Consider the following 53,262-nt stretch of genomic DNA (forward strand, 5'->3'; position numbering starts at 1 on the left):
CGTAAGCCCGATGGCGTCGGACGGGCGCCATGGGAAGATCATCCGGCCATCCCGCCGCAGTGCTCGCAGCCACGCGACGGGCGGGGAGGTGACGCCGGCGTTCACATAGACCAGGTCGTATTCGGGGAGGGGAAGCTTGGTCGCGTCGCCCAAGGTCACCCTAACGTTTTCATACGATTTCAGATTGTGCCCAGCCTGCCGGGCAAGTTCCGCTTCGATCTCGAAGGCGTCGACCCGGCCACTTGGCTGCACCAGCAACGACAGGATCGCCGTGTAATAGCCCGTGCCGGCGCCGATGTGGCAGACAAGCTCGCCAGGCTGCGGCGCGACGGCGCCGATCCAGGCCGCATGCAGATATGGCTCGCCATTGTTGATGCCCTTTTCGGCATCGAGCGCCACCAGAGCGTTCTGGTAGAGATAGACGGGATCGGCGTCGGGCGTTTCGACATAGGAGTTGTCGACCATGATCTTCCATGGTCCCCGCGGCAGGAAGGCTTCGCGCGCAACCATCCTGAACGCCTGTTCCAGCCGCGGATCGTTAGATCGGCTCGCCGTCGCCATCAGCTTGGCATAGAACGACTTGGCCTTTTCAAGATCCCGGTTCATCCGAATACCGACCTCCGACCATGAACCTCATGGAAACGACGTATGGCGGTGTCGTCAATCGGAAAAGGATACTCTGAAAGGTCGATGAAAGACGCCAACATGCTGAACGTGGCGTCAATGAAAACGCGTGTTAAGCTGATTTCGCCCTCAGTTGAGTCGGGCCGTTCATCAAGCGTCGTTCTGGAGAGTTGCAGCGCCCTCGAGCCGGGCAGGGCTCGCGCGCACGATCGCTGTCATTCCGCTGTGTTCTTGTCGGCGTTCTTAGCGTCTGGGCTATTGGCGAGGGGAAAGCCGATGCAGAACATAGTCGATGACGACTGTCTAAAGCCGCGTCTTACAGAGCGCGTGGACATTTTCACCGCGGTGACCATCCTGCGCTCGCGGGGTTACGACCGCGAAGACTTGATCGCGGAAATCACCAGGATCTTCTACGTCGACCTCGACGAGTACAACGACGTCCTGCGCTGGGTGAGCTGAACGCAGCGTTTTAAACGAAGGCGAGAACACCCCGCTCAGAGCGGGATGTTGTCGTGCTTCTTCCAGGGGTTCTGGAGGTCCTTGTTGCGCAGCATGCGCAGCGCTCGCGCCACGCGGCGACGCGTGGAATGCGGCATGATCACCTCGTCGATATAGCCGCGTTCGGCGGCGACGAAGGGCGACAGGAAGCGATCCTCGTAAGTCTTTGTATGCGCTGCGATCTTTTCCGGATCGCCGATGTCCTTGCGGTAGATGATCTCCACCGCGCCCTTGGCGCCCATCACCGCGATCTGGGCCGTCGGCCAGGCATAGTTCATGTCGCCGCGCAGGTGCTTTGAAGCCATGACGTCATAGGCGCCGCCGAAGGCCTTGCGGGTGATGACGGTGACCTTGGGCACGGTTGCCTCGGCATAGGCAAAGAGCAGCTTGGCGCCATGCTTGATGAGGCCGCCATATTCCTGGCTCGTGCCGGGCAGGAAGCCGGGAACGTCCACGAAGGTGACGATCGGGATATTGAAGCAGTCGCAGAAACGCACGAAGCGGGCTGCCTTGCGGCTGGCGTCCGAATCCAGCACGCCGGCAAGCACCATCGGTTGGTTGGCGACGAAGCCCACCGTGCGGCCTTCCATGCGTCCGAAGCCGGTGACGATGTTTTTGGCGAAGCTCGGCTGGATCTCGAAGAAATCGCCCTCGTCGACTGTCTTCAGGATCAGCTCCTTGATGTCGTAGGGCTTGTTGGCATTGTCCGGGATCAGGCGGTCGAGCGACATGTCGTGCTCGGTGACCGACTGGAAGCATTCGATTTCCGGAATCTCGGCAGTGTTCGAGGCCGGCAGGAAGTCGACCAGCCGGCGCATCTGCAGAAGCGTCTCGACGTCATTGTCGTATGCGCCGTCGGCGATGGAGGATTTCGTGGTGTGGACCGACGCGCCGCCGAGCTGCTCGGCGGTGACCGTCTCGTTGGTCACGGTCTTCACCACGTCAGGACCGGTGACGAACATGTAGGACGTGTCACGCACCATGAAGATGAAGTCGGTCATGGCCGGCGAATAGACGTCGCCGCCGGCGCAGGGGCCCATGATGACGGAAATCTGCGGGATCACGCCCGAGGCGAGCACGTTGCGCTGAAAGATTTCGGCATAGCCGCCAAGCGCCGCCACGCCTTCCTGGATGCGCGCGCCGCCTGCGTCATAGAGGCCGATGATCGGCGCGCGGTTGCGCAGGGCCATGTCCTGCACCTTCTGCACCTTTTCGGCATGCGCTTCCGACAGCGAGCCGCCAAACACGGTGAAATCCTTGGCGAAGAGATAGACCGGTCGGCCGTTCACAGTACCCCAGCCGGTGACCACGCCATCACCGGCGATCTTGCTCTTTTCCATGCCGAAGTCGGTCGAGCGGTGTTCGACATACATGTCGAACTCTTCGAAGGAGCCTTCATCGAGGAAAATCTCGATGCGCTCGCGGGCGGTGAGCTTGCCCTTGGCATGCTGAGCCTCGACGCGGGCTTTGCCTCCGCCGGCACGCGCGATTTCGCGGCGGCGTTCGAGTTCCTTCAGCACGTCCTTCATTGTGAAACGCTCCTGCGGACAAATCCTGTGCCTGCGGTGTTAGCACGCTGGCCGCGGAGCGCAATAAGTCTGTGGCCCGCGCCCGAGCGTTGGCTGGGGCGCGGGGCGGTGATCTTTACCAGCTGCCGGTGTTCGACATGGAGGCCCAGGGCTCGGCCTTTTCCTTGGCCGGTCCCTTCTGCAGCAGTTCGATCGAGATGCCGTCGGGCGACTTGATGAAGGCCATGTGGCCGTCGCGCGGCGGGCGGTTGATGGTCACGCCCTTGTCCATCAGCTGCTGGCAGGTGGCATAGATATCGTCGACTTCATAGGCGAGGTGACCGAAGTTGCGGCCGCCGGTGTAGGCTTCCGGATCCCAGTTGTAGGTCAGCTCGAGCAGCGGCGCGTGTTCGGAGACGCCGGCCTTCTCGTCGTCGCGGGCGGCGAGGTAGATCAGTGTGAAGCGGCCGGCTTCGCTTTCATAACGGCGCACCTCTTTCATGCCGAGCTTGTTGCAATAGAAATCCATCGAAACGTCCACGTCGGCAACGCGAACCATTGTGTGCAGATAGCGCATTTTCTCTGTCCCTGGGTTGGATGGCCGGAACATAGGGCGGCTTCCCGCACCAGGGCAACCTGCGATGGGCCAGAAGCCTTATGTGGTAAGATGATCCACAGTATTGATCACCTTAAACGGTGAAAAAAGCCAAGGCGGCTCTTGCACTCACGCAAGCCCAAAGTGTTAATCTGCGTTTAAGAATCAGTGGCGGCGTAATCGAGAAAAGGTGCGGTCGAATGGGGGAGAGGGCCTCTTTCGCGGAACGGGACTTAGTCGGAAACGAAGCCTTGGACCGTGACGAGACCGGCGAAGGCGTCAATCTGGTCGAGGTCTCTGGAGCCATCAAGTGGTTCGACGTGGCCAAGGGCTACGGCTTCATCCTGCCGGACGACGGCTCGTCCGACGTTCTCCTTCATGTGACTTCCCTGCGCCGCGATGGCTTCCAGACCGCCCTTGAAGGCGCTCGCGTCGTTTGCCTTGCCAAGCAGGGCGAACGCGGCCTGCAGGCCTTCCGCGTCCTGTCGATGGACAACTCGACCGCCGTTCATCCCGCCGAGTCACAGGAACAGCGCACCCATGTCGCCGTCACCGCCGAAAGCGGGCTGGAGCGGGCGCTGGTGAAATGGTTCAACCGCACCAAGGGCTTTGGCTTCCTGACGCGCGGCGAGGGAACGGAAGACATCTTCATCCACATGGAAACCCTGCGTCGCTACGGCCTGACCGAGCTGCGCCCGGGCCAGGTGGTTCTGCTGCGCTACGGGCGTGGCGATAAAGGCCTCATGGCCGCCGAAATTCACCCCGATATCGGAACGCTCCCGATCGCGCATTGAGTCGAGATTCGCTGCCTGAGACCGGGTAGGGAACATCGTTGGCTCCCTGTGCGTTCGGCAGGACGATTTTCAGCGTAGCGTACGATTTGGTGCTCTTCGGACCGATGGCCCGAAGTCGAAACAGGGAATATCAATGACCCGCAGGACCTGGTGCGCCGCCGGCGCGATTTTCGCCGCCATGCTCGGCGCGTTCCTCTATTTGGCATTGCCCGCGTCGTCCATCGCCGATGGGCAGCCGATGCTTCTGGCGAACGATCCCGCGCCGCTGGTTGCCGAGACCGCCAAGGGAGAGCACTCCTTTTCCATCGAGGTCGCCGACAACGACAATGAGCGCGCAGCCGGCCTGATGTTCCGCGAGAAGATGTCCGACGACCATGGCATGCTCTTCGTTTTCGACAGGACCCAGCCGGTCGGCTTCTGGATGAAGAACACGCCGATGGCGCTCGACCTCGTCTTCATTGGCCAGGACGGCACGGTGAAGGCGGTTCGCTGCGGCGAGCCCTTTTCGGAGGCACTGATCGCGCCCGCCGATCCCGTGCGCTTCGTGCTTGAATTGAAGGCCGGTATGGCGGAAAAGGCCGGCATCAAGGATGGCGACGTCTTGCGCCACCCCGTTATCAGCGCCGCCAGCTCGGGGAACTAGGCTGGCTTTCTCCGCGGAGACTTCCAGTCGTGACGCAGTTTTTCGACCATGACGGCTTCCACCTGGCTTTCATCGATCAGAAGCCGAAGGAAGGGCAAGGCGACCCTGTCCTTCTGATCCACGGCTTTGCCTCGAACCATCTGGTCAACTGGGTGTCGCCGGGTTGGGTGAAGACACTGACCGAGGCCGGTTATCGCGCCATCGCGCTCGACAATCGCGGCCACGGCCTTTCGTCCAAGAGCTACGAGCCGGTCGACTACACGCCTGAAAAAATGGCAAGCGACGCGGCGGCACTTCTCGATCATCTCGGCATCGAGCGCGCCCATGTCATGGGCTATTCGATGGGTGCACGGGTTTCGGCCTTCATGGCTCTGGCAACCCCGGAGAAGGTGGCGACGCTGGTTCTTGGCGGTCTCGGCTACGGAATGATCGATGGCGTGGGCGACTGGGATCCGATTGCCGAAGCGCTGCTGGCGCCTAGCCCTGCGGACATCTCCCATACGCGTGGAAAAATGTTCCGCGCTTTTGCCGATCAGACGAGGAGCGACCGCGAGGCGCTCGCCGCCTGCATCTCCACCTCGCGTGCGGAACTGACCGAGCCCGAGGTTGCTCGCATCATGCAGCCGACGCTGATTGCCGTCGGCACCAAGGACGACATTGCCGGCTCAGCCGAGCAGCTGGCGGCGCTGATGCCGAATGCCGAGGCCTTCGACATCGAGGGCAGGGACCATATGCTTGCGGTCGGCGATCGCACCTTCAAGAAGCGCGTTCTGGAGTTTTACGCCGAGAACCCGCTTTAGAACGCGATTTATCCCGTCTTACCGGTCGTTGAGGGATTGTTTTCCGTCGTCGCTTGAATCGCTGCGATGCATGTCCATTTGACACTAAGATTAGGAAAATTGAGTTCAAACATGCTAGCGTGTGGCCTATACGTCCGGTGACGTAATGCCAAGGCAGGCAACGGAGATACCGATGACGACAAGCAGCGCCCAGCGTACCGGAACGCTTCAGCCGATCGATCCGATCTGGAGTTCCGTGCGCGACGAAGCCATGGAGGCGGTGTCGCGCGATCCGTTGCTCGCTGCTTTCCTCTATTCGACCATCCTGAACCAGAACAGCCTCGAGGATGCGGTGATGCACCGGCTGGCCGAGCGCCTGGCGCACCAGGATCTTGGCGCCGATCTCATCCGCCAGACCTTCGAGGCGATGCTCGCCGACAATCCCGATTGGGCGACGACGGTGCGCGTCGACATCCAGGCCTATTACGACCGCGATCCGGCCTGCGACCGCTTCATGATGCCGGTGCTCTACTTCAAGGGCTTCCACGCCATCCAGACGCATCGCCTGGCGCACTGGCTGTGGAGCCGCGGCCGCCGCGATTTCGCGCTCTATCTGCAAAGCCGCTCGTCGTCCGTGTTCCAGACCGACATCCACCCGGCGTCGAAGATGGGCAAGGGCATCTTCATCGACCATGCCACGGGGCTGGTCGTCGGCGAGACCGCGGTGATCGAAGACGATGTCTCGATTCTGCACGGCGTGACGCTCGGCGGCACCGGCAAGGCCGGCGGCGACCGCCATCCCAAGATTCGCCATGGCGTGCTTATCGGCGCCGGCGCGAAAATCCTCGGCAATATCGAGGTCGGCCATTGCGCGAAGGTCGCCGCCGGTTCGGTGGTGCTTTCGCCTGTGCCGCATAACAAGACGGTCGCCGGCGTGCCGGCCCGTGTTGTCGGCGAAACCGGATGCGACCAGCCGGCGCGGCAGATGGACCAGTTCCTGCCGTCGCAGGCCATGGATCACGTGGTCACGTTCGATATTTGAGGCCCGGCCTTTTGTGGTCCTCGTGATGGCCGGTGCACGCTGCCGCGTCGTTCGGTGAGTTTGTTCCCGCGTTGCCTTTACATCGCCAAGCTAGGCGTGTCAGAAGCGCTTTCCATCGATCCAACCCGCCATCGGGAGAAGAGTGTTGAAGCCGGAAGAAATCAGAAAACTCGACGCATATTTCAAGCGGACCTTCCAGAATCCGCTGCTGCAGGTGAAGGCACGCCCGCGCAAGAACGACTCGGCTGAAGTCTATATCGGTGACGAATTCCTCGGCATCGTGTTCAAGGACGAGGACGACGGCGACTACAATTTCTCGATGGCGATCCTCGACATCGACCTGGCCTAGTTAAACCGCCGGCTGGCCGCTTCAGCGGCCGGTCTTCAGGTATTGCGCCGCCTTGGCGTTCACGCTTGCTTCCAGTTGCTGCCAGTCGGCCAAAAGCTCCCGCGGAAAGCGATAGCTGAGGCTCAGATCGTCGCCCAGATGAATGTCGCGCTCGCAAGGCGCGAGCGATTCATCGGCGCTTGCGCCCGTCAGGCAGCGGGCGACGAATGGGTCCTTTCCCGGACGCGCGGCAACTGCAAGAACCTCGTTCATATATCCAGATTTCTCGTTGAATTCGTAGAACGTCAGGCCGCCCGGACCTGGCGTTCCGGGCTGCTTGATGAGCGAGCTGTAGATCGGCGCGAAGCGGCCGCTCATGTCGCGCGACATCATGCGTTCCTCGAACGACATGAACAGGATGCGGCGAGAGCCGTCGGCATTGTTGAAGTCGTCGCGAGTGGCTTCCGAGTAGCCCTCCATGTCTGGCCACCTGAGATAGATGTCCAGTCGCGAGGCGACGCCGTCGTGCCGGGATTTCTCGAACCGGATCGCATTGGACGGTACCGCCAGCACGTTGTTGCCGATGACGATCTCATGCACGGTGCGGTCTTCTGTATGCCCGGCCAGCGCGATCGTGCGGCCCAGCCATTTGCCGCCGACATTGATGGCTACCGACAATAGGGCGAGCACCGCAAAGACATAAAACACCTTGCGCATCAGCGAACCGTCGATCTTGCTGATCGTTCCTTCCGCCGTTGCGGCCTCTTTCATTGGAATCTCCTGCTGGCCGTGCGTCGCGGCAGTCTGGGAACTTTGCAATTTCATGGTAAACGGGCGGTAAAGATGCGTTTGCCCTAGGGGCAACGCTGGTGCTTATCGAGGTCTGGAGGAACGATGTCCATTTATGCGATCGACGGAACGAAGCCCGAGTTCGAGGACGAGGGCAGCAACTGGATCGCGCCGGACGCGACGGTGATCGGCATTGTGAAGATCGGCCGGAATGTCGGCATCTGGTTCGGCGCGGTGATCCGCGGGGACAATGACCCGATCACGATCGGCGCCGACACCAATATCCAGGAACACACGATGATGCACAACGACCCGGGCTTTCCGCTCAGCATCGGGGCGGGATGCACCATTGGCCATCGGGCGGTCCTGCACGGCTGCACCATCGGCGACAACAGCCTGATCGGCATGGGCGCCATCGTTCTGAACGGCGCCAGGATCGGCAGGAATTGCCTGGTCGGCGCCGGGGCGCTGGTTACCGAAGGCAAGGAGTTTCCCGACAATTCGCTGATCGTCGGCGCGCCGGCCAAGGCTGTCAGGGTGCTGGACGACGCTACCATCGAAGGGTTGCGCAAATCGGCCGAGCACTATGTCGCCAACGCCAAACGCTTCAAGGCCGGGTTCGCCAAGGCCTGATCAAGGCTCCCGCCGAAATGAGTGGAGCCGGCCCTGGGGACTGGGCCGGCTCCTGAAACCCGGTCGCTTTATATGGGGATGGGGGACTCGACCGGGCTTGTTCCTGTCCTTTGTCAGCGAACGCTGGCCACCTCATCGGCGCGGCCGTTGTTGATCTGCATCCACACGCCGGAATTCTGGTCGGACTGGCGCTTGAGGTAGGTGTATTTCGTGTCGGCCCAAGGCATGACGCGCGCTTCCAGATTGTCGAGGATGAACTCGCCGCGGCTCGTGCGGACCGTCAGGACCGCGTGGCCTTCGCCGTTGGGCTGACGGACGACCGTCATCAGCAGGTTTCCGGCCGGAATGCCCAGAGCCATGAGGCGGCGGCGCTTTTCCAGAGCATAGTCCTCGCAGTCGCCGTAGCCGTTGTCCGGATAGGCCCAATATTCTTCCTGGCCGTAATTCTCCAGGTCGGTGCGGGGCATGACCTCGGTGTTGACCGCGTTGTTGACGTCGACGACTGCGGCCCAAAGCTGGCGCGTCAGTTCGACGGGCGGCTGCTTGGGCGTCAGCTGGCGGCACTCTTCCGGCAGGCGAATGCAGAATTCATAGTGGCCGATCGGCTGCGTCGTGCGCCCGCTGACCTTCATGAAAGGCTGGCCCGCGATTGCCTGTGCGGCCATCCCGGTCAGGCCAATCAGCGCTGCGAAAGCCAGTGCAATTGCTTTTGTTTTTGTCATTGTGGCACATCCCCGTTTGATGCCACATTGACAGGCTTGAATTTATTCCGGGCAAAATCGCGCAGTACTTATTGAGTAAAACCCAGGTCTAAATTGATCTTTCTTTGAATAAAACAAATATAGAATTTGAATAAAATTTTATCGAATTTGGGTACTGGCGGACAGGTGACTACAAAGCCCAATGCGCGGCCGTCTGGCACCCAAAAGAAAAAGGACCGGCAGAGCCGGTCCTTCTTGCTGATAAGAAAAATAAAAATCGCTGTCGGCGTCAGTCGGCGCGATTGAATTCCATGTCGAGCGTTTCGGGCCGCTGGACCACGGCAAATTCGATTGCCACGCCTTCGTCGAAATGACGAACGACCTGGCCGCGCATCGTCCCGAGCGTGACCTGCACGCCGATGGCTGGCTTGACATCGATCTCAAGTGCGGCGCCCGACAGCGATAGGTCGATGATCCGGCAGCGGTACTGACGGCCATCGTTGAGGTGCAGCGTGCTCATCGGATTGCGCGGCGCGACGCGTTCGTGGCGGCGGTCTTCCGGCAGGGCAAGCTCATGCTTGTTGGCAAGCCAGGTCAGCTGCGCCGCCAGCTTGTCGCGCTTGCGGTCGGAGGCGATGACGGTCATCGCAAAGCCGTCGGGCAGGATGCGTGCGATGACGCCCTCGATGCGGCCGATATGATCGAGATAGGCGATCACCTTCTCACCCGGCTGGCCGGTCGTCTCGCAACGAAGTGCGGCGTTGCCCGGAGACATGTCGATGACCTGGCAGGGATGCTCGGTTCGATCCTCGAGCATGAAGCGGCCGTAGATATTGATGCGGACGCGCTGGAAGTTGCGCTTCTCTGCCGAAGACGGCGCGCTGCTGATCGCCGCTGATCTCATCGACTGCCTCTGCCAAGTATCGTTTGACCGCGCCAGCACGCAGCCGTCGGTTGCTGCAGAATATGGCCATATAGGTTAACAAACGGGTAAGCCAGCAAGCTGGCACACGGCAAGTAAGCCGTTGAACCAGTGGCTGTTTTGTTGGGCTTGAGGATGCTGACTAAGAGTCGCGTCCGCCCTTGAGCACAACGAGATGGCGAATGCGACGAGCCCCCATCGCCTTGGCCGATTCCGAGAAGACACTGTCGCTCGGCACGAGCGGCGGGACGGGGATCGATGGCCGGTTGCGCAAGAACAGCGGCTCGCGATCGGGGTCGACGACGCGCACCGATTCGATCGTTGCTTCGACGATCGGGTCGGAGCCCAGCCAGAACGGCTTTGCACAAGGGCTGACGATGCCCAGCGCTCGTGGATTTTCAAGGCCTCCGTCGAGGGGCAGCAGCAGGAGTTCGAATGGATTGGAGCGGCCCGCGGCCGAGTGGCCTTCGAAGGCGATGACGATCACGGATTTGGAGTTGAACACACTGTAGGCGAAGCGGGCGATGAGCCGCTGGTCCTTGTCGCGCCACAGAGAGGGGAAGGAAAACCCTTTGAGTTCGCGCCCATGGGTCGCGCAAAGCCGCGTTCCGGCCAGGCGGAACACTGCTTCGCCCCGGGTGTCGCGCTCGAGGATGAAGGTGTCGGCCAGCAGGCTCTTGATATCGGCGGGCTCGATTTCAGTCCGCTTCGGGGCGGGGCGCCCGTCGCGCAATCGATTCCAATATTGGAACAGGTCGATCGATCCGTCTTGTTTCATACTGCTCCGCTCCGCGCGATCTGTCGTCCTGTGTGTTCCATCGGCGAACAGAAAGGCGTTGTTCGATGGCCTACATGCGTGGCGAAGCAGGTGCCGTGCCAGTCCCGTTATCAGATGGTTAACCGTTCCGGGATGTTAAGGTTAACAAATGGTTTATGTTGCGGGGTGTGTGGGCGTGTGACACGGTAAAACTATGCAGCACCGATTGCTCCGGCGATCGACAGCACTTCAGTCAAGAGATCTAGGGAGAGCTGGGGGGCTCGACCAGCCGTCCAAGGGTGACCTTGGACGGCTTTTCTTTGTGATTCGTGTTTCGTTGCTCTAAGGCTGTCGGCAGACTCATATCTGGTAGCGAGCATGAACGAGACGAATCCGGAAGAACGCGGCGACGAAAGAACGGCTGGGCGCCAAGGACGCGAACCAGTGTTCAACCTGCCTGGCAGCGTAATTCTCGCCATCGCGCTGTGCGTCGGCATTCATCTGATCCGCGCCTATCTGCTGACGCCCGATCAGGATCTGGCGCTGCTGATACGCACGGCCTTCATTCCGATCCGCTACTCGGGACAGTACGACTTCGACCTCTACGCCTATACGAGCCCAATCACCTATTCCTTGCTGCATGGCAGTTTCACCCACCTTTTCGTCAACATGGTGTGGCTCGCGGCCTTTGGCTCGCCATTGGCCAATCGCCTGGGTGGCTTCCGGTTTTCCTTGTTCTGGATCGTGTCGGCGGTTGCTGCTGCCGGGCTGCACTACAGCCTGCATTCGATGGACCAGGCCCCGCTGGTCGGTGCTTCGGGCGCCATCGCCGGCATGATGGGAGCCGCCGCCCGTTTCGGCTTCATCATAGACCGCTCTTCCGGGCGCGCAGCCTTTTCGGGCGCGCCGCTGCCCATTTCCGTGGTCCTGCGCTCGCGCACGGTGATGACCTTCCTGATCGTCTGGCTGGTCGTCAACTTCGTCACCGGCATCGTCGGCTTCGCGCCTGGCGTTTCCGACCGCATCGCCTGGGAGGCGCATGTCGGTGGTTTCCTGATCGGCTTCTTCGGTATTCAGTTTTTCGACCGTCGAAGCGATCGGCTCGCTGCCTGACCCAGCCTGCCAGTCACCCGGAGCGATGCATCGGGCTTGAAATAGAGGGCGCCTAAGAGCACCATGCCTACCTTACGGAGCGTAAGCCCGTTGGCTTGCTCCGGCATATGCCAAAGGAGGCGCCCATGACGGTGAAGTCGATTCTCGACACCAAGGGACACGACGTCGTCACGTTCGGACCCAACGAGAAACTGGCGGACGCGATCAAGCTCCTGGTCGAACACAGGATCGGCGCGCTGGTAGTCACCAATGGCGACCGCAAGATCGTCGGCATTCTCTCCGAACGCGACGTGGTCCGCGTCCTTGCCAAGGATGGTGCTGCGGCGCTGGAGCAGCCGGTGCGCGCGGTGATGACGCCGAAGGTGAACATCTGCAACGAAAGCCATACGGTCAACGAGATCATGGAAATCATGACGCGTGGCCGTTTCCGTCACCTGCCGGTGGAGAAGGACGGTCGGCTGGACGGCATCATTTCGATCGGCGACGTGGTCAAGCGCAGGATAGAGGATGTCGAACGCGAAGCCGAGGAGATCAAGGCCTATATCGCGACCGCCTGACCCTTCGGAAGACGTCCGCCGACCCGAAAGCCGGGCCGGCGAAGCCAGTATCAGAAATTATCTGTTGTTCTGCTCGGCGCGGACCAACCGCAGCCCGTGGCGGGTTATGCGGTAGGGGCCGCCATTGGAAGAAGCGATAGCCTTCTTCCGCTTCAGCTTGCGAAACATGTCGAGATCGAAGTCCGTGTAGGCCCAACCCTCACGGGTGAGGCACCATATCTGCTCGATCTGCTTGTTTTCGTCCTTTTCGAGTTCGATACGCCCGCCTTGCGCGAGCAGATGGAGGATGCGCTGTTCGCCGCGCGAAATATTCATCTTCGGAAAATCCCGGAAAACCTGGCCTGGCGGCCAATACAGAAGGTCGCGCCCGCAACAGGTGCGGCGCGGCTGCTCTAGGTTTTCTCGCCCTGCCTTCGTGAGAAGGTCAGGGCCTTAACGGGACTCAGAGGATGTAGACATCAAGGCTCCATAGGACGGGGACCCTATAGCGTGATCGCCAGCGCGGCGCCAGCACCGGCTTTGTGCTTGTCTCGCAGCCCGGTTTGCACTAGCGAAGCGGATAACGATTTGTACGCGACAGGATATCAAACGTATCCTGGCTCATCGACAACGACGACAGGCCGGACATGACCATCATCGACACCCGCACGCCAGACCCGAAACGCCTGATCCCCGGCGCCACCGGCGATTGGGAAGTGATCATCGGCCTGGAAGTTCATGCGCAGGTGACGTCGAACGCCAAGCTGTTCTCCGGCGCTTCGACTTCCTTCGGCGCAGCACCCAACGCCAATGTCAGCCTGGTCGACGCGGCCATGCCGGGCATGCTGCCGGTCATCAACGAGGAATGCGTCAAGCAGGCGATCCGCACCGGCCTGGGCCTCAAGGCGCAGATCAATCTCAAGTCGGTTTTCGACCGGAAGAACTATTTCTATCCGGACCTGCCGCAGGGCTACCAGATCTCCCAGTTCAAGCAGCCCATCGTCGGCGAGGGTAAGATCATCATCTCGGTCGGCCCGGACAAGAAGGGCGAGTTCGAGGACATCGAGGTCGGCATCGAGCGCCTGCACCTGGAGCAGGACGCCGGCAAGTCGATCCACGACCAGCATCCGACCATGTCCTATGTCGACCTCAACCGCTCCGGCGTGGCGCTGATGGAGATCGTGTCCAAGCCGGATATGCGCTCCTCGGACGAGGCGAAGGCATACGTCACCAAGCTGCGGACCATCGTGCGCTATCTGGGCACCTGCGACGGCAACATGGACGAAGGCTCCATGCGCGCCGACGTGAACGTGTCGGTGCGCCGTCCGGGCGGCGAATTCGGCACGCGCTGCGAGATCAAGAACGTCAACTCGATCCGCTTCGTCGGCCAGGCCATCGAATATGAGGCGCGCCGCCAGATCGCGATCCTGGAAGACGGCGGCTCGATCGATCAGGAAACGCGCCTGTTCGACCCCAACAAGGGCGAGACTCGCTCCATGCGCTCCAAGGAAGAGGCGCACGACTATCGCTATTTCCCCGATCCGGACCTGCTGCCGCTCGAATTCGACCAGGCCTATGTCGATGCGCTGGCGGCAGATCTGCCGGAACTGCCGGACGACAAGAAGAATCGTCTGATCGATGCACTCGGCCTGTCGGCTTACGATGCGTCGATCCTCGTCTCGGAAAAGGCCATTGCCGACTATTTCGAGAAGGTGGCCGCAGGGCGCGACGGCAAGGCTGCAGCCAACTGGGTCATCAACGATCTGCTGGGCGCCTTGAACAAGGCCGGCGGAGACATTGAAAACGCTCCGGTTTCGCCAGAGCAGCTCGGCGCCATCATCGACCTCATCAAGGAAGGTACGATTTCCGGCAAGATCGCCAAGGATCTGTTCGAGATCGTCTGGAACGAGGGCGGGGACCCGCGCGAGCTGGTCGAAAGCCGAGGCATGAAGCAGGTTACCGACACCGGCGCCATCGAGAAGGCCGTGGAAGAGGTGATCGCCGCCAACCCTGACAAGGCCGAGCAGGCCCGCGCAAAGCCCACCATGGCGGGCTGGTTCGTCGGCCAGGTCATGAAGGCGACCGGCGGCAAGGCCAACCCGCAGGCGGTCAACGACCTGGTGAAGGCCAAGCTCGGGATCGTCGAGTAGGATGTTCGTCCGCACAGCCAGTGAACGCGACCTGGCAGCCGTTCGCGAGCTGCTGGTCGAGACATGGCATGCGACCTATGACGACCTCTACGGCCGGCAACGGGTGACCGAGATCACCGACGAGTGGCACTCGATCCCGTTGCTGAGGGCCAATCTGGAGCAGCCACGCTCCGAATTCCTCGTCGCCGACGACGGCAAGACGCTCGGCGGCGTCGCCTATGCGACTGCAAGCGATGACGGCAAGACCGTCATGCTCAAGCGCCTCTATGTGCGGCCGGCGTTCCAACGCTCAGGCATCGGCAGGGCGCTTCTTGCGGAAATCGAAGAATCGTTCCCCGAGGCGAACACGGTTCGCCTGGAGGTCGCGGTGGACAACCATCCCGCCGTGGCCTTTTATCGCGCCAACGGGTTTGTCATCTCCGCGTCGCCGGAGACGGATACCAAGGGCCATTCCGTCTACAACTGCGAGAAGCGTATAGGGTAACTCCATGAATGCGACCACGGATATGGTCATTCGGCCTGCCGAGCGCGCTGACGTTCCCGCCATCGCGGCGCTCTTTGCCGCCGACCCGCTCGGCGGCCATGGCGATACGTCCGATGCGGCGGCGCGGCCGCTTTACGAGGCGGCATTCGATCGCATCGCCGAGAGCCCGAACGACGCGCTGTATGTCGCCGAGCTTGGCGGCGAGGTGGCTGGCACATTCCAGACCACCATCATCGTGAGCTTGACCGGGCGCGGTGCGGCGACGATGCGCATTGAGGCCGTGCAGACGCGAGGAGACCTTCGCGGCCGCGGTATCGGCGAGCGCATGATCCGATTCGCCATCGACAGGGCCAGAGAGGCAGGTGCCGCCAACGTGCATCTCACTTCCAACCTGACGCGCATCGATGCACATCGCTTCTACAAGCGACTCGGCTTCGACCAGAGCCACGCCGGCTTCAAGCTCAAGCTCTAGCGGCTTCTTCGGCAGCAAGCCGCCTGATGTAGACCGCGAATTGCGGGTCTTCGCCCGGCAGCAATTGGGGCAACGCGTTGCGAAAATCTTCGCGCCGGCACCATTCCCGCATGAAATCCTCCCATGAGGCCCAGTGACGGGCCTTGCGCGGAAGCATCTGTTCCTCATAGGCCACCATATAGGCGCGCTCGAAGAGCGCCACGAGAATGGCGAACAGCGTAACCATCCGCTCCGTCTGTTCCTCGTTCAGATCGGGCGTGGCGTGCTTGGATTGTAGCTTGAGGTCCGGGTGCTCGAGCGTCAGCTTCAGGAAGTCCGTATAGCCGTCGGCCAGCATCTGATGGATTTCTTCCTCTTCGTTGGCGCGCGCCTTGCGCTGCTCATAGGCGAAGATGAAGATTGCGAGCGGCACGCCGACGATGACGGAGATGGAACTAAGGAGCTCGACAATTGGCTTGAATTCCATCTCGACCTCGCGCGCCTTCGCCGGACAAGTGTAGCGCATGGGACTTGAGTGGTACAAATATCCCACCAGTGGTACCAAACTCTTGCCATTGGGGCCCGTGGGCGCCATAAGGCATCCAGTTGTTCGACGCGCTTGCCGCGAGGAATCCGATGAAGAAATTCTTCCTGCAGTTTTTTACCTGGTGGAACGGGCAGACGCTGGGAACCCGTTTCCACACCTGGCGCCGTGGCACCGAAGTGGGCCGCGACGAGCAGGGCAACATCTACTACGAGGGCGGCACCGATTCGGAAGGCCGCACGCGTCGCTGGGTGATCTATAACGGCCTGGCCGATGCATCGCGCATTCCTGCCGGCTGGCACGGCTGGCTGCATCATCGCGTCGACACGCCTCCTTCCCGCGAGAATTACAAGCCGCGCGAATGGCAGAAGCCGCATCAGCCCAACCTGACCGGAACGGCCGCCGCCTATCGCCCGAAGGGCTCTGTCTTGGGTACCGGCCACCGCCCGCAGGTTACCGGCGACTACGACGCCTGGACGCCGGGCTCGTGAGCAACATCCCGGCGGGGTGTTTTCTCGCCACATTTCACGGTTAACTGCTGGTTGACCGTGAAGGGGCGAGTCACCCTTCCGGACGAGACTGCACTCAAGAGCGCAACACCGGTATTTTCCGTATGACGATTTTTGGCCGATTTTCGCTGAGCAAACGGGTTGGAACCGTCTGGGCGGCGTCGGCCGTCTTGGCCTCAGCGCTGATGGGGCCGGCGCATGCGGAACGCATCGCCAATCCGGTGGCCGAATTTGCCGGCATCGACAAGATCACCGGCCGCATCACCACTTTCGACGTCTATATCGACGAGACGGTCCAATTCGGCGCGCTGCAGGTGACGCCGCGCGTCTGCTACTCGCGCAAGGACGAGGAAGAGCCGCGAACCGATTCCTTCGTCGAGGTTGACGAGATCACGCTCGACCGCAAGATCCGCCGCATCTTCACCGGCTGGATGTTCGCTGAAAGCCCGGGCCTCAATGCCGTCGAGCACGCCATCTATGACGTGTGGCTGAAGGGCTGCAAGGATAAGTCTGACGTACCGGCGCCGGAAACCTCCAAGAGCAACTGATACCGCTTCGGCGGCCTGATTCCTGAAATAGCTGGGCGGGTATTCACGCCCGCAAGAGCGGCCATTCGTGCGTCTGCCGGCGCCAAGCATATGACGTTTTTATACGTTCGCCTCCGGACCTGTCTCGAAACCAAATCCCGGGATCTCTAGCTTTTTGGTGCGCGCAGATCGCTGACCGAGCGGTCGCGCTCGAACCAAAGGAAGAGACCCATGGTCCATAGATATCCCTTCAGCATGCTTCCCGGGCAGCCTCGCCATGCTTCGAAGGTTGCGGGGCCCAGGCCGCCGGCAAGGGATTGCAGGACGCTCTTCGGCGCTACCGAGCGCTTCATGTTCACGAGGCTGTTTCTGGTGACGGCGCTGCTGCTTGCGGCCCTTGCGCTCGTCACCAAATTCCCGGCCTGACAGTGCTGGAACGCGGCGTTCAGGCGAACTGCGCGTCGCCCTTCAAACCTTCCTCAAGCAATCTCTCATATTTGGCGCGGGGCACGTCTACCGCGCCGAAGCGCTTCAGATGCTCGGTCGTGAACTGCGTGTCCAGAAGCGCGAACCCACGCTGGTTGAGCCGCTCGACCAGATGGACGAGACAGACCTTCGAGGAATCGGTTTCCCGCGAAAACATGCTCTCGCCGAAGAAGACGCGACCCAGGCTGACTCCATAGAGACCGCCTACGAGGCGGCCCTCATGCCAAGCCTCCACCGAGTGGCAATGGCCGAGCTCGAACAGGCGAATATAGGCTTCGCGGATCGGTGCGTTGATCCAGGTGGTCTCGCGCTCGGCGCAAAATTCGGCGCAGCCGTCGATGACACCTGCGAAATCCGTATCGAAGCGCACGTCGAAGCGATGCTGGCGCATCGTCTTGCGCAAGCTCTTCGGAACGTGGAATTCATCTAACGGGATGATGCCGCGCGTTTCCGGCCGAACCCAGAAGACCTCCGGGTCGTTCGCGCTTTCAGCCATCGGGAACACGCCCGAGGCGTAGGCCTTCAAGAGAAGGTCAGGAGGGATACGATATCCCGGCGCGTAGGGACGGGTCATTGCCGCGTCTCCAACGCTACGGCGCCCATTTGGGCGCCGTTAAAAAATTCTGGCCTGTCGGTCTTGTGCATATTCGTAACCCGCACGATCCGCCGCCCGGGAACGATTATAGCCTATTCCGTCGCGGCGAGGTGCTTCTCCAGCCAATGAATATCGTAATCGCCATTGGCGATGTCGATATTGCCGACGAGATCCCGGAACAGCGGCAGCGTAGTGTTGACGCCATCGACCACGAATTCGTCCAATGCACGGCGCAGACGCATCATGCATTCGACGCGGTTGCGGCCATGCACGATGAGCTTGCCGATTAGGCTGTCGTAATAGGGCGGGATCTTGTAGCCCGAATAGACGCCCGAATCGACGCGAATGCCGAGGCCGCCCGGCGTATGGAAATGCGTGATCGTGCCGGGCGAGGGCACGAAGGTGCGCGGATCCTCGGCGTTGATGCGGCATTCGATGGCATGGCCCTGGAAGCGCACGTCCTCCTGCCTGACCGACAGGCCGCCGCCGGAAGCGACACGAATCTGCTCGTGCACCAGATCGATGCCGGTTATCGCCTCGGTGATCGTATGTTCCACCTGGAGACGCGTGTTCATCTCGATGAAGTAGAACTCGCCGTCCTCATACAGGAACTCGATCGTGCCGGCACCCGAATAGCCAAGATCGGCCACGGCCTTGGCGCAGATCTCGCCGATGCGGTTGCGCTCTTCCTCGTTGAGGGCAGGTGAAAAGGCTTCTTCCCAAACCTTCTGGTGGCGGCGCTGCAGCGAGCAATCGCGCTCGCCCAGATGGATGCCCTTGCCGGCGCCATCGCCGAAAATCTGCACTTCGATGTGGCGCGGCTTCTGGAGGTACTTTTCGATGTAGACGGCATCGTCGCCAAAGGCGGCGCCAGCTTCGCTGCGGGCCGTCTGAAGGGCGGTAACGACGTCTTCTTCGTTGCGCGCCACCTTCATGCCGCGGCCGCCGCCGCCGGCAGACGCCTTGATGATGACCGGATAGCCGATCTCGGCGGCGATGCGCTTGGCTTCCTTTTCGTCGGTCACGGCGCCGTCGGAACCTGGCACGACCGGAATGCCCAGGCGCTTGGCGGTGCGCTTGGCCTCGATCTTGTCACCCATGATGCGGATGTGATCGCCCGAAGGGCCGATGAAGGTGATGTTGTGCGCTGCCAGAATGTCGGCGAACTTGGCGTTTTCGGCCAGGAAGCCGTAGCCAGGATGCACGGCATCGGCACCGGTGATCTCGCAGGCCGCGACGATCTGGTGAATGTTCAGGTAGCTGTCGCGCGACGGCGGCGGGCCGATGCAGACGCTTTCGTCGGCCAGGCGCACATGCATCGCATTGGCGTCGGCAGTCGAGTGCACGACGACGGTCTTGATGCCAAGTTCCTTGGCCGCGCGGAGGATTCGAAGGGCGATTTCGCCTCGATTGGCGATGAGTATCTTCTGGAACATCCCGGACCTATTCGATGACGACCAGCGGCATGCCGTATTCTACCGGCTGAGCGTCCTCGACCAAAATGGCCTTGACCGTACCGGCGCGCGGCGACGGGATCTGGTTCATGGTCTTCATGGCTTCGATGATCAGCAGCGTCTGGCCTTCCTTGACCGTCTGGCCGACCTCGATGAAGGGAGCGGCGTCGGGAGCGGCGGCCAGATAGGCGGTGCCGACCATGGGCGAGGGCACTGCGTTCTTGGAGAGATCGGCTGCGGGCGCAGATGCGGCCGGAGCGGCCGCGGCCGGTGCGGCAGAGGCGGGCAGGGCGACCGGAGCGGGCGCGGCAAAGGCAGCATGAACCGCGGCCACGTTGCGCGAAACGCGCAGCTTCAGATCGCCGTATTCGACTTCGATTTCTGTCAGATTGGTGTCGTTCAGGATGCCCGCGAGGTCGCGGATCAATTGCTGGTCAACACCGGTCTTCTTTATCGACATTTTTGAGCCTTCTCTATCTGGTCCGCCCGCTCACAGGCGGTCGGCGAGCGCCTTGAGCGCCAGTGTGTAGCCAAGTGGGCCAAAGCCGCAGATCATCCCGACCGCGACTGGCGCGATCATGGAGACGTGACGGAACTGCTCACGGGCATGGATGTTTGAAAGATGCACTTCCACCACCGGCAGCGGCGAGACCGCGCGGATGGCGTCGTGAATGGCGATGGATGTATGCGTATAGGCGCCGGCATTGATGACGATACCGGCCGCCTTGTCCCCTGCTTCCTGGATCCAGTCGACCAGGTCGCCTTCATGGTTTGATTGGCGAAACTCGATGGCAAGCCCGAGCTCGTCGCCGGCCTTTCGGCAATCGTCCTCGATGGCCGACAAGGTCTTGCCGCCATAGATGCCGGGTTCGCGTTTGCCCAGCGCGTTGAGATTGGGGCCGTTTAAAACGTAGACCGTTTTCAAAATATAGACCTTTCTCCGCGCCGGTCGCCAACCGGAGCGCCGCAACTTCTATAATTGGCTTGATCGGCTGCGAAAAGAGCGCAGGGACCTTCTTGTCCACAAGCGCGCTGTTTTTGAGACAATATCCGCCGGAATCCGCTGAAATCAGCAGCCGGTATCGAGGCACTTCTTGGCAGCGGAGATCTTTTCGGCCAGCGCGTCCTTTCCGAGCGCGCCGAAAACGACCTCATTGCCGACCACGTAGGACGGGGTGCCGCTGATCGCCAGCTTGTTGGCAAGGTCATAGGTCTTGGAGAACGCTTCCACGATTGCGGGGTTCTTCATCTCCTGGCGCAGCTTCGCCTCGTCGACGCCAAGCGACAGGGCGATCTTGATCGCGCTATCCTCGCTCGCACGTCCCTGGCCGCCCAGCAGCTGGTTGTGGAACTCGCCATACTTTTCCGGTTCAAGCGCGCGGAAGGCCATCGAGACGACATGCGCCTTCTGCGAGTCGGGCCCGAGGATCGGGAACTCCTTGAGCACAAAGCGCAGGTCGGGATCGGAGGCGGTCAGCGCCTGCATGTCATGCTGGGCGCGCTTGCAGTAGCCGCAATTGTAATCGTAGAACTCGACGATCGTCACCTTGCCATTGGGATTGCCGACAACGCCGTCATAGGCGGAGTTGAAAATCTGAGCCTTGTCTTCCTCGATCGTCTCGCGATGGGCAACGCGCTGCGCTGCCTCCCGCTTCTGTTCCAGCGAGTTTTGGACGTCGACCAGGATCTCCGGGTTGTCGAGCAGGTAGTCGCGCACGATGGATTCGACGGCCTTGCGGTCGAGCTGTGCGTCCGCGGTCTGAACGCTGGCGGCCTGTGCAGACGAACCGACAACTGCCGTCTCATGACGGCCCGACATGAAACCGAAAGCCAGCATCGCAAATGAAACCGCGATGGCGGTCGTGCCCAACAGAATTGCCTTGTTCATCTGATTCCCGTCCTTGCGTTTGTTGCCTGCCGCCCGATTATCTAGGGCATGGGAGAGCGCATGTCGCTCTTGCATATCAGGACTTTGGCCTCGTCGAGGCGAAATGGCCGTGCATCACAGAAAATTCACTGCCGCCGCCGGCGGGCGCCTTCGTATCACCCGTCGTTGTTCTTCAAGCCCTTGCGCGAGGTGATGATGTCCTGCGCGCGCACCCAGCCCGGCGAGCCGGCTTTGAACTTCTGCTGCGCACGCATTGCGAAGATCTGGGCGTCCTTGTAGGCGCCGTTGTAGTAATGACCTTCGGCTGTCGCCAGTTCGGCCTCAGCGATGTCGCCGAGTTGCCCATAGGCCTGCGCCAGATAGCGGTAGCCTGCGGAATTCTCGCGATCGATGTCGAGCCCTTCGCGAATATGGGTGATTGCCTTCTTCGCGGATTCGGGCGTGCCGATCGCCAGCAGGGCCTGGCCGTAGGAGATCGGCAAAATACCCGATCTTGCCGGATCGAGCTGAACGGCCTTGGCGTAGGCCTCGGCCGCCTTGGCAGGCTGATTTGCCTTCATCAGCGCGTCGCCGCGTAACTCGTAGAAATAGGGGTTCTTCGGCTGCTGCTTGAGCAAGGCGTCGACCTTGGTCACCGCAGCACGCGGGTCGCCGTAGAGATAGGTGTTCATCGCGTCGCCATACTGAGCGCCAAGCCCCCGCGGGTCCTTGCGGAACATACGCGAGATGGCGCCCTGTCCATCGGTGAACACGGCGATCTTGGCGCGCATCATGTCGTGGCGCAGCTGCAGTGCCGGCGGGTCCTTGCGGTCGTAATTCGGGCTGTTGACGGCCAGCTGTTCGAGATTGGCGATGCGGTCCTGCGGCGTCGGGTGGCTGATCTGATACGGGTCGATCTTCGCGCCCGACAGTGACAACGCGCTCTGGAAGCGCCGGAAGGTGATCAGCATGCCCTTGGCGGACTGGCCGGTCTTTTCGAGATAGGTGATTGCCGAGCGGTCGGCCGTGGTTTCTTCCGTGCGCTGGTAGCCGAGCAGGCCGCGCCGGGCCACTTCGTTGCCGGCCATGGCAATGCCGCCGCCGACCTGCCCGAGTCCGCCCGAATTGGTGGCAGCACCGGCAACCATGGCACCTGCGCCGAGCAGGGTCGCCACGATCGCCATGGTTTGGGCGCGCGCCAGCTGTTCGCGCAGGCGCTGCTGGTGGCCGCCCGCTATGTGGCCTGCCTCGTGCGCAATCACGCCGATGATCTCGTTCGGCGTTTCCGCCTGCATCAGGGCGCCCGTGTTGACGAACATGCGCTGCCCCGCCACAAAGGCGTTGAAGCTGGGGTCGTTGACCAGGATAATGTCGATATTGGACCTTAGCCCGGCAGCCTTGAAGATCGGCCGGGCATAGTCGCGCAGCAGCGCCTCGATCTCCGCGTCGCGCACGACGGGAAGCCGGCTTTGCGCAAATGCGCTCACCGAGGTTGAAACCGAGAGGGCTGCCGCCAGTGAAATCTTGGCGAGCGAACGAGCCGACTTTGAAACCAACGAAGAAAGAGATCGTGTCTGCATGGTGAAAACCACTGGTAGACGAGCAAACGAGCAATGAAAAGCTAGGTCGACAAACTTCGTGAACTTGTGGTCGCCACACCAATCGGGCATTTGTGCGGCGCGGGCCGTGCGGTCCACAGAAGAAGTTGGATGGAATAATGGTAGTTTCGCTTTCGAAGCGCGGTGATGTCGAGCCGTTTCATGCGATGGACGTTCTTGCCGAAGCAAATCGGCTGAAGGCAACCGGCGTCTCGGTGGTCTCGATGGCGGTCGGCCAGCCGTCCGACCCGGCGCCGACGCCGGTGCGCGTGGCGGCCGCGCGTGCCCTGCGCGACGGGCGGATCGGATACACCGACGCGCTCGGCACGACCGCCCTGCGGCAGGCGATCGCGGCGCACTATGCGGAGCACTACGGGGTCGAGGTTTCGCCGGCGCGCATCGCCGTCACCACGGGCTCGTCCGCGGCCTTCAATCTTGCCTTCCTTGCCATGTTCGATCCGGGGGACCGCGTTGCCATCGCCGCACCCGGCTATCCGGCCTACCGGAACATCATGATCGCGCTTGGGCTCGACGTTGCCGAAATCGAACTGGACGGCGCGGCCTATCTGACCGCCGATCATCTGGAGGCGGCGCATCGACAAAAGCCCCTCAAGGGCGTCCTGTTTGCCAGCCCCGCTAACCCAACCGGCGCGATCATCCCGCAGAAGGAGCTGGCCGAGCTGGTCGCGAAGGCGGAAAGCCTCGGCATTTCAGTGATTTCCGACGAGATCTATCATCGGCTCGCCTATTCCGGCCCAGACGTCACCGCGCTTTCCCTGGGGCAGGGCGTGACGGTCATCAACTCCTTCTCGAAGTACTATTGCATGACCGGCTGGCGCATCGGCTGGATGGTGCTGCCGGAAGAGCTGGTGCGGCCCATCGAGCGCATCCAGCAGAGCCTCTATATTTCCGCGCCCGAGCTTTCCCAGGTCGCGGCAATCGAGGCATTTTCGGCAACGGCAGAGCTCGAGGTCGTGAAAGCGCGCTATGCGTGGAACAGAGAGCTTCTGATGCGTCGGCTGCCCGAGCTCGGCTTTGCGCTTGCCGCCCCCATGGATGGCGCCTTCTATGCGTTCTGCGATGTGTCGCGCCTGACCAACGACAGCATGGAGTTCGCTCGCCGGATGCTTGCGGAGGCCCATGTCGCCGGCACGCCGGGACGCGACTTCGACACGCTTGCCGGCCACCGCTTCATGCGGCTCTCCTATGCCGGCAGCCAGGATGAGATGGTCGAGGCCTTGGCGCGCATCGAGCGCTGGCTGAAGTAGACGAGGGGGCATTCGTGGCGGAACTGGAAGATGTGCTGCCGGCGCTCGCAAGCGAAATGGCGGCGCGCACCGACAGAGGCGAAGTGGCCAACTACATCCCGCAACTGGGCAACGTCGATCCGCAGCGATTCGGCATTGCGGTTGCGTTGAACGATGGGCGGGTGATCACGGCCGGAGACGCCGACGAAGCCTTCTCGATCCAGAGCATCTCCAAGATCTTCACGCTGACGCTGGCGCTAGGCACGGTCGGAGACGGACTGTGGCGGCGCGTCGGGCGCGAGCCTTCCGGCAACCCGTTCAACTCCATCGTCCAGCTGGAGCGCGAGCTCGGCATTCCGCGCAATCCATTCATCAATGCCGGCGCGATCGTGGTGACGGACGTGCTGCTTGCCGGCCACCAGCCGCGCGAGGCGATCGGTGAGATCCTGCGCTTCATCCAGTTCCTGGCCGACGACGAAAGCATCGTCATCGACAGGGATGTCGCCGCATCGGAACAGACGACAGGCTACCGCAATGTGGCGCTTGCCAACTACATGCGGGCTTTCGGCAATCTCCAGCATCAGCCCGAACTGTCGCTCGGTGTCTACTTCCACCATTGCGCCATCGCCATGAACTGCCGGCAGCTGGCGCTGTCCGGACGCTTTTTGGCGCATGAGGGGCGCAATCCCGCGACGGGGCATACAGTGGTTTCGCCCGAGAGGGCGCGGCGCATCCTGGCACTGATGCTCACCTGCGGCCACTATGACGGTTCGGGCGACTTTGCCTTCCGCGTCGGCATTCCCGGCAAGAGCGGCGTTGGCGGTGGCATCATCGGCATTGTCCCGGGCGTGGCATCGATTGCCGTGTGGTCGCCGGGTCTGAACGAGAATGGCAACTCGAAGCTCGGCTCCATTGCAATGGAGAAGCTGGCGAAGGCCATGAACTGGTCGATCTTCGCGCCCTGAGGCGCGGCGCCACCCGAAACCAACTTCCGGCAAACAAGAAAAATCCCGCGACACCAATGGTGCGCGGGATTTTTTCATTCAGGCTTTATTGGCGCCAGGCTCAGAAGAAGCTCTTGCGCTGCCACCAGCCCGTCTTCTTGGGCTTTTCCTCGACTTCCGGCTGCGGCTCTTCGGCCGGAGCAGGCTGATCGTTCACTGGTGCTGCGGTTTCTTCCGCAACCGGAGCCTCGGCGGGCGCCTCAGGCGCGACCTCGGCGGCCTCCGGAGCAGGAGCCGGCTCGGCAGCGGCCTTGCGGCGCGGTGCCCTCGGCTTCTTGGCCGGCTTTTCCTCGGCCGGCGCCTCGGTTGCTTCCGTCGCGGCCGCTTCGGTTACAGCTGGCGCTTCTTCAGCGGCAGCCTTCTTCGAGCGCGTGGTGCGACGCGTGGTCTTCTTCGGCTTCTCGGCCGGAGCCTCCTCAGCGGTTGCAGCCTCGACCGCCGCCGGCTCTTCGGCCGCAGGTTCGAGTGCCGCTTCCTCGCTCACCGCCTCGACGACGGCAGAAGCTTCGACTTCCTCGCCTTCCGCGGCCTCAGCCTCGACAGCCTCATCAGCATGTCCTGCCTCGCCCTCTTCCTTGCGGTTGCGGCGGCCGCCCCGCTTGCCGCGGCGGCGCTTCTTGCGGTCGGCATCATCGGCGCTCGCGGCAACAGCTGCCACGCCGGCCTCTTCAGGCTCGCCGGCTTCCTCTTCCTCGCCTTCAACCGCCTCGGCGACGGTCTCGGCTTCGGCTGGAGCACCATGCTCGCGGTCGCGGCCACGACGCCGCCGGCGCTTGCGGCGCTTGCGGTCGCGGTGGTCTTCTTCCTCGTGCTTTTCGGCACGAGCGGGCTGTTCGGCGTGGACCTCTTCGGCCTCCTCTTCCTCGACGACCTCTTCCTCTTCGATCTCCTCAGGCTCGATGTAGGAAGCGGACGGCAGGACGGGCTGCGGGGTGACCGGCTTTTCGACCACAGCGCCGCGCGAAATCGCGTAGTGCTGCGAGCCGACCGACTCGTCAGGCTCGAGCGAGATGGTCAGGCCGAAGCGCTGTTCCAGCTCCACCAGAGTGCTGCGCTTGTGGTTCAGCACGTAGAAGGCCGTGGCCCCCGGCGTGCGGACCGTGATGTGATGGCGCGAATCCTTGAGCAGGAACTCTTCGATCGCACGGATCACGAGCAAGGCCACCGACGAATCGGAGCGGATATGGCCGGTGCCACCGCAGTGCGGGCAGGGCTTCATGGTCGATTCGAGCACGCTGGCGCGGATGCGCTGGCGCGACATCTCCATGAGGCCGAAATGCGAGATCCGGCCGACCTGGATGCGGGCGCGGTCGTTCTTCAGGCAATCCTTGAGCTTCTTTTCGACCGCACGGTTGTTGCGGTTCTCCTCCATGTCGATGAAGTCGATGACGATCAGGCCCGCGAGGTCGCGCAGTCGCAACTGACGCGCCACTTCCTCGGCTGCTTCCAGATTGGTCTGGAGCGCAGTGTCCTCGATCGAATGCTCCTTGGTGGAGCGACCGGAGTTGACGTCGATCGCAACCAGCGCCTCGGTCTGGTTGATGATGATGTAGCCGCCCGACTTCAGCGTCACCTGCGGCTGCAGCATGCGGTCGAGCTGGGCTTCGATGCCGTTGCGGGCAAAGATCGGCGTGGTGTCGCGATAGGGCTGAACCACCTTGGCGTGGCTCGGCATCAGCATCCGCATGAAGTCTTTGGCTTCGCGGTAGCCTTCCTCGCCAGCAACAAGGATTTCGTCGATATCCTTGTTGTAGAGATCGCGCACGGAACGCTTGATCAGGCTGCCTTCCTCGTAGACGAGGGCAGGGGCCACCGACTGCATGGTCAGGCTGCGGACATTTTCCCACATCCGCATCAGATATTCGTAGTCGCGCTTGATCTCGGCCTTGGTGCGGCTTTCGCCGGCGGTACGCAGGATCACGCCCATGCCCTGCGGCACTTCGAGCTCCTGCACCACTTCCTTCAGGCGCTTGCGGTCCTGCGCATTGGTGATCTTGCGTGAGATGCCGCCGCCGCGCGCGGTGTTGGGCATCAGAACGGAATAGCGGCCGGCGAGCGACAGGTAGGTCGTCAGCGCAGCGCCCTTGTTGCCGCGCTCTTCCTTGACCACCTGCACCAGCAGGATCTGGCGGCGCTTGATGACTTCCTGGATCTTGTACTGGCGGCGCATCGGCTTGCGACGGGTGCGCGCCTCTTCCATCGCGTCCTCGGCGCCGACGATCTCGATGCCGTGGTCGTCGTCATGTGCGCCGGCGATTTCCTCGACAACGCCGCGATGCTCGTTCTCGGAAGGTGCGGATTCTTCGTCCGAAGCCGGGACCGGTTCGGAGATGACGTCGGCATCTACCGTTGCGGCGATGCTGGAAGAACCCGAATCTTCGGTGCCGTCTTCCGCGGATTCGCCACCCTCGACCTCAGCGACCGGTTCAGCATGCGAGCCATGCTCATCGTCGCCGGAGACCTCGTCGCCTGCGTGATCGTCATGCTCGCCTTCGGCTACTGCCGCGGCTTCTTCGTCGGAGGCTTCAGCGGCGTGGCGCGACTCGTCACCATTGCGGCTGCGATTGCGTCCGCCGCGACGGCGCTTGCGGCCACGGCCGCGATCATGGCGTTCTTCGCCATTGCTTTCGGCGTTTCCGTTTCCGTTTCCGTTCGCGTCGTCGTCCTCGTCCTCGTGCTCCTCCGCCTCGGCGCGCAACAGCGCCTGACGATCGGCTACCGGGATCTGGTAGTAATCGGGATGGATTTCACTGAAGGCGAGGAAGCCGTGACGGTTTCCGCCATATTCGACAAAAGCAGCCTGGAGGGAGGGCTCTACACGCGTTACGCGAGCGAGATAGATATTTCCTTTGAGCTGCTTCTTGTCCTGGGATTCAAAATCAAATTCTTCGATACGGTTACCGCGAACTACGACAACCCGTGTTTCCTCCGGGTGGGAGGCATCTACTAACATCTTGTTGGGCATTATCTTGTGTCCTGCCGGCCGCCGCCAACCGGTTCATCGGCAGCGAAACGCGCTGCCACATGCTGGGGGAAAGAGGCGTACCGGACGCTTGAAAGTCCGCCGGCCGATGTCGTAGCGCGATGAACGAACCGCCCGCTGCCACATTGGCGCGGTCATTTGCGGGTCGTCCCAGGATTGCGCTTGAAATCATCGGTACCCTTGCGGAACCACTTTGAACCAAAGCCCGGAAAACCGGACCAGCTATTTTTGCTCCTACCGAGCCGGCGCGGAATTGTGTTCCGGCCGTTTTCCACACGCCAAGGGACCCGTAACTCAGGGACTCCTTTGCGAAATCCTTCGCGACCATCTCAAACCGTCGAATCGCCGCCGCGATTGGTGCTGTTTTCGTCGCTTGACCGAATATGGAAGCTGCGCCGTCACAGTTCCAGGCATTGCGATGGTCTACTGTCGCTTTTATGATTTGCCGGGGTGCAACGCAACCCTGAATTCTGTTGTCGGCAAAGGCAGTTGCGTCTTGTTGTGAGTCGCCGGGTAGCCTGAAAAGGCTTGGTTAACCTTGTTTCGATACCAATCGTTAAGCTGAGTTTGGGCCTGTGCAGTCGCGCGGAAATTCGGCGCGACAATCGCAGATAAGGTATTTCAACGGTGGAAATGAGACTTGCTGACGTCGGGCGGAGGGTCCTTTCCAATTTCTCCCTCCTGTTCCTTCTGATTGTCGGCCTGGCCGCCGTCGCCATGACTGCCGCTTCCGCCGCACCGCTCGAGATGACGAGCTACAAGATGGCGGGCGATGCGGTGCGCATGCGCGTGGTGATGAATTTCGACCGCGAGCCCGAGCCCAAATGGCTGCTCCTGCGCGGGCCGCACCGGCTGGTGATCGATCTTCCCGGTGCAAAGTTCTCGATCGACACCAAGGACCTGAAGGCGCACGGTCTCATCAAGAGTGTCCGTTATGGCCAGGTCGGGGAGGGCGTTTCTCGCGTTGTCCTGACCACCAAGGGGCCGTTCACGGTCGAGAAGCTCGATATTCTGAAGAACGAAGACGCGCCGGGCTACCGGGTCGTTGCCGACATCATTGCTGCGTCGGAGCGGCAGTTCGAGGAAGCGCTCGCCGTTCAGGCGCAGACGACCGCATCGACCGCGACGCCCAAGACCGATCGTCTCGAAGAGAACCACCCGCAAAAACGTTTCACCGTGGTGATCGATCCCGGCCATGGCGGCATCGATGGTGGCGCCGAGGGGCTGAACGGCACGATCGAAAAGTCCATCACCCTGGCTTTCGCCCTGGAGTTGAAGGCCAAGCTCGCGGAAATCGGCAGCTACGACGTCTACATGACCCGCGACAAGGATGAGTTCCTGCGCCTTGACGACCGGGTGCGGATCGCGCGACAGCACGAGGCGGACCTGTTCATATCCATTCACGCCGACACCATCCGTCTAAAAGGTATCCGCGGCGCGACCGTCTATACCGTCTCGGAAAAGGCTTCTGACGCCGAAGCGCAGGCGCTTGCCGACCGCGAAAACCTGTCGGACAAGCTGGCCGGCATCGAGATCGAGGACGAGAACCACGAAGTCGCCGATATCCTCATCGACCTTATCCGGCGTGAAACGCATGGCTTCTCGATGAAATTCGCCCAGTCTGTGGTCGGCGAGCTGTCCAATTCGGTGGGGCTGATCAACAATCCGCATCGCTTTGCGGGCTTTCGGGTGCTGAAAGCCCCGGACGTGCCCTCGGTGCTCATCGAGCTCGGCTATCTGTCGAACCCGGAGGACGAGGAGCAGTTGCGCGATCCGGATTGGCGCGGCAAGGCTGCTGACAGTATTTCCAAGGCGGTGGCCGGGTTCGCCGCATCCAAGACGGCCGTGGGCGGATAGTTCACTGCAACCTGCGTCGCCATGCTACGCTGCCATCACACTTTGCAGTTTAATTCTGGATATTTGGAACCAATAGGCGGGATTGCCGCATTTTACCCACATCGACGCGACATTGCTGCGCGCTAACGGATTGGGAATGACTGCCCGACTTGCAGTGGGCGCCGTTTTTGCAGAGGAATTCCCGAACCACGGACTGGAGCGGGCATGATTCGTCTTATCGGCTATTTCTTTGGCATCGGCACCATGCTGGCACTGCTCGTGGCGGCGGGCGCTGCGCTGTATATCGGCCACGTAACGAAGGATCTGCCTGACTACGAGGTTCTGGCCAAGTACGAGCCGCCGGTGACCACCAGGATCCATGCTGCCGATGGCGCGCTGATGGGCGAGTACGCGCGAGAGCGCCGCCTGTTCCTACCGATTCAGGCTATCCCCGATCGCCTCAAGGCCGCTTTCCTGTCTGCCGAAGACAAGAACTTCTACAACCACCCTGGTGTCGACGTGACGGGTTTGGGCCGCGCGGTCCTGGTCAATCTGCAGAATTTCGGCTCGGGCCGCCGCCAGGTGGGTGCGTCGACCATCACCCAGCAGGTGGCCAAGAACTTCCTGCTGACCGCCGACCAGACCTATGAGCGCAAGATCAAGGAAATGATCCTGGCCTTCCGCATCGAGCAGGCCTATTCGAAGGACCGCATCCTCGAACTCTACATGAACGAGATTTTCTTCGGCATGGGCGCCTATGGCGTTGGTGGCGCGGCGCTGACCTATTTCAACAAGTCGGTCAGCGAACTGACCATAGCCGAGTGCGCCTATCTGGCGTCGTTGCCGAAGGGCCCGTCCAACTATCATCCGTTCCGCCACGCCGAGCGCGCGATCGAGCGCCGCAACTGGGTGATCGACCAGATGGTCGAGAACGGATACGTGTCCCGCGACGAGGGCAACAAGGCCAAGACGCAGCCGCTTGGCGTTACGCCGCGCCGCGCCGGCGACTATGTGTTCGCCGGCCAGTATTTCAGCGAGGAAGTGCGCCGCGAGATCATTTCGCGCTATGGCGAGAATGCCCTTTACGAGGGCGGGCTTTCGGTGCGCACCACGCTTGATCCGAAACTTCAGCGCCTCGCACGCAAGGCCATGCAGCACGGCCTGGTCAAGTTTGACACCCTGCGCGGCTATCGCGGCCCGGTGACCCACATCGATATTTCCGGCGACTGGGGTGTGAAGCTCGGTGAGGTCAAGGGCCTCGACGATGTCCCCGAATGGCGGCTGGCCGTCGTTCTCGAAAGCGGCAATTCCGGTATTGCGATTGGGCTCCAGCCCGACCGGCAGGCCTCGGGCGCGCTGGTCGCAGACCGGGAGAAGGGCACCATCGGCAAGGAAGACATGAGCTTTGCCATGCGCCATGTCGTCGACGGCAAGCGCCTAAAGGCAAACTCGGTGGCCGATGTTCTCAAGCCCGGTGACGTCATCTTCGTCGAGAAGAAGGAAGGCTCCGACAGCGCCTACATACTGCGGCAGCCGCCGGAAGTTTCCGGTGGCCTGGTGGCCATGGACCCGCATACCGGCCGCGTTCTGGCCATGGTCGGCGGCTTCTCCTATTCGCAGTCGGAGTTCAACCGCGCCACTCAGGCATTCCGCCAGCCTGGTTCTTCGTTCAAGCCGATCGTCTATTCGGCTGCGCTCGACAACGGCTATACGCCGGCGTCGGTGATCATGGACGGTCCGATCACGATCCACATCGGCAACACCACGTGGACGCCGAAGAACTATGACGGCAACGGCGCCGGCCCCTCGACGCTGCGCGCCGGCATCGAGCGCTCGCGCAACCTGATGACCGTTCGTCTGGCCAACGACATGGGCATGAAGCTGGTCGCCGAATATGCCGAGCGCTTCGGCGTCTACGACAGGATGCCCCAGCATTTGGCCATGTCGCTCGGTTCGGGCGAAACCACGGTCATGCGCATGGTGTCGGCCTATTCGGTGATGGCCAATGGCGGCCGCCAGATCAAGCCGTCGCTGATCGACCGCATTCAGGACCGTTACGGCAAGACCGTCTACAAGCATGACGAGCGCGGCTGCGAAGGCTGCGATGTGGCGGAATGGGACAAGCAGTCCGAGCCGGAGCTGGTCGACAATTCCGAGCAGGTGCTCGACCCGATGACGGCCTACCAGATTACCTCGATGATGGAAGGCGTGGTCATCCGCGGCACCGCCACCACGCTCAGGGAACTCGGCCGCCCGATCGCCGGCAAGACCGGTACCACCAATGACGAGAAGGACGCCTGGTTCATCGGCTACACACCGAACATGGTTGTCGGCCTCTATATGGGGTACGACAAGCCGCAGTCTCTCGGCAAGGGCGCCACGGGTGGCGGTCTGGCAGCGCCGGTCTTCAAGGAATTCATGGGCGACGCCATGAAGGGCGTGCCGCCGGTCGAATTCAAGGTGCCGGACGGCATGAAGCTCATCGCGATCAACCGCAAGACCGGCATGCAGGCCAATGCTGGCGAGCCGGATACCATCATGGAAGCCTTCAAGCCCGGTACTGGCCCGGCCGACAGCTACTGGGTCATCGGCATGGGCGAGGACGGCTCCAATGGTTCGGGCGAGGCGCTTTCGCCCAGGGCCAACCAGGCCATCACCGACGGTGTTGGCGGCGGCCTGTACTGAGCCAACTTCTTTGAGTATGGGCCGGAACGTATCCGGCCCATTTTGCTTTACAGGGCCGGGGCGCCTGCCTATGGTCCGCGCCAATTCGCACCCCTATCTAAAACCCCTATCATCTTGAGAGGCTGGACACCTGCCATGCGCGCAGAAACCGAAAAGCTGGTCGACGAAATCAAGCAGGCCATAAGCCTGCTGAGGAGGCATCTTTGACTGGGATCAGGCTTTAAAACGGCTTGAATACCTGAATATGCGTTCCGAGGATTCGACCCTCTGGGACGATCCGCAGGAAGCCCAGAAACTGATGCGCGAGCGCCAGAGCCTGGACGATTCGATCAATTCGATTTCGGGTCTGTCCCGGGCGCTGACCGACAATATCGGTCTCATCGAACTCGGCGAGGAAGAAGGCGACGCTGACGTCATCAACGAGGCCGAGGCTGCGATCCGCTCGCTGTCCGGCGAGGTCAAGGCGCGCCAGATCGAGACCCTGCTCTCAGGCGAAGCCGACAGCAACGACACCTATCTGGAAGTGCATGCCGGTGCCGGCGGCACGGAAAGCCAGGATTGGGCGTCGATGCTGTTGCGCATGTACACGCGCTGGGCCGAGCGCCGCCGCTTCAAGGTCGAAGTGCTCGAGGTCCACGACGGCGAAGAGGCTGGCATCAAGTCGGCTACGCTGCTCATCAAGGGCCACAATGCCTATGGCTGGCTGAAGACGGAATCGGGCGTGCATCGTCTCGTCCGCATTTCGCCCTATGACAGCAATGCGCGCCGGCATACCTCGTTCTCCAGCGTCTGGGTCTATCCGGTGGTGGACGACTCGATCGATATCCAGGTGTCTGAGTCGGATGTCCGCATCGACACCTATCGCGCGTCTGGCGCAGGTGGTCAGCACGTCAACACGACCGATTCGGCGGTGCGCATCACGCACATCCCGACCGGCATCGTCGTGGCCTGCCAGCAGGAGCGTTCGCAGCACAAGAACCGCGCCACCGCGTGGAACATGCTGAGGGCGCGACTGTACGAGGAAGAGCTGAAGAAGCGCGAGGAGGCGGCCAACGCCACTGCGGCCTCCAAGACCGACATCGGCTGGGGCCACCAGATTCGCTCCTACGTGCTGCAGCCCTACCAGCTGGTGAAGGACCTGCGCACCGGCGTGGAAAGCACGAGCCCGTCGGACGTGCTCGACGGCGATCTGGACGACTTCATGGAAGCCTCGCTGTCGCAACGCATAGAGGGTGGCTCGGGTCAGGCTATCGCCGACATCGACTGACCTGTGCGATTCGAACAGCCAATAAAGAAGGCCGCACGGGGCAATCCGAGCGGCCTTTTTGCTTGGATCAGGCCGGAAAGGCCTGACTGCGTATCTCAAATACTCTGGAACAATCGGGCGCGATACTTCGTTTATCCGTGGGTGAGGCTTTCTGAGGGGGACCCTTTGGAGAGCAAAACATGCTTGGCTCGGCAAAATGGTCCCGATGCGCCTTTGGCGTGAGTGCTATTGCGTCACTGGGATTTCTCACATCTTCCGTTTCAACAAGTCTTGCTCACCAAGCGAAGTCCGGCTGGACCTATCCTACCTCCTGCTGCTCGGGGATCGACTGCCGTGAAGTGCCTCAAAAGGCAATCAGCGAGCGGCCGGAAGGCTATGTCATCGTCGGCACCGGCGAGGTTCTGCCCTACAAGGATTCCCGCGTGCGCAACTCGCCCGACGGCGAATATCATTGGTGCTCCGTTGGCGGCGCCGAGAACACCAAGACGGTCTGTCTGTTCGTGCCGCCGCGCTCCTACTGAGTAGTTTCCGCCACTCCGAGCATTCACGTTTTCCGGCGCGCGCCGGAAACGTCACGTTGTCGCTTTGATGTTCGGCTTTTCGCCGCATTCTATGCTACAAGGGCGGCTGGAAGGGCTATTTGGCGCCGGTTTCGGCGCGGGACATTGGTAAGAGGGACAACCCGGAATGAAAAAGAAACTGATCGCCGTGCTTATGGCCACGGCTTTTCTCGGCGCGTGCTCGACCGACCCCTATACGGGCGAGCAGAAGGTCTCCAACACCGCTGGCGGTGCGGCCATCGGTGCCGGCCTCGGCGCATTGGCAGGCCTGGCCGTCGGTGGCAGCAAGAACGCGCAGCGTAATGCCGTGCTGATTGGCGCTGGCATCGGCGCTCTGACCGGCGGCGCCATCGGCGCCACGATGGATCGCAATGAGGCCGAACTGCGCGCCCAGCTGCAGGGCACGGGTGTCAGCGTTACCCGCGCCGGCAACCAGATCATCCTCAACATGCCGTCGGACATCACCTTCGGCGTCGACCAGGACAACATCAAGCCGGACTTCTACCAGGTGTTGAACTCCGTGGCTCTGGTGCTGAAGAAGTACAACCAGACGCTCGTCGACGTATTCGGCCATACCGACGCCACCGGCGGCGACCAGCACAATTTCGACCTGTCGCAGCGTCGCGCGCTTTCGGTTGCCAACTACCTGAACGCACAGGGCGTCGATCAGCGTCGCTTTGCGGTCACCGGCTTCGGCAAGACCCGCCCGGTCGCCTCGAACGCCACCGCCGACGGTCGCGCGCAGAACCGCCGCGTCGAAATCCAGCTGTCGCCGCTTACCTGATCGGCGCGGATACGGTGCAACTGAAAAGCCCGCCGGTTTCGGCGGGCTTTTTCGTATCAGGCGTGTGTTGAAGGGCGGGGCGTGAGGCCCGTCCCCCGATATCCGGTCAGATCTTGGCGCTGACCAGCATGAAGGCGGGAATGTCGTCGCCGAAGCCGACGACCTTGTTATCGTCGTCTTCCTTGCGGTGACGCGGCCGGCGATCCTCATGCTTGTGGCTGTCGCCTGCCTCGTGCCTGCTCCTGCGCTCGGCATTGTCGGCCTTGATGCTGTCGCGGCGGGTGTGGCGCTCGGCCTTGTCCTCGGACGCAGCTTCGGCCTCGACAACAGCTTCCTGTGCCTGCTTTTCCTCAGTCGCCTTGGCGTGACGCGAACCGCGCTTGCGGTCGCCCTCGTCCTTGCGGCCGCGGCCACGCTGGCCTTTGCCACGACGCGGGGCCGAATCTTCCTCGCTCTCGACCACGGACGACAGGTCGCCATCATGCCATTCGATGGGCTTGCCGATCAGCCTTTCGATGGCATCGAGATGCTTGGTGTCGCCCTTGGTGACGATGGTGAAGGACTTGCCCGAACGGCCGGCGCGGCCGGTGCGGCCGATGCGGTGGACATAGTCCTCTGCGTGGATCGGCACGTCGAAATTGAAGACGTGGCTGACGTCGGGAATGTCGAGACCGCGCGCGGCAACGTCCGAAGCCACGAGCAACTGGAGCTTGCCCTCGCGGAAGTTGGCCAGCATGGTCATGCGCGCGCGCTGGTCCATGTCGCCATGCAGCGCGCCGGCATTGAAGTCGTACTTGATCAGCGAGCGGAACAGCTCGGACACTTCCACCTTGCGGTTGCAGAATATGATCGCGTTCTTGAGCTCGCCTTCTTCGGCGCGGATGAGGTCGCGCAGCACGGCGCGCTTGTCCCACGGCTTGCTGCCGGACTTGACCAACCGCTGCGTAACTGTCGACGCTGTGGAAGAGGCCTTGGCAACTTCGACACGAACCGGCGCGTGCAGGAATTGCTCGGTCAGCTTGGTGATCTCCGGCGGCATGGTGGCCGAGAAGAACAGAGTCTGGCGCGTGAAGGGGATGAGCTTGCAGATGCGCTCGATGTCGGGGATGAAGCCCATGTCGAGCATACGGTCGGCCTCGTCGATGACGAGAATTTCCACCGCGGAAAGAAGCAGCTTGCCGCGCTCGAAATGATCGAGAAGACGGCCAGGCGTCGCGATCAGCACGTCGGCGCCGCGCTCCAGCTTTTTTTCCTGTTCGTCGAAGGAAACGCCGCCAATCAGCAAGGCCATGTTGAGCCGATGGTTCTTGCCGTACTTGACGAAATTTTCCTCGACCTGCGCGGCCAGTTCGCGCGTCGGCTCGAGGATCAGTGTGCGCGGCATGCGGGCGCGGGCGCGGCCCTTTTCAAGCCGCGTCAGCATCGGAAGCACGAAGGAGGCGGTCTTACCGGTGCCGGTCTGGGCGATACCCAGAACGTCCTTGCCTTGAAGGGCATGCGGAATGGCGCCTGCCTGGATAGGCGTCGGCTGGGTGTAGCCGGCGTCAGCGACTGCGGAAAGAACCTTCGGCGAAAGTCCGAGGTCTGCGAAAGTCATCGCGTCTTGGGCGGTCTGGGTGTCTGAGGACAAGTGTCTTGGCTGTCTTTGGCTGCTTGAAGGGCGCGTCCAGAGGACGCGGCAAACGCCCCGCGCTTGCACAATATTTCAACGCGTTACGTTCAGTAACGCGCTTTGTCAACACAATCAGCGGCAAATGCCGAGATCGCGCCGATTAATAATTAATCTTTTCCGCCGTTTGCCGCAATGGCATCAGTATCGGAATTGTTCGGCCAGGATGCGTTCGCTCCAGGAATGGCTGGCGTCGAACAGCAAGGTAGCGGTTTCATCCTGCGACTGCTGCACCGTTACTGACAGCACCGACTTTGCTTCGGTGTGGTCTGCCGCGACGTTCACCGGGCGCTTGTCTGCTTCGAGAACGTCGAAACGCACGACCGAAGCCTGCGGGATGAGGGCGCCGCGCCAGCGCCGCGGGCGGAAGGGGCTGACCGGGGTGAGCGCAAGCAACGGCGCATCGAGGGGCAGTATCGGCCCGTGCGCCGAGAGGTTGTAGGCGGTGGAGCCGGCCGGGGTCGCCACCATCACGCCATCGCAGCTCAGTTCCTCGAGTCGAACTTTTTCGTCGATGGTGATGCGAATCTTGGCGGTCTGATAGGACTGGCGCCAGAGCGCAACCTCGTTGATGGCCAGCGCCCGAAGGCCTGTGCCATCGGCCAGAACCGTATCCATCTGCAGGGGGCGGATCGTCTCCGCCACCGCCGCATGCAGCCTCTCACGCAGCCCGTTCTCCTGGAACTCGTTCATCAAGAAGCCGACCGTGCCCCGGTTCATGCCGTAGACTTGCTTGCCGGAACCCATGGTTTCGCGCAGGGTCTGCAGCAGAAAACCGTCGCCGCCGAGTGCGACGATGATGTCGGCCTCATCCACGGGCGAATTGCCATAGCGGGCGACGAGACGCGCCGCCGCTTCCTCTGCGTCGGGAGCCCCTGAAGATACGACGGCGAATGTGTCGCGCGCTTTGCGTGTCATGGCTGTTGCCGTCCTCGCCTCGAAACCTTGGCGTGTCGAGGTAGCATGCCGTATTGATCCTGCATATGGTCACTTATCCGGGCCAGCGAAGATTTGGAGAGGGTCATGAAGGTCAAGCGCATCGTCGCCAATATCGATACGCGCGACATAGCGGCCGCCAGGCGCTTTTACCATGACGTGCTCGGCCTCGATCTCCTGATGGACCACGGCTGGATTGCGACATACGGCTCCGGCGAGACGATGAGCGTACAAATCAGTTTTGCGGAGCAGGGCGGTTCCGGCACGCCGACGCCGGATCTTTCCATAGAGGTGGACGATCTCGAAGCCGCCTTGGCTGGAATGCGGGAGGCAGGTTTCGCGATCGAATACGGTCCCAGCGACGAGCCCTGGGGCGTGCGGCGGTTTTTTGTGCGCGACCCTTTCGGCAAGCTGGTCAACATTCTCGCGCATCACTGAAGCGGGAGCACAGTGCTCCGCCATCGCTCAGGCTTTCAGCGCGCGCCGCAGCTTTTCATAATCGGCCCAGGGATCGGCAGAGGCGAGGGCCTTGGCCAGCGCCTTGCTGCCCACCGTGAAGTCGGTCGGGCCGACACCCGCCTCGACCTCTTTCCACGTGATGGGAAGCGACACCGTGGCGTTCGGCCTTACTCGCGTTGAATAGGGGGCGACGGTCGTCGAGCCGGGCGCGTTTCGCAGATAGTCGATGAAGATCCGCCCCTTACGAGCGGCCTTCGACAGGGTCGCCGTGTAGCGCTCGGGGTTAGACTGCTCCATCGCCTTGGCGAAGTCATGCGCGAAGGTTTTCACGACCGTCCAGTCCGCCTTGGGCTTCAACGGCACGACGATGTGATAGCCCTTGCCGCCGGATGTCTTGACCAAATGCGGCAGCCCGATCTCTTCCAGTCGCTGGCCGACATCGAGCGCAGCCGCGCGCACGTCGTCGATGCCCAGTCCTTCATCGGGATCTAGATCGAAGACGATCTGGTCGGGTGTGCGAAGCGCGTCGACGGTACAGCCCCAGAGGTGGATTTCAACCACGCCCAGTTGAACCAGAGCTGCCACCCCATTGAAATCCTTGATGAAGAGCAGCTCTTCATTGTCCTCGGGGTCGCGCATGCTCGAAATGCTGTCCGGCATGCCGGGCGAAGCGTGCTTCTGGAAGAAGCGCTGGCTGCCCTCGACGCCATCGGGCGCGCGGACAAGCGCCAGCGGCCGGTTGACGACATAGGGCTCCATACGCGGCCAGACGCTCTCATAGTGGTCAAGGAGCCTGGCCTTGGTCACCCCGGCTTGGGGCCACAGGATCTTGTTGGGATTTGAAAGGTTCACTGCATCTCGCGATTTCGCTCCGTGAGCCCCTTGCTGCTTTTGATCCTGAATATCTTGCGGCCTTTCGGCAACGATTTCGTCGGCTCGCTTGTCTTCGCGCAGCGCAATGAAGGATGCCTGGCGAATATTGCGGTCGGCCGTCCAGGTACGAAACTCGATCTCCGCAACAAGCTCTGGCTTGACCCAGACCACGCCCTTTTCCTTGGCTGCGGGGCCGGATATCGGGGCCGAGGCCACCTCCAGGTTATCGAGTTTCTGCTGCAGGTCCTTGGCATTTTTGCCGTTGAAGCCGGTGCCGACATGACCGGCCGACACAAGCTTGCCGTCATCATTGCACCCGACAACGAGCGAGCGCAGGTCACGGCCTCTCTTCTCCGATGGCAGATAGCCGAGGATCACGAACTCCTGCCGAAGCGTGCATTTCGCCTTTAGCCAGTCGCCGGTGCGTCCACTGCGATAGGGCGCCGACGCCCGTTTTGAAACGATGCCTTCAAGGCCCATGCGGCAGGCGTGGGTCAGCATTGTCTGGCCCGGCTGCAAGAAATGCTCGCTGTAGCGCAGAATGCCATCACCGGCGTTCTCGCCAAGCAGCTGGCGCAGGCGTTCCTTGCGCTCCTTCAGTGGCTCGGACCGCAGGTCTTCGCCGTTGAGGAAGAGCAGATCGAAGACATAGTAGACCAGCCTCTCGCCGCGGCCATCCGACAGCGCGGCCTGCAATGCGGAGAAAGAGGATATGCCGTTGCTCTCGAGCACGACGACTTCGCCGTCGAAAATGGCGTTGTCGCAATCGAGCTTCGCCAGGGCCGCGGCAATTTCCTGGCCAAACCGCTCTGTCCAATCGAGCCCGTTACGGGTCAGCAGCGTCGTACGACCGGCGGCAACATGCGCCTGCATGCGGTAGCCGTCGAATTTTATCTCATGAACCCAGTCCTCGCCTGTCGGCGGGTGCGTTTCAAGCCGTGCCAGGCATGGCTCGATGAACCCAGGCAGTTTCGCGACCTTGCCAGGACGCGGGGAGGGCTTTGCGCTGGCTTTGGGGGCATCGCCGGTGCGCGGCTTCGAATGCCAGATGGCAGGGTTGTCCTTGCCGATTTCCTCGATCGTCACGCCGGATTTGACCGATTCCGGCGCTTCCTCGAGAATGTCCTCGCCGGGGCGGGCATAAATGTCATCTGACTTGATCAGAAGCCAGTTGTCCCGCTTTTCGCCGGCGCGAGGCTTTAGCCGCACAAGGTGCCAGGCCCCGTTCAGCTTGTTGCCCTTCAGCTCGAACTGGAGATGCCCCTTCTTCAGGCCTGCGTCCGGATCGCCTTCCGGCGTCCAGGTGCCTTCGTCCCAGACGATCACGGAGCCGCCGCCATATTCGCCCTTGGGGATCGTGCCCTCGAAGGAGGCATAGTCGATCGGGTGATCCTCGACATGCACGGCGAGCCGTTTTTCGGCCGGGTCGAGGCTTGGGCCGCGCGTCACCGCCCAGCTCCACAGCACGCCGTCATGCTCCAGCCGGAAATCGTAGTGCAGGCGTGTGGCCGCGTGTTTCTGGACGACGAAAATGCCGCCCGGCTTCTTCGTCGGCGCAGGCTTCGCGCGGCCGGAAGGCTCCCTGGTTTTACGGAAGTCGCGCTTGGCCTGGTATTGCTCCAGAGACCCCACCAGCCGTCTCCTCAGGCGGACTTACGTTTTCCGCTGCCGGGTGCCGGGCTTTTTCTCGCGGCCTTGGAGGCGCGGCGGGTGGACGGAGGCTTCTTGCCGCCATCTTCGTCCTCGGCAATGCCCTCGGATGCGAGGCTCTTCTTCAGGGCGTCGAACAGGTTGACCACGTTGGACGGGTGAGCCGACGGCTTTACCACGGGCGGCGTGCGTCCGGCCTTCTTGTCGCGGATAAGTTCGAGCAGGGCGTTCTCGTACTGGTCCTCGAACTTGGACGGGTCGAATTTTATGCGCTTCTTGTCGATGATGTGGGTGGCGAGTTCGATCATCTCGTCGTCGATCTTAACGTCGTCGATGTCGTCGAACACCGCGGATGACTTGCGCACCGTGTTCTCGTAGCGAAGCGTTGTCAGAAGCATGCCCTTGCCAAGCGGCTCGATAACGACGGGCCGCTCGCGCCGGTAGAGCACGATGCGCGCAAGGCCGGCCATCTTCTTGGCCGCGAGCGCGTCGCGGATGACCGCGAAGGCTTCTTCCGAAACCTTGTCCGACGGCGACACATAGTAAGGGGTGTCGAGATAGATCTGCTCGATCTCCGATTTGTCCACGAAGCCGTCCAGGCTCATCGTGTGCTCGGATTCGATCTGCAGCGCTTCGATCTCATTTTCCTCGACGAGCAGGAACTGGTCCTTGTCGATCTCGTAGCCCTTGACCTCGTTCTTGTCCTCGACCGGCTTGCCGGTGACCGCGTCGACATACTGCCGCTTGACGGTATTGCCCGTGGCGCGATTGATCATCCGAAACGAGACCCGCTCGGCGTTGGTGGTGACATTCGTCAGCTGCACGGCGCAGGTGACAAGCGAGAGCTTGAGATAGCCTTTCCAGGCGGGACGCGGCGCCATCAGACCGCCTCCGGATTGGAGACCTGAGAGACGAATTTCAGGCAACGCATCATGGCACACCTACGCGCAAACGAGGACGGTTGCCCGTTCAACGCCGCGACGGCGCCTTAGTTCCTGTGTTCTGACGGATACGAATTGCTGCAAGCGAGCATGGAAAACAATGGTGCCCCCGGCCGGACTCGAACCGACGACCCCCTGATTACAAATCAGGTGCTCTACCAACTGAGCTACAAGGGCACGCGCACACCCGGTTAGCATATCTGGCGCGCCAGTAAAGACAAAACAAAGGGCACCCCCGACAGAAATCGAGGGTGCCCTTTTTTACTGCAGACAAGGCTCAGGCGTCGATGTCGACGTCCTTGGTTTCCTTGCCGAGCAAAAGCGCAATCAGCGTCAGGGCAGCCATGGCCGACAGGTAGATGCCGACCCAGAACGGGCTGCCGCCGCCGGCGCTCCACAATGCAACCGCGATGAACGGTGCGACGGCTGCGCCCAGGATGGACGACACGTTGTAGGAGATGCCGGAGCCGGTGTAGCGCACATTCGCCGGGAACAGTTCGGGCAGCAGCGCGCCCATCGGGCCGAAGGTCAGGCCCATCAAGGTGAAGCCGATGATCAGCCAGGCCATCACGCCCACCGTACCTGCCGACAGGATCGGCACCCAGACCAGACCGAAGGCGATGATGGCGAGGGTGATCCATATCAGCGTCTTGCGGCGGCCCCAGCGGTCGGCCCAGGGGCCGGAAACCAGCGTGAAGATGCCGAAGAACACAACGCCGACGATCATCATCAGCACGAAGGTGCGGTAGTCATAGCCAAGGCCCGGAAGCGGGGCGGTTGTCGCCGCGCGGCCGTAGCTCAGCGAGAAGGTGGTCATCAGATAGAACAGCACATAGGTCGCGAGCATATAGAAGGTGCCCAGGATGAGCTCCTTCAAATATGTGCTGAAGGCGGCGACGAGCGGCACCTTCTGGACCTGGCCGGTCTTCACCGTGCGCTCGAACGCGGTGCTTTCCACGAGATTCAGGCGCACCCACAGGCCTACTGCCACCATGACGATCGAGAACAGGAACGGAATACGCCAGCCCCATTCGAGGAACGCGGTCGAAGGCCGCGACGGATCGTCGGACGGCAGCGTCGCGGCGATGATGAGGAACAGGCCGTTGGCGATGATGAAGCCGATCGGCGCGCCGAGCTGAGGGAAGGTGCCGAATATCGCGCGCTTGCCTTTCGGGGCGTTCTCGGTCGCCACAAGTGCCGCGCCGCTCCATTCGCCGCCAAGCGCAAAACCCTGCGCCAGCCGAAGGATCACCAGAAGCGCGGGGGCAAGCCAGCCGGCCGACACATAGGTCGGCAAGAGGCCGATCAGGAAGGTGGCGATGCCCATGGTGAGCAGCGCGCCGACCAGCGTGATCTTGCGTCCGCGCTTGTCGCCCAGATGGCCGAAGAAGATCGCGCCCAGCGGCCGGGCAACCATTGCCGCGCCGAAAACGGCGAAGGACGCCAGAAGGGCGGTGGTGTCATTGCCGGCCGGGAAGAACAGGTGCGGAAACACCAGGACCGCGGCGGTCGCGTAAACGTAGAAATCGTAGAATTCGATCGTGGTGCCGATCAGGCTGGCCAGGATGACGCGCGAGCGTGGATTGGCCGGTGCAATGCTCGAAGGCAAGGCAGAGGTTGTCGAAGACATGGGAAAATTTCTCCATGCGGCCAAAGTGGCATTGGCTCGAACGGGGAGGAGTCATGCCAAGCAAGCTTTGACCAAAGTTGCTTAAGGGCGGAAATGTCCGCTTGTCCCGGGTTATGCCACTCCCATGAGCCTCACGAACTGATATTTCAAGAAATTTCGCTCCGCGTTCCGTATCTTTCGCAAGACGCAGCGTAACCTTCACGAAGATGACGCAGCGTCTCGTCGGCTCGCGAACGGCGGGCCACTAGTGCACGTCGTGGCCCGTCCTGAGTCCGCCGACGCTCTTCTTTTCGGAGCCGTGTTTGACGGTTGGCTTGGACGACTTCAGCCTCACGCCGATCCCGCCTCCGTCCTCGGAAATGAAGATGGCTCCGAGCTCTTCGAGCGCCTTCTGGATCGCGGCGATCGCCGCCGGGCCCGGAAGCTCCAACTCGTGTTCGAATTGTTCGATGATCAGTTCATCCACCCGAGATCTGCTGGCGAGCTCGGCCCGCGAAATCTCGACAAGCGCACGGCCAGCGTGGCATTGCGATCCAGTGATCATGGCAGCCCTCCCGCGACAGGGCGAGCATCGGCCAATGGCCGTGGAAGGTCAATGCTTGCGTAGTCTAGCTGCCTGTGGAAGCTGGGATTAACGGCCGCAGCTGCGCATCTGGTCGGCGTAGCGGATGGCCATGTTGGCGGCGCGTCGCGCGCCCTGCTGGGCCGTGGCATTTCCGCCGCCCCGCGAATAGCCCGAATGGCCGAGATAATAGGCAAGGTAGAGGTTGTAGGTATCGTTGAGCGCGATGCCGTTCACGCGGTTGCTGGTCGCGTGATACCAGCCGATGAATCGGATGGCGTCGGCAAAATTCGATCTGTTCGCATACCAGTTGCCGGTCTCGGCCTGATAGCGTGCCCACGTGCCGTCGAGCGCTTGGGAATAGCCGTAGGCCGTCGACGGGCGCGTCCACGGAATGAAGCCGAGCAGCTTCGTGCGCGGCGGCCGTGCATAGGCGCTGAAGCCGGATTCGGTGTAGATGGTCGCCATCAGGATCGGCGCGGGAACGCCGAATTCGCGCTCGGTTTTCTTGGCGGCAGTGTGCCAATTGTTGAACCAGCCGTCACGCTGGTCGAACACCGCGCAGACGTTGTTGATCCGGGTTGGAGCTGTAGCGCAACTCCCCAGCATCAGGAGCGCGACGAGATACAGGGCGCGCGTCATGGAACCTCGCTTTCGCGAGTCTCCTAATCCGGAAGATTTAAGTAAAATTTAATGGGCGGGTTCGCCTGCGTGCGTTTGAGTTCCACCACCCTCAAATCGGGCCGCTACATCCCCATATATTCCTGACAACCCTCGGCTTTGCGGGAGGTGAAGGATGATCCGGATTGTCTTTGTCGCCTTTGTCGTGATGGTGGCGTGGTGTGCTCTGGCGAGGCTTGTTCGTGGGCTCAAGGCCGCGAATGTCGATTGGACAAGCGTCACGGCTGCAATTGCCTTCATCGCGCTTGCCTTCTGGCTACGGCACGTCACTGGAATAGGGGGCTTCTAGCGGAGCCGCCGCCGAGCGACGCTCGAACGTTAGCGTGAGCCGCTGGCGTTTCCCTGCTCGAACGGATCGACCCCGCCGATCATTCTCGTCACCTCTGCCGAGGCGTCGCGCACCAGCGGGCCGATCTCGGCCAGCCGCTCCGGCGTGACCCGCACCGTGGGGCCGGAGACGGAGACGCCGCCGACGGGCTCCCCGGCCTCATTGAAGATGGCGGCGGCCACGCAGCGCATGCCGGGATAACGCTCCTCATCGTCCACCGACCAGCCGCGCGCCCGGATATCCGCAAGATCGCGGGCGAGGGCACCTTCATCCGCGAGAGTCTTGGGCGTGTGCCTTTCCAGCCCGGCCTTGCGGACAATCGCCGTTGCCCGCTCAGAAGGCAGATAGGCGAGGATCGCCTTGCCGATCCCCGAGGCATGAAAGGACGTTCGCGTACCCGGCCGGAAGAATGCGCGGATCGCCTGGTGCGTTTCGACCTGGTTGACGAAGATCACGCAGTCTTCCTCGGCCACGCCGAGATTGGCGGTTTCGCCGGTCTTTTCCATAAGATCCTGCATGACGGTCCGGGCGCGATCGACCAGTTTGCGCCGGCGCAGGAACGCCGAGCCCATTCGGTAGGTCTCGACCCCGATCGACCATAGCTGCTCGTTCTTGTCGAACTCGACCATGCCGTGGCTCTCGAGCGTGGTTAGCATGCGATAGGCGGTCGAGGCGGCAAGGCCGGAACTGGCTGCGATCTCGGATAGCGACAGGCCGTTGCCATCGGCGACGATCGCCAGGATCCGAAGCGCCCTGTCGAGCGACTGGACCGAAGCATTGTCGGGTTGCGGATTGAACGAGCGCGGGCGTCCACGCTGCCGCTTTTCGGTCGCTTCCATGATGTGCCGCCTTCTGTTCGTGTCGCAAAAAATATTTCCATAATTTGGAATAATACGGAAGTGGAAAACGAAAAGCCGTTTTGGATCAGGGGTTAAAGAAATTTCATCAGAAAATGAAAAAATATTCTGAAAAAATTGAAAGCCGCAATGCCCTCTGCCACGCTGCCTGCATCGAAACATGGTGCTGGAGCGGAGGTGTCCCATGGCCCGTATGCGCGCTGTCGATGCGGCGGTCTTCGTCCTGGAGAAGGAGGGCATCAATTGCGCCTTTGGCGTGCCGGGTGCGGCGATCAATCCCCTCTATTCGGCTCTGAGGGCGCGCGGCTCCATCCGCCACGTGCTGGCGCGCCATGTCGAAGGCGCCTCGCACATGGCCGAAGGTTTCACCCGCGCCAAGGCCGGCAATATCGGCGTGTGCATTGGCACCTCCGGCCCCGCCGGCACCGACATGATCACCGGGCTCTATTCGGCTTCGGCGGACTCTATTCCCATTATCTGCATCACCGGGCAGGCGCCGCGCGCCCGGCTCAACAAGGAAGACTTTCAGGCGGTCGACATCGCAGCCATCGCCGCGCCGGTCACCAAATGGGCGGTCACCGTCATGGAGCCCTATCTGGTGCCGATGGCGCTGCAGAAGGCGTTTTTCCTTATGCGCTCGGGCCGTCCCGGGCCGGTGCTGGTCGACCTGCCGGTCGATGTGCAGCTTGCCGAGATCGAGTTCGACATCGACACCTATGAGCCGATGACGCCGCACAAGCCGGCCATCACCCGGGCGCAGGCGGAGAAGGCGCTGTCATTGCTCAACGAGGCCGAGCGCCCGCTGATCGTCGCCGGTGGCGGCATCATCAATGCTGACGCGTCCGACCTTCTGGTCGAGTTTGCCGAGATCATTGGCGTTCCGGTCATCCCGACGCTCATGGGCTGGGGCGCGATCCCCGACGATCATCGTTTGATGGCGGGCATGTGCGGCCTGCAGACTTCGCACCGCTACGGCAATGCCACCATGCTGGCATCCGACTTCGTCATGGGGATCGGCAACCGCTGGGCCAACCGCCACACCGGATCGGTCGACAAATACACCGAGGGGCGCAAATTCATCCACATCGACATCGAGCCGACCCAGATCGGCCGCGTCTTCGCGCCCGACTACGGCATCGTTTCGGATGCGGGTGCTGCGCTGAAGATGCTGCTCGATGTGGCCACCGAGTGGCGCATTGCCGGCAAGCTGCGCGACTGGTGCGGCTGGGCGAAGGAATGCCAGAAGCGCAAGAAGACGATGCAGCGCAAGACGCATTTCGACCACGTGCCGCTGAAGCCGCAGCGCGTCTATGAGGAGATGAACAAGGCCTTCGGCCGCGACACCTGCTACGTGTCCACCATCGGTCTGTCGCAGATCGCCGGCGCGCAGTTCCTGCATGTCTACAAGCCACGCAACTGGATCAACTGCGGGCAGGCAGGGCCGCTCGGCTGGACGCTGCCGGCAGCGCTCGGCGTACGCGCCGCCGATCCGGACCGGCGGATCGTGGCGCTGTCGGGCGACTACGATTTTCAGTTCATGATCGAGGAACTGGCCGTCGGCGCCCAGCACAAGCTGCCTTACATCCATGTGGTCGTGAACAACGCCTATCTCGGCCTCATCCGCCAGGCGCAGCGCGGCTTTTCGATGGATTACGAGGTCAGCCTTGCCTTCGAAAACGTCAATCGCGTCGGCGATGCCGAGGCAGGCTACGGCGTCGACCACGTCGCGGTGGCCGAGGCCATGGGCTGCAAGGCCGTTCGCGTGCGCCGGCCCGAAGAACTCCAAAAAGCCTTTGCCGAGGCCGAACGGCTGATGAAGGAACATCAGGTTCCCGTGGTGCTCGAATTCATCCTCGAGCGCGTGACCAACATCTCGATGGGCACGGAAATCGCCGGCATCGTCGAATTCGAGGAACTCGCCCAGACAAATATAGACGCGCCGACCGCCATCGCGCTTCTCGACTGACCGGAGGACAAGACCATGCCGCGTTTCTCAGCCAATCTGTCCATGCTCTTCGGCGAGCATGATTTTCTCGACCGCTTCGATGCCGCGGCTGAGGCCGGTTTTGCGGGCGTCGAATATGTCGGGCCCTACGACCACCCGATCGAGACAGTCGCGGCCCGGCTGAAGAAGAACAATCTCGTGCAGGTGCTGTTCAACCTGCCTCCGGGCGACTGGGGCAGGGGCGAGCGCGGCATCGCGGTGCTTCCGGACCGCGTGGAGGAATTTCGGCGCGGCGTGGATACGGCGATAAGCTACGCCAAGGCGCTGGGCTGCGGCCAGGTCAATTGCCTGGCCGGCATCGCGCCGCATGGCGTGGACCGCGCGGCGCTGGAAGCCGTGTTCATCGAAAACCTGAAATTCGCCGCCGCCAAGCTCAAGGAAGCCGGCATCCGCCTGCTGATCGAGCCGATCAACACCATCGACATTCCGGGCTTCTTCCTGACCAACACGAAGCAGGCGCTGGAGATCATCGGAAAGGTCGGCTCGGACAATCTCTACCTGCAATACGACATCTATCACATGCAGATCATGGAGGGGGATCTCGCCCGCACGATGGAGAAGCACCTCGGCCGCATCGCGCATATCCAGCTTGCGGACAATCCCGGCCGCCACGAACCGGGCACGGGCGAGATCAACTACCCGTTCCTCTACGAGCATCTCGACCGCGTCGGCTACGCCGGCTGGGTCGGTGCCGAATACAAGCCGAAGGCCGGCACCGCGGCGGGTCTGGGTTGGTTCAAGGAATTTGCCAGAAAGGCCGATGCGGCCGCCTGATCCCGGGAGAAACAATCATGGAAAAAATCGGCTTTATCGGTCTAGGCATCATGGGCGCGCCGATGGCGGGGCATCTGTTGGACGCCGGCTATGAGGTGACGGCAACCAGGCATCGCAGCGCTGCGCCCGCTGACCTTGTGGCCAAGGGCCTGAAAGTGGTGAAGGGCAACGACGCAGTGGCGCGCGCGGCCGACATCATCATCACCATGGTGCCCGACACCCCCCAGGTTGCCGAGGTGCTGTTCGGCGGAAACGGGGTCGCCTCGGGGTTGTCCGAAGGCAAGCTCGTCATCGACATGAGCTCGATCTCGCCGATCGAGACGAAAATCTTCGCCGAAAAAATCAAGGCGCTCGGCGCGGACTATCTCGACGCGCCCGTGTCGGGCGGCGAGGTCGGGGCCAAGGCCGCGTCGCTGACGATCATGGTCGGCGGTACGCAAAGCGCGTTCGACCGTGCAAAGCCGGTCTTTGAGAAGATGGGGAAGAACATCACGCTCGTCGGCGACAACGGCGTTGGCCAGACTACCAAGGTCGCCAACCAGATCGTGGTGGCGCTAACCATCGAGGCTGTGGCCGAAGCGCTTGTCTTCGCCTCCAAGGCTGGCGCCGATCCCGCCAAGGTGCGGCAGGCGTTGATGGGTGGGCTGGCCAATTCGCGCATTCTCGAAGTGCATGGCGAACGCATGATAAAGCGCACTTTCGCGCCCGGCTTCCGTATCGAGCTACACCAGAAGGACCTCAACCTGGCGCTTCAGGGCGCCAAGGCACTCGGCGTGTCGCTGCCCAATACGTCCATGACGCAGGAACTGTTCAATTCCTGTGCCGCAAATGGCGGGGGCAGGGAGGATCATTCGGCGCTGGTGCGCGCGCTGGAGAGGATGGCCAATTTCGAGGTTGGTGGCGAGGCCGGCGCCCGTAGCGACGCGGCCTGAACCAATCGAAGAGACGAACTTCTGTTTTGGTGCGTCCTTCGAGGCTCGCCCGCCGGGCTCGCACCTCAGGATGAGGGAAGTTTGGGCCAACGTTCCTCATCCTGAGGTGCGAGCGAAGCGAGCCTCGAAGGACGCACCGTGACGGCCTGAAGTTCAAATCTTGGATTCGTTAGGCGAGAGTCGAGAATCACGGACCGCATGTGGTCCATGATTCTCGTTTGCGTTCGTCGCCTATTTCGCCTTCACGCCCGCCAGGTGTTTTCGCGCGGCATAGAGGCTGATCGCCGCTGCATTCGACACGTTGAGCGAATGAATCACGCCCGGCATGTCGAGTCGGGCCAGCGCATTCACCGTCTCGCGAGTCTTGTGGCGCAGACCTTTGCCCTCCGCGCCGAGCACGAGGGCGATTCGCTCGCCCGAGAATGTGTGCTCCAGTTCCGCCGGCCCCTCCGAATCGAGCCCGATGGTCTGAAAGCCCGATTCGTGCAGTTCGCCCAACGCTTCAGCAAGATTCCGCACTTCGATCATATCGATGTGCTCCAGCGCGCCGGAGGCGGATTTCGCCAGCACGCCCGATTCCTGGGCGCTGTGGCGCGATGTGGTGATCAGCGCCCCGGCGCCGAATGCCACGGCCGAACGGATGATGGCGCCGACATTGTGCGGGTCCGTCACTTGGTCCAGCACCAGCACCAGCGGCGTATCGCCCAGTGCCGACAGTGCCTTGGGCTTCAAGGGTGCGGCTTCGATCAGCACGCCCTGATGGACGGCGTCGCTGCCGGTGATCTTGTCGATGTCGCGCGGCTCGACGATTTCCACAGGAAAGGGCAGGGACCCTTCGGCAATCTCAAGCCGCTCCAGCGCGTTGCGAGTCACCAGCATGCGGTGGATGTCGCGGCGCGGATTATCCAGCGCCGCACGCACCGTATGCAGGCCGTAGAGCCGCAAAAGGCCGTCGGCCGCGGCTTCGCCGGGCGGGATATTTGGTCGCGGGCGATGAGCCGGCTTACCGCCGCTCTTCTGGTCGCGATAGGCGCGCCGAAGCTTGGCGTAGTGGGAATCCTTGGGCGTTCCGGGCTTTTTTTCGTTGCTCATGACCGCTCTATAACTGCGGTGTTCCGCTTTGGATATGGGAACGGCGAATGCTGTGCGATAATTTCACCTGAAATTCCCAATGGCGTGGTTGACACGATCAGACCATATCGCCATAAGCGCAACCAGATTGACGAGCGGGAAACAACCCGGTCCGAAAATCGATCGAATGCCTCGTTGCATGGCTCCGATACAGCAGTATGGAGGAGTGCCCGAGTGGTTAAAGGGGACGGACTGTAAATCCGTTGACTCAGTCTACGTTGGTTCGAATCCAACCTCCTCCACCACTGCCGGACCGGAGCCTTGAAGGAAGTTGCGGGTATAGCTCAATGGTAGAGCAGCAGCCTTCCAAGCTGAATACGCGGGTTCGATTCCCGCTACCCGCTCCAGGCAACCCTCTGACATTTCAGCAATTTTAAGCATTTTCTAACTAATTCGGCTGAGCCCGATTCGGGACGTCGGATGCTACGAGCTTCTTCGCCCGCCGCTCGGTCGAATGCCGGCATCCTGCGAGGCGATGCTTCCGATGGCCGCCCAGTCGAGCGCTGCGCCGCCGGTCGCGATGAGGCGAAGGAACCGATCCTTCAGCAGGTTGGCCATCGGCATCGGCACTTTCAGATCCTCGGCGGCCGCGAGCGTCAGCCGGATGTCCTTCTGGCCAAGAGGGGCAGCAAAACCCGCCGGCTCAAACTTCTCCTGTGCGATCAATGCGCCGTAGGTTTTGTAGGCTGGCGCGTCGAACAGGGTCGACGTCAGGATCTCGACATACTGGCGCCGGTCGAGGCCGGCCTTTCCTATGAGAGCCAGAGCCTCGCCCAGGGATTCGATCACGCATGCAATAAGAAAATTGCCGCTCAGCTTGATCAGGTTCGCGTCCTTGGGGGTGGTGGAGATTACGAAGAGTTTTTGGCCGATCGCTTCCATAAACGGCCGCGCGCGATCGATGGCGTCATCGGTTCCTGCGGTGATCACGGCCAGTTGCCCCGCCGCCGCGACTTCGGGCCGGCCGAGAACGGGGGCGGAAACGAACAGCTGCCCCTTTCTTGCATGGGCGTCGGTCAGCCGCTGCGAGAGCGCAACGCTGATCGTACTGGAAGAAATGTGGACGGCACCCCTGGCCAGGCTGTCGATTACGCCGGCCTTGGAGAAGACGACGTCCGTCACTGCCTCGTCATTTGCGAGCATGGTAAACACGGCATCGCCCCGGCAGGCGTCGCCCGGGGCAGTCACGACGCTGGCGCCAAGCATGGCGAGCGGTTCCGCCTTGGCGGGGGTGCGGTTGTAGACGATGACGGAGTGCCCGGCCTTGAGCAAGCTCATCGCCATGCCGGAGCCCATTTGTCCAAGGCCGATGATACCCACCTTCATGGTGCCTCCGATCCGGCGAGACGTTTGCCTTCAGTTCTTCTCAGTATGTCTTCGGAGTTCCTAGAACACCGAAAGATATTTCAGCAGCGATACTATGCCGATGATGATCACCACGATCTGGATGATCTGTTGCATCCTGGCGTCGACCGGAAGTCTCTGGACAAGATACAGAACAAGAATGACGACAAGGAACGTAATCAAAATGCTGACGACTGCAGATGCGCCCATCGCTGCATCTCCGGGAATGAAAACTTGAAACTCCCTTAATAACGCTCGGCGCGGCTTTGGGTTGCCAAAATGACGGCCTGCAAGCTGCTGCCGGAGGTGCCGGGAACGCTGCGTTTTTCCGAAAACTGCCGAGGCGCTTGGCAATATGTCAGAAGCGCTGTCCGATGCTCTTCCAAGTGCAACGGATCGTTCCTATATGCCGTCTCATCACCGATAACGGAGCGATCGCCCTGCCGGGGGCGGCGTAGATTGTCAAAAGACTCTTGTGTTTTTTGGCCTTTCTCGCTAATCGCCCCGCAGTCGAACCCAAACCGAAGCCCGCCGCCAAGGAAAATATACGATGGCTAAGAGTAAATTTGAGCGCAACAAGCCGCATGTGAACATTGGCACGATTGGTCACGTTGACCATGGCAAGACGTCGCTGACGGCTGCGATCACGAAGTATTTCGGCGAATTCCGCGCCTATGACCAGATCGACGCGGCGCCGGAAGAGAAGGCGCGCGGCATCACGATCTCGACCGCGCACGTCGAGTACGAGACGGCCAACCGTCACTACGCCCACGTCGACTGCCCCGGCCACGCCGACTACGTGAAGAACATGATCACCGGTGCTGCCCAGATGGACGGCGCGATCCTGGTCGTGTCGGCTGCCGACGGCCCGATGCCGCAGACTCGCGAGCACATCCTGCTCGCCCGTCAGGTCGGCGTGCCGTCGATCGTCGTGTTCCTCAACAAGGTCGACCAGGTCGACGACGCCGAGCTGCTCGAGCTGGTTGAGCTCGAAGTGCGCGAGCTGCTGTCGAAGAACGAATTCCCGGGCGACGACATTCCGATCGTCAAGGGTTCGGCGCTGGCCGCTCTCGAAGACTCCAACAAGGAGATCGGCGAGAACGCGATCCGCAAGCTGATGGAAGAGGTTGACGCCTACATCCCGACGCCTGAGCGTCCGATCGACCAGCCGTTCCTGATGCCGATCGAAGACGTGTT

The 53,262-nt window shown here is 61.8% G+C and carries 55 protein-coding genes and 3 tRNA genes (1 of these 58 cut by a window edge); 30 read left to right on the plus strand and 28 right to left on the minus strand.

Annotated elements, in window-relative coordinates; genetic code table 11:
• On the minus strand, nt 1-606 hold the 5' portion of the coding sequence (locus tag M2281_RS17395) for a protein-L-isoaspartate O-methyltransferase family protein (RefSeq protein ID WP_280822428.1). 228 nt of this gene lie to the left of the window's left edge; only the first 606 of its 834 coding nucleotides appear in the window; it begins with the start codon at nt 604-606; the stop codon falls past the left edge of the window.
• A 294-nt stretch (nt 607-900) separates the two neighbouring features.
• Here M2281_RS17395 and M2281_RS17400 point away from each other — a divergent pair, with 294 nt between their 5' ends.
• The gene (locus M2281_RS17400) at nt 901-1,083 is read left to right on the plus strand and encodes a hypothetical protein (protein ID WP_280822429.1); all 183 of its coding nucleotides are present in this window, start codon (nt 901-903) and stop codon (nt 1,081-1,083) included.
• 35 nt (nt 1,084-1,118) lie between these two features.
• Here the strand turns inward: M2281_RS17400 and M2281_RS17405 are convergent, their stop codons facing one another.
• Nucleotides 1,119-2,651: an acyl-CoA carboxylase subunit beta gene (locus M2281_RS17405; RefSeq protein ID WP_280822430.1), complete on the minus strand. Its 1,533-nt coding sequence runs from the start codon at nt 2,649-2,651 to the stop codon at nt 1,119-1,121.
• A 115-nt stretch (nt 2,652-2,766) separates the two neighbouring features.
• A complete protein-coding gene (gloA, locus tag M2281_RS17410) occupies nt 2,767-3,207 on the minus strand; it encodes a lactoylglutathione lyase (RefSeq protein ID WP_280822431.1) in 441 nt (146 codons plus the stop codon).
• 218 nt (nt 3,208-3,425) lie between these two features.
• On the opposite strand from gloA, the gene M2281_RS17415 reads away from it, so the two are divergent.
• The 5 genes from M2281_RS17415 to M2281_RS17435 all read left to right on the plus strand — a co-directional run bounded on the left by M2281_RS17415 (nt 3,426) and on the right by M2281_RS17435 (nt 6,832).
• Complete coding sequence (locus tag M2281_RS17415; RefSeq protein ID WP_280822432.1) at nt 3,426-4,019, plus strand: cold-shock protein; 594 nt, start codon at nt 3,426-3,428, stop codon at nt 4,017-4,019.
• A 133-nt stretch (nt 4,020-4,152) separates the two neighbouring features.
• Nucleotides 4,153-4,662 (plus strand): DUF192 domain-containing protein, encoded by a 510-nt coding sequence (locus tag M2281_RS17420; protein WP_280822433.1) that lies wholly within the window; start codon nt 4,153-4,155, stop codon nt 4,660-4,662.
• Nucleotides 4,663-4,691: 29 nt separating this feature from the next.
• Entirely contained in the window at nt 4,692-5,462 is a 771-nt protein-coding gene (locus M2281_RS17425) for an alpha/beta fold hydrolase (RefSeq protein ID WP_280822434.1), read from the plus strand.
• Nucleotides 5,463-5,634: 172 nt separating this feature from the next.
• A complete protein-coding gene (gene cysE, locus M2281_RS17430; RefSeq protein WP_280822435.1) occupies nt 5,635-6,483 on the plus strand; it encodes a serine O-acetyltransferase in 849 nt (282 codons plus the stop codon).
• 145 nt (nt 6,484-6,628) lie between these two features.
• Nucleotides 6,629-6,832: a DUF3126 family protein gene (locus M2281_RS17435; RefSeq protein ID WP_280822436.1), complete on the plus strand. Its 204-nt coding sequence runs from the start codon at nt 6,629-6,631 to the stop codon at nt 6,830-6,832.
• A gap of 21 nt (nt 6,833-6,853) precedes the next feature.
• Here M2281_RS17435 and M2281_RS17440 read toward each other — a convergent pair whose 3' ends face one another.
• Nucleotides 6,854-7,582 carry a hypothetical protein gene (locus M2281_RS17440; RefSeq protein WP_280822437.1) on the minus strand — a complete coding sequence of 243 codons (729 nt, stop codon included), beginning with the start codon at nt 7,580-7,582 and terminating at the stop codon, nt 6,854-6,856.
• Nucleotides 7,583-7,705: 123 nt separating this feature from the next.
• Between M2281_RS17440 and M2281_RS17445 the strand changes: the two genes are divergently transcribed.
• Complete coding sequence (locus tag M2281_RS17445) at nt 7,706-8,233, plus strand: gamma carbonic anhydrase family protein (RefSeq protein WP_280822438.1); 528 nt, start codon at nt 7,706-7,708, stop codon at nt 8,231-8,233.
• Between the two features lie 113 nt (nt 8,234-8,346).
• On the opposite strand, the gene M2281_RS17450 is transcribed toward M2281_RS17445, so the two are convergent.
• The 3 genes from M2281_RS17450 to M2281_RS17460 all read right to left on the minus strand — a co-directional run bounded on the left by M2281_RS17450 (nt 8,347) and on the right by M2281_RS17460 (nt 10,634).
• Nucleotides 8,347-8,898 (minus strand): transglutaminase-like cysteine peptidase, encoded by a 552-nt coding sequence (locus M2281_RS17450; RefSeq protein ID WP_280822507.1) that lies wholly within the window; start codon nt 8,896-8,898, stop codon nt 8,347-8,349.
• Between the two features lie 325 nt (nt 8,899-9,223).
• A complete protein-coding gene (locus M2281_RS17455; protein ID WP_280822439.1) occupies nt 9,224-9,838 on the minus strand; it encodes a PilZ domain-containing protein in 615 nt (204 codons plus the stop codon).
• Nucleotides 9,839-9,998: 160 nt separating this feature from the next.
• A complete protein-coding gene (locus M2281_RS17460; protein ID WP_280822440.1) occupies nt 9,999-10,634 on the minus strand; it encodes a PAS domain-containing protein in 636 nt (211 codons plus the stop codon).
• A gap of 357 nt (nt 10,635-10,991) precedes the next feature.
• Between M2281_RS17460 and M2281_RS17465 the strand changes: the two genes are divergently transcribed.
• Nucleotides 10,992-11,726, plus strand: coding sequence for a rhomboid family intramembrane serine protease (locus M2281_RS17465; protein ID WP_280822442.1), 735 nt, complete (start codon nt 10,992-10,994; stop codon nt 11,724-11,726).
• A 125-nt stretch (nt 11,727-11,851) separates the two neighbouring features.
• On the plus strand, nt 11,852-12,283 hold the full coding sequence (locus M2281_RS17470) for a CBS domain-containing protein (RefSeq protein WP_280822443.1): 432 nt from the start codon (nt 11,852-11,854) through the stop codon (nt 12,281-12,283).
• Between the two features lie 57 nt (nt 12,284-12,340).
• Here the strand turns inward: M2281_RS17470 and M2281_RS17475 are convergent, their stop codons facing one another.
• Entirely contained in the window at nt 12,341-12,598 is a 258-nt protein-coding gene (locus M2281_RS17475; RefSeq protein WP_280822444.1) for a YjhX family toxin, read from the minus strand.
• Between the two features lie 311 nt (nt 12,599-12,909).
• Here M2281_RS17475 and gatB point away from each other — a divergent pair, with 311 nt between their 5' ends.
• The 3 genes from gatB to M2281_RS17490 are packed head-to-tail and all read left to right on the plus strand — an operon-like array spanning nt 12,910 to nt 15,368.
• Nucleotides 12,910-14,412, plus strand: a complete 1,503-nt coding sequence (gene gatB, locus M2281_RS17480) for an Asp-tRNA(Asn)/Glu-tRNA(Gln) amidotransferase subunit GatB (protein WP_280822445.1) — start codon at nt 12,910-12,912, stop codon at nt 14,410-14,412.
• 1 nt (nt 14,413) lies between these two features.
• Nucleotides 14,414-14,896, plus strand: coding sequence for a GNAT family N-acetyltransferase (locus M2281_RS17485; protein WP_280822446.1), 483 nt, complete (start codon nt 14,414-14,416; stop codon nt 14,894-14,896).
• Nucleotides 14,897-14,900: 4 nt separating this feature from the next.
• Nucleotides 14,901-15,368 carry a GNAT family N-acetyltransferase gene (locus M2281_RS17490; protein WP_280822447.1) on the plus strand — a complete coding sequence of 156 codons (468 nt, stop codon included), beginning with the start codon at nt 14,901-14,903 and terminating at the stop codon, nt 15,366-15,368.
• Here the strand turns inward: M2281_RS17490 and M2281_RS17495 are convergent.
• Complete coding sequence (locus tag M2281_RS17495) at nt 15,358-15,834, minus strand: hypothetical protein (RefSeq protein WP_280822448.1); 477 nt, start codon at nt 15,832-15,834, stop codon at nt 15,358-15,360. The two genes, M2281_RS17490 and M2281_RS17495, sit on opposite strands and share 11 nt — an antisense overlap.
• Before the next feature lie 149 nt (nt 15,835-15,983).
• On the opposite strand from M2281_RS17495, the gene M2281_RS17500 reads away from it, so the two are divergent.
• From M2281_RS17500 to M2281_RS17510, 3 genes are all read left to right on the plus strand, one after another.
• Nucleotides 15,984-16,382, plus strand: coding sequence for an NADH:ubiquinone oxidoreductase subunit NDUFA12 (locus tag M2281_RS17500; protein WP_280822449.1), 399 nt, complete (start codon nt 15,984-15,986; stop codon nt 16,380-16,382).
• A 122-nt stretch (nt 16,383-16,504) separates the two neighbouring features.
• Nucleotides 16,505-16,948 carry a DUF2155 domain-containing protein gene (locus tag M2281_RS17505; RefSeq protein ID WP_280822450.1) on the plus strand — a complete coding sequence of 148 codons (444 nt, stop codon included), beginning with the start codon at nt 16,505-16,507 and terminating at the stop codon, nt 16,946-16,948.
• A 210-nt stretch (nt 16,949-17,158) separates the two neighbouring features.
• Nucleotides 17,159-17,353, plus strand: coding sequence for a hypothetical protein (locus M2281_RS17510; RefSeq protein ID WP_280822451.1), 195 nt, complete (start codon nt 17,159-17,161; stop codon nt 17,351-17,353).
• A gap of 19 nt (nt 17,354-17,372) precedes the next feature.
• On the opposite strand, the gene aat is transcribed toward M2281_RS17510, so the two are convergent.
• The 6 genes from aat to M2281_RS17540 form a co-directional block, all read right to left on the minus strand.
• Complete coding sequence (aat, locus tag M2281_RS17515) at nt 17,373-17,987, minus strand: leucyl/phenylalanyl-tRNA--protein transferase (RefSeq protein ID WP_280822452.1); 615 nt, start codon at nt 17,985-17,987, stop codon at nt 17,373-17,375.
• A 113-nt stretch (nt 17,988-18,100) separates the two neighbouring features.
• Nucleotides 18,101-19,444 (minus strand): acetyl-CoA carboxylase biotin carboxylase subunit, encoded by a 1,344-nt coding sequence (gene accC / locus M2281_RS17520; protein ID WP_280822453.1) that lies wholly within the window; start codon nt 19,442-19,444, stop codon nt 18,101-18,103.
• Nucleotides 19,445-19,451: 7 nt separating this feature from the next.
• The gene (gene accB, locus M2281_RS17525; protein ID WP_280822454.1) at nt 19,452-19,922 is read right to left on the minus strand and encodes an acetyl-CoA carboxylase biotin carboxyl carrier protein; all 471 of its coding nucleotides are present in this window, start codon (nt 19,920-19,922) and stop codon (nt 19,452-19,454) included.
• A gap of 30 nt (nt 19,923-19,952) precedes the next feature.
• The gene (gene aroQ, locus M2281_RS17530; RefSeq protein ID WP_280822455.1) at nt 19,953-20,387 is read right to left on the minus strand and encodes a type II 3-dehydroquinate dehydratase; all 435 of its coding nucleotides are present in this window, start codon (nt 20,385-20,387) and stop codon (nt 19,953-19,955) included.
• A 144-nt stretch (nt 20,388-20,531) separates the two neighbouring features.
• Nucleotides 20,532-21,350 carry a DsbA family protein gene (locus M2281_RS17535; RefSeq protein WP_280822456.1) on the minus strand — a complete coding sequence of 273 codons (819 nt, stop codon included), beginning with the start codon at nt 21,348-21,350 and terminating at the stop codon, nt 20,532-20,534.
• Nucleotides 21,351-21,505: 155 nt separating this feature from the next.
• Nucleotides 21,506-22,909: a M48 family metalloprotease gene (locus M2281_RS17540; protein ID WP_280822457.1), complete on the minus strand. Its 1,404-nt coding sequence runs from the start codon at nt 22,907-22,909 to the stop codon at nt 21,506-21,508.
• Nucleotides 22,910-23,046: 137 nt separating this feature from the next.
• Between M2281_RS17540 and M2281_RS17545 the strand changes: the two genes are divergently transcribed.
• Both M2281_RS17545 and M2281_RS17550 read left to right on the plus strand, forming a co-directional pair.
• Nucleotides 23,047-24,195 carry a pyridoxal phosphate-dependent aminotransferase gene (locus tag M2281_RS17545; protein ID WP_280822458.1) on the plus strand — a complete coding sequence of 383 codons (1,149 nt, stop codon included), beginning with the start codon at nt 23,047-23,049 and terminating at the stop codon, nt 24,193-24,195.
• Between the two features lie 14 nt (nt 24,196-24,209).
• A complete protein-coding gene (locus M2281_RS17550) occupies nt 24,210-25,139 on the plus strand; it encodes a glutaminase (RefSeq protein WP_280822459.1) in 930 nt (309 codons plus the stop codon).
• A 100-nt stretch (nt 25,140-25,239) separates the two neighbouring features.
• Here M2281_RS17550 and M2281_RS17555 read toward each other — a convergent pair whose 3' ends face one another.
• Complete coding sequence (locus M2281_RS17555; protein WP_280822460.1) at nt 25,240-28,143, minus strand: Rne/Rng family ribonuclease; 2,904 nt, start codon at nt 28,141-28,143, stop codon at nt 25,240-25,242.
• A gap of 651 nt (nt 28,144-28,794) precedes the next feature.
• Here M2281_RS17555 and M2281_RS17560 point away from each other — a divergent pair.
• The 5 genes from M2281_RS17560 to M2281_RS17580 all read left to right on the plus strand — a co-directional run bounded on the left by M2281_RS17560 (nt 28,795) and on the right by M2281_RS17580 (nt 35,293).
• Nucleotides 28,795-30,018: an N-acetylmuramoyl-L-alanine amidase gene (locus tag M2281_RS17560; RefSeq protein ID WP_280822461.1), complete on the plus strand. Its 1,224-nt coding sequence runs from the start codon at nt 28,795-28,797 to the stop codon at nt 30,016-30,018.
• Between the two features lie 204 nt (nt 30,019-30,222).
• A complete protein-coding gene (locus M2281_RS17565) occupies nt 30,223-32,682 on the plus strand; it encodes a penicillin-binding protein 1A (protein WP_280822462.1) in 2,460 nt (819 codons plus the stop codon).
• Between the two features lie 135 nt (nt 32,683-32,817).
• A protein-coding gene (gene prfB / locus M2281_RS17570) for a peptide chain release factor 2 (RefSeq protein WP_280822463.1) occupies nt 32,818-33,949 on the plus strand; the annotation gives its coding sequence in 2 pieces (ribosomal slippage) (nt 32,818-32,883 and nt 32,885-33,949; 1,131 coding nt in all).
• 179 nt (nt 33,950-34,128) lie between these two features.
• A complete protein-coding gene (locus tag M2281_RS17575; protein ID WP_280822464.1) occupies nt 34,129-34,470 on the plus strand; it encodes a hypothetical protein in 342 nt (113 codons plus the stop codon).
• 166 nt (nt 34,471-34,636) lie between these two features.
• The gene (locus M2281_RS17580; RefSeq protein WP_280822465.1) at nt 34,637-35,293 is read left to right on the plus strand and encodes an OmpA family protein; all 657 of its coding nucleotides are present in this window, start codon (nt 34,637-34,639) and stop codon (nt 35,291-35,293) included.
• A gap of 106 nt (nt 35,294-35,399) precedes the next feature.
• Here M2281_RS17580 and M2281_RS17585 read toward each other — a convergent pair whose 3' ends face one another.
• Together M2281_RS17585 and M2281_RS17590 are read right to left on the minus strand one after the other, a co-directional pair.
• The gene (locus M2281_RS17585; RefSeq protein WP_280822466.1) at nt 35,400-36,890 is read right to left on the minus strand and encodes a DEAD/DEAH box helicase; all 1,491 of its coding nucleotides are present in this window, start codon (nt 36,888-36,890) and stop codon (nt 35,400-35,402) included.
• 213 nt (nt 36,891-37,103) lie between these two features.
• Nucleotides 37,104-37,880 (minus strand): NAD kinase, encoded by a 777-nt coding sequence (locus M2281_RS17590; RefSeq protein WP_280822467.1) that lies wholly within the window; start codon nt 37,878-37,880, stop codon nt 37,104-37,106.
• 105 nt (nt 37,881-37,985) lie between these two features.
• Between M2281_RS17590 and M2281_RS17595 the strand changes: the two genes are divergently transcribed.
• On the plus strand, nt 37,986-38,336 hold the full coding sequence (locus M2281_RS17595) for a VOC family protein (protein WP_280822468.1): 351 nt from the start codon (nt 37,986-37,988) through the stop codon (nt 38,334-38,336).
• A 27-nt stretch (nt 38,337-38,363) separates the two neighbouring features.
• On the opposite strand, the gene ligD is transcribed toward M2281_RS17595, so the two are convergent.
• The 6 genes from ligD to M2281_RS17625 form a co-directional block, all read right to left on the minus strand.
• On the minus strand, nt 38,364-40,862 hold the full coding sequence (gene ligD / locus M2281_RS17600) for a DNA ligase D (protein ID WP_280822469.1): 2,499 nt from the start codon (nt 40,860-40,862) through the stop codon (nt 38,364-38,366).
• Between the two features lie 11 nt (nt 40,863-40,873).
• The gene (locus tag M2281_RS17605; RefSeq protein WP_280822470.1) at nt 40,874-41,761 is read right to left on the minus strand and encodes a Ku protein; all 888 of its coding nucleotides are present in this window, start codon (nt 41,759-41,761) and stop codon (nt 40,874-40,876) included.
• Between the two features lie 161 nt (nt 41,762-41,922).
• Nucleotides 41,923-41,998 (minus strand) — tRNA-Thr (locus M2281_RS17610).
• Nucleotides 41,999-42,098: 100 nt separating this feature from the next.
• The gene (locus M2281_RS17615) at nt 42,099-43,451 is read right to left on the minus strand and encodes an MFS transporter (RefSeq protein WP_280822471.1); all 1,353 of its coding nucleotides are present in this window, start codon (nt 43,449-43,451) and stop codon (nt 42,099-42,101) included.
• Nucleotides 43,452-43,695: 244 nt separating this feature from the next.
• Nucleotides 43,696-43,995, minus strand: a complete 300-nt coding sequence (locus M2281_RS17620; protein ID WP_280822472.1) for an XRE family transcriptional regulator — start codon at nt 43,993-43,995, stop codon at nt 43,696-43,698.
• A gap of 87 nt (nt 43,996-44,082) precedes the next feature.
• Nucleotides 44,083-44,655 carry a hypothetical protein gene (locus tag M2281_RS17625; protein ID WP_280822473.1) on the minus strand — a complete coding sequence of 191 codons (573 nt, stop codon included), beginning with the start codon at nt 44,653-44,655 and terminating at the stop codon, nt 44,083-44,085.
• 154 nt (nt 44,656-44,809) lie between these two features.
• On the opposite strand from M2281_RS17625, the gene M2281_RS17630 reads away from it, so the two are divergent.
• Nucleotides 44,810-44,983, plus strand: coding sequence for a hypothetical protein (locus M2281_RS17630; RefSeq protein ID WP_280822474.1), 174 nt, complete (start codon nt 44,810-44,812; stop codon nt 44,981-44,983).
• Nucleotides 44,984-45,012: 29 nt separating this feature from the next.
• Here M2281_RS17630 and bhcR read toward each other — a convergent pair whose 3' ends face one another.
• On the minus strand, nt 45,013-45,861 hold the full coding sequence (gene bhcR, locus M2281_RS17635) for an HTH-type transcriptional regulator BhcR (RefSeq protein ID WP_280822475.1): 849 nt from the start codon (nt 45,859-45,861) through the stop codon (nt 45,013-45,015).
• 202 nt (nt 45,862-46,063) lie between these two features.
• Between bhcR and gcl the strand changes: the two genes are divergently transcribed.
• Genes gcl through M2281_RS17650 form a run of 3 tightly spaced genes read left to right on the plus strand, consistent with a single transcriptional unit; the run spans nt 46,064 to nt 49,590 of the window.
• Nucleotides 46,064-47,845, plus strand: coding sequence for a glyoxylate carboligase (gcl, locus tag M2281_RS17640; protein WP_280822476.1), 1,782 nt, complete (start codon nt 46,064-46,066; stop codon nt 47,843-47,845).
• Between the two features lie 15 nt (nt 47,846-47,860).
• A complete protein-coding gene (gene hyi / locus M2281_RS17645; RefSeq protein ID WP_280822477.1) occupies nt 47,861-48,658 on the plus strand; it encodes a hydroxypyruvate isomerase in 798 nt (265 codons plus the stop codon).
• A 17-nt stretch (nt 48,659-48,675) separates the two neighbouring features.
• Nucleotides 48,676-49,590, plus strand: coding sequence for a 2-hydroxy-3-oxopropionate reductase (locus M2281_RS17650; RefSeq protein WP_280822478.1), 915 nt, complete (start codon nt 48,676-48,678; stop codon nt 49,588-49,590).
• A gap of 231 nt (nt 49,591-49,821) precedes the next feature.
• On the opposite strand, the gene rlmB is transcribed toward M2281_RS17650, so the two are convergent.
• On the minus strand, nt 49,822-50,682 hold the full coding sequence (gene rlmB, locus M2281_RS17655; RefSeq protein WP_280822479.1) for a 23S rRNA (guanosine(2251)-2'-O)-methyltransferase RlmB: 861 nt from the start codon (nt 50,680-50,682) through the stop codon (nt 49,822-49,824).
• 199 nt (nt 50,683-50,881) lie between these two features.
• On the opposite strand from rlmB, the gene M2281_RS17660 reads away from it, so the two are divergent.
• Both M2281_RS17660 and M2281_RS17665 read left to right on the plus strand, forming a co-directional pair.
• A tRNA-Tyr gene (locus M2281_RS17660) sits at nt 50,882-50,966 on the plus strand.
• Nucleotides 50,967-50,994: 28 nt separating this feature from the next.
• Nucleotides 50,995-51,068 (plus strand) — tRNA-Gly (locus M2281_RS17665).
• A 76-nt stretch (nt 51,069-51,144) separates the two neighbouring features.
• Here M2281_RS17665 and M2281_RS17670 read toward each other — a convergent pair.
• Nucleotides 51,145-52,047, minus strand: a complete 903-nt coding sequence (locus tag M2281_RS17670; RefSeq protein ID WP_280822480.1) for an NAD(P)-dependent oxidoreductase — start codon at nt 52,045-52,047, stop codon at nt 51,145-51,147.
• A 60-nt stretch (nt 52,048-52,107) separates the two neighbouring features.
• Entirely contained in the window at nt 52,108-52,275 is a 168-nt protein-coding gene (locus M2281_RS17675; protein ID WP_280822481.1) for a Thivi_2564 family membrane protein, read from the minus strand.
• A gap of 340 nt (nt 52,276-52,615) precedes the next feature.
• Here M2281_RS17675 and M2281_RS17680 point away from each other — a divergent pair.
• Nucleotides 52,616-53,262, plus strand: a 647-nt coding sequence (locus M2281_RS17680; protein WP_280822482.1) for a GTP-binding protein, incomplete at its 3' end; no start/stop codon positions are given.

The sequence above is a fragment of the Pseudaminobacter soli (ex Li et al. 2025) genome, assembly GCF_029892515.1.
Classification (GTDB): domain Bacteria; phylum Pseudomonadota; class Alphaproteobacteria; order Rhizobiales; family Rhizobiaceae; genus Pseudaminobacter; species Pseudaminobacter soli_A.

Excerpts from the sequence above, each read along its gene's own strand:
- M2281_RS17400 (WP_280822429.1), top strand. The coding sequence starts at position 901 with ATGCAGAACATAGTCGATGACGACTGTCTAAAGCCGCGTCTTACAGAG.
- M2281_RS17405 (WP_280822430.1), bottom strand. The coding sequence starts at position 2,651 with ATGAAGGACGTGCTGAAGGAACTCGAACGCCGCCGCGAAATCGCGCGT.
- gloA (WP_280822431.1), bottom strand. The coding sequence starts at position 3,207 with ATGCGCTATCTGCACACAATGGTTCGCGTTGCCGACGTGGACGTTTCG.
- M2281_RS17415 (WP_280822432.1), top strand. The coding sequence starts at position 3,426 with ATGGGGGAGAGGGCCTCTTTCGCGGAACGGGACTTAGTCGGAAACGAA.
- M2281_RS17420 (WP_280822433.1), top strand. The coding sequence starts at position 4,153 with ATGACCCGCAGGACCTGGTGCGCCGCCGGCGCGATTTTCGCCGCCATG.
- cysE (WP_280822435.1), top strand. The coding sequence starts at position 5,635 with ATGACGACAAGCAGCGCCCAGCGTACCGGAACGCTTCAGCCGATCGAT.
- M2281_RS17440 (WP_280822437.1), bottom strand. The coding sequence starts at position 7,582 with ATGAAAGAGGCCGCAACGGCGGAAGGAACGATCAGCAAGATCGACGGT.
- M2281_RS17445 (WP_280822438.1), top strand. The coding sequence starts at position 7,706 with ATGTCCATTTATGCGATCGACGGAACGAAGCCCGAGTTCGAGGACGAG.
- M2281_RS17450 (WP_280822507.1), bottom strand. The coding sequence starts at position 8,898 with ATGGCCGCACAGGCAATCGCGGGCCAGCCTTTCATGAAGGTCAGCGGG.
- M2281_RS17455 (WP_280822439.1), bottom strand. The coding sequence starts at position 9,838 with ATGAGATCAGCGGCGATCAGCAGCGCGCCGTCTTCGGCAGAGAAGCGC.
- M2281_RS17460 (WP_280822440.1), bottom strand. The coding sequence starts at position 10,634 with ATGAAACAAGACGGATCGATCGACCTGTTCCAATATTGGAATCGATTG.
- M2281_RS17465 (WP_280822442.1), top strand. The coding sequence starts at position 10,992 with ATGAACGAGACGAATCCGGAAGAACGCGGCGACGAAAGAACGGCTGGG.
- M2281_RS17470 (WP_280822443.1), top strand. The coding sequence starts at position 11,852 with ATGACGGTGAAGTCGATTCTCGACACCAAGGGACACGACGTCGTCACG.
- M2281_RS17475 (WP_280822444.1), bottom strand. The coding sequence starts at position 12,598 with ATGAATATTTCGCGCGGCGAACAGCGCATCCTCCATCTGCTCGCGCAA.
- gatB (WP_280822445.1), top strand. The coding sequence starts at position 12,910 with ATGACCATCATCGACACCCGCACGCCAGACCCGAAACGCCTGATCCCC.
- M2281_RS17485 (WP_280822446.1), top strand. The coding sequence starts at position 14,414 with ATGTTCGTCCGCACAGCCAGTGAACGCGACCTGGCAGCCGTTCGCGAG.
- M2281_RS17490 (WP_280822447.1), top strand. The coding sequence starts at position 14,901 with ATGAATGCGACCACGGATATGGTCATTCGGCCTGCCGAGCGCGCTGAC.
- M2281_RS17495 (WP_280822448.1), bottom strand. The coding sequence starts at position 15,834 with ATGGAATTCAAGCCAATTGTCGAGCTCCTTAGTTCCATCTCCGTCATC.
- M2281_RS17500 (WP_280822449.1), top strand. The coding sequence starts at position 15,984 with ATGAAGAAATTCTTCCTGCAGTTTTTTACCTGGTGGAACGGGCAGACG.
- M2281_RS17505 (WP_280822450.1), top strand. The coding sequence starts at position 16,505 with ATGACGATTTTTGGCCGATTTTCGCTGAGCAAACGGGTTGGAACCGTC.
- M2281_RS17510 (WP_280822451.1), top strand. The coding sequence starts at position 17,159 with ATGGTCCATAGATATCCCTTCAGCATGCTTCCCGGGCAGCCTCGCCAT.
- aat (WP_280822452.1), bottom strand. The coding sequence starts at position 17,987 with ATGACCCGTCCCTACGCGCCGGGATATCGTATCCCTCCTGACCTTCTC.
- accC (WP_280822453.1), bottom strand. The coding sequence starts at position 19,444 with ATGTTCCAGAAGATACTCATCGCCAATCGAGGCGAAATCGCCCTTCGA.
- accB (WP_280822454.1), bottom strand. The coding sequence starts at position 19,922 with ATGTCGATAAAGAAGACCGGTGTTGACCAGCAATTGATCCGCGACCTC.
- M2281_RS17535 (WP_280822456.1), bottom strand. The coding sequence starts at position 21,350 with ATGAACAAGGCAATTCTGTTGGGCACGACCGCCATCGCGGTTTCATTT.
- M2281_RS17540 (WP_280822457.1), bottom strand. The coding sequence starts at position 22,909 with ATGCAGACACGATCTCTTTCTTCGTTGGTTTCAAAGTCGGCTCGTTCG.
- M2281_RS17545 (WP_280822458.1), top strand. The coding sequence starts at position 23,047 with ATGGTAGTTTCGCTTTCGAAGCGCGGTGATGTCGAGCCGTTTCATGCG.
- M2281_RS17555 (WP_280822460.1), bottom strand. The coding sequence starts at position 28,143 with ATGCCCAACAAGATGTTAGTAGATGCCTCCCACCCGGAGGAAACACGG.
- M2281_RS17560 (WP_280822461.1), top strand. The coding sequence starts at position 28,795 with ATGAGACTTGCTGACGTCGGGCGGAGGGTCCTTTCCAATTTCTCCCTC.
- M2281_RS17565 (WP_280822462.1), top strand. The coding sequence starts at position 30,223 with ATGATTCGTCTTATCGGCTATTTCTTTGGCATCGGCACCATGCTGGCA.
- M2281_RS17575 (WP_280822464.1), top strand. The coding sequence starts at position 34,129 with ATGCTTGGCTCGGCAAAATGGTCCCGATGCGCCTTTGGCGTGAGTGCT.
- M2281_RS17580 (WP_280822465.1), top strand. The coding sequence starts at position 34,637 with ATGAAAAAGAAACTGATCGCCGTGCTTATGGCCACGGCTTTTCTCGGC.
- M2281_RS17585 (WP_280822466.1), bottom strand. The coding sequence starts at position 36,890 with ATGACTTTCGCAGACCTCGGACTTTCGCCGAAGGTTCTTTCCGCAGTC.
- M2281_RS17590 (WP_280822467.1), bottom strand. The coding sequence starts at position 37,880 with ATGACACGCAAAGCGCGCGACACATTCGCCGTCGTATCTTCAGGGGCT.
- M2281_RS17595 (WP_280822468.1), top strand. The coding sequence starts at position 37,986 with ATGAAGGTCAAGCGCATCGTCGCCAATATCGATACGCGCGACATAGCG.
- M2281_RS17605 (WP_280822470.1), bottom strand. The coding sequence starts at position 41,761 with ATGGCGCCGCGTCCCGCCTGGAAAGGCTATCTCAAGCTCTCGCTTGTC.
- M2281_RS17615 (WP_280822471.1), bottom strand. The coding sequence starts at position 43,451 with ATGTCTTCGACAACCTCTGCCTTGCCTTCGAGCATTGCACCGGCCAAT.
- M2281_RS17620 (WP_280822472.1), bottom strand. The coding sequence starts at position 43,995 with ATGATCACTGGATCGCAATGCCACGCTGGCCGTGCGCTTGTCGAGATT.
- M2281_RS17625 (WP_280822473.1), bottom strand. The coding sequence starts at position 44,655 with ATGACGCGCGCCCTGTATCTCGTCGCGCTCCTGATGCTGGGGAGTTGC.
- M2281_RS17630 (WP_280822474.1), top strand. The coding sequence starts at position 44,810 with ATGATCCGGATTGTCTTTGTCGCCTTTGTCGTGATGGTGGCGTGGTGT.
- bhcR (WP_280822475.1), bottom strand. The coding sequence starts at position 45,861 with ATGGAAGCGACCGAAAAGCGGCAGCGTGGACGCCCGCGCTCGTTCAAT.
- gcl (WP_280822476.1), top strand. The coding sequence starts at position 46,064 with ATGGCCCGTATGCGCGCTGTCGATGCGGCGGTCTTCGTCCTGGAGAAG.
- hyi (WP_280822477.1), top strand. The coding sequence starts at position 47,861 with ATGCCGCGTTTCTCAGCCAATCTGTCCATGCTCTTCGGCGAGCATGAT.
- M2281_RS17650 (WP_280822478.1), top strand. The coding sequence starts at position 48,676 with ATGGAAAAAATCGGCTTTATCGGTCTAGGCATCATGGGCGCGCCGATG.
- rlmB (WP_280822479.1), bottom strand. The coding sequence starts at position 50,682 with ATGAGCAACGAAAAAAAGCCCGGAACGCCCAAGGATTCCCACTACGCC.
- M2281_RS17670 (WP_280822480.1), bottom strand. The coding sequence starts at position 52,047 with ATGAAGGTGGGTATCATCGGCCTTGGACAAATGGGCTCCGGCATGGCG.
- M2281_RS17675 (WP_280822481.1), bottom strand. The coding sequence starts at position 52,275 with ATGGGCGCATCTGCAGTCGTCAGCATTTTGATTACGTTCCTTGTCGTC.